Source organism: Pseudomonas rosaeacicularis (assembly GCF_057128745.1).
The window spans coordinates 1-56,634 of the sequence record NZ_JBSKHT010000025.1; the positions used below are offsets into that span (position 1 = coordinate 1).

52 protein-coding genes and 1 pseudogene (1 of these 53 only partly in view) are annotated in these 56,634 nt (G+C 59.0%); 22 read left to right on the plus strand and 31 right to left on the minus strand.

What is annotated here, in order from left to right:
• Positions 1 to 160, minus strand: a pseudogene (locus ACWKWM_RS26290) (energy transducer TonB); the annotation flags it as partial.
• Between the two features lie 613 nt (positions 161 to 773).
• Here ACWKWM_RS26290 and ACWKWM_RS26295 point away from each other — a divergent pair.
• The gene (locus tag ACWKWM_RS26295; protein ID WP_483848905.1) at positions 774 to 2,882 is read left to right on the plus strand and encodes a TonB-dependent receptor family protein; all 2,109 of its coding nucleotides are present in this window, start codon (positions 774 to 776) and stop codon (positions 2,880 to 2,882) included.
• Positions 2,883 to 2,954: 72 nt separating this feature from the next.
• A complete protein-coding gene (locus tag ACWKWM_RS26300) occupies positions 2,955 to 3,554 on the plus strand; it encodes a histidine phosphatase family protein (protein WP_483848906.1) in 600 nt (199 codons plus the stop codon).
• Positions 3,555 to 3,628: 74 nt separating this feature from the next.
• Here the strand turns inward: ACWKWM_RS26300 and ACWKWM_RS26305 are convergent, their stop codons facing one another.
• Positions 3,629 to 4,666: an ABC transporter substrate-binding protein gene (locus ACWKWM_RS26305; protein ID WP_483848907.1), complete on the minus strand. Its 1,038-nt coding sequence runs from the start codon at positions 4,664 to 4,666 to the stop codon at positions 3,629 to 3,631.
• Positions 4,667 to 5,157: 491 nt separating this feature from the next.
• On the opposite strand from ACWKWM_RS26305, the gene ACWKWM_RS26310 reads away from it, so the two are divergent.
• From ACWKWM_RS26310 to ACWKWM_RS26345, 8 genes are all read left to right on the plus strand, one after another.
• Positions 5,158 to 5,670: a sigma-70 family RNA polymerase sigma factor gene (locus ACWKWM_RS26310; RefSeq protein WP_483848908.1), complete on the plus strand. Its 513-nt coding sequence runs from the start codon at positions 5,158 to 5,160 to the stop codon at positions 5,668 to 5,670.
• On the plus strand, positions 5,667 to 6,620 hold the full coding sequence (locus ACWKWM_RS26315) for a FecR domain-containing protein (protein WP_483848909.1): 954 nt from the start codon (positions 5,667 to 5,669) through the stop codon (positions 6,618 to 6,620). Before ACWKWM_RS26310 ends, ACWKWM_RS26315 begins: the two co-directional genes overlap by 4 nt.
• Positions 6,621 to 6,822: 202 nt before the next feature.
• On the plus strand, positions 6,823 to 9,786 hold the full coding sequence (locus tag ACWKWM_RS26320) for a TonB-dependent receptor domain-containing protein (RefSeq protein WP_483848910.1): 2,964 nt from the start codon (positions 6,823 to 6,825) through the stop codon (positions 9,784 to 9,786).
• A 163-nt stretch (positions 9,787 to 9,949) separates the two neighbouring features.
• The gene (locus ACWKWM_RS26325) at positions 9,950 to 12,838 is read left to right on the plus strand and encodes a TonB-dependent receptor (protein WP_483848911.1); all 2,889 of its coding nucleotides are present in this window, start codon (positions 9,950 to 9,952) and stop codon (positions 12,836 to 12,838) included.
• 92 nt (positions 12,839 to 12,930) lie between these two features.
• Positions 12,931 to 14,769, plus strand: coding sequence for an extracellular solute-binding protein (locus ACWKWM_RS26330; RefSeq protein ID WP_483848970.1), 1,839 nt, complete (start codon positions 12,931 to 12,933; stop codon positions 14,767 to 14,769).
• Positions 14,756 to 15,820, plus strand: coding sequence for a microcin C ABC transporter permease YejB (locus tag ACWKWM_RS26335; protein WP_483848912.1), 1,065 nt, complete (start codon positions 14,756 to 14,758; stop codon positions 15,818 to 15,820). Before ACWKWM_RS26330 ends, ACWKWM_RS26335 begins: the two co-directional genes overlap by 14 nt.
• Positions 15,820 to 16,842: an ABC transporter permease gene (locus tag ACWKWM_RS26340; RefSeq protein ID WP_483848913.1), complete on the plus strand. Its 1,023-nt coding sequence runs from the start codon at positions 15,820 to 15,822 to the stop codon at positions 16,840 to 16,842. Before ACWKWM_RS26335 ends, ACWKWM_RS26340 begins: the two co-directional genes overlap by 1 nt.
• Before the next feature lie 26 nt (positions 16,843 to 16,868).
• A complete protein-coding gene (locus ACWKWM_RS26345) occupies positions 16,869 to 18,440 on the plus strand; it encodes an ABC transporter ATP-binding protein (RefSeq protein WP_483848914.1) in 1,572 nt (523 codons plus the stop codon).
• Positions 18,441 to 18,460: 20 nt separating this feature from the next.
• Here the strand turns inward: ACWKWM_RS26345 and ACWKWM_RS26350 are convergent, their stop codons facing one another.
• Positions 18,461 to 19,024, minus strand: a complete 564-nt coding sequence (locus ACWKWM_RS26350) for a nucleotidyltransferase family protein (protein WP_483848915.1) — start codon at positions 19,022 to 19,024, stop codon at positions 18,461 to 18,463.
• A 156-nt stretch (positions 19,025 to 19,180) separates the two neighbouring features.
• Between ACWKWM_RS26350 and ACWKWM_RS26355 the strand changes: the two genes are divergently transcribed.
• Together ACWKWM_RS26355 and ACWKWM_RS26360 are read left to right on the plus strand one after the other, a co-directional pair.
• The gene (locus ACWKWM_RS26355; RefSeq protein ID WP_483848916.1) at positions 19,181 to 19,627 is read left to right on the plus strand and encodes an NUDIX hydrolase; all 447 of its coding nucleotides are present in this window, start codon (positions 19,181 to 19,183) and stop codon (positions 19,625 to 19,627) included.
• 135 nt (positions 19,628 to 19,762) lie between these two features.
• The gene (locus ACWKWM_RS26360) at positions 19,763 to 20,371 is read left to right on the plus strand and encodes an HAD family hydrolase (protein WP_483848917.1); all 609 of its coding nucleotides are present in this window, start codon (positions 19,763 to 19,765) and stop codon (positions 20,369 to 20,371) included.
• Between the two features lie 84 nt (positions 20,372 to 20,455).
• On the opposite strand, the gene ACWKWM_RS26365 is transcribed toward ACWKWM_RS26360, so the two are convergent.
• Complete coding sequence (locus ACWKWM_RS26365) at positions 20,456 to 21,382, minus strand: TauD/TfdA dioxygenase family protein (protein WP_483848918.1); 927 nt, start codon at positions 21,380 to 21,382, stop codon at positions 20,456 to 20,458.
• Positions 21,383 to 21,763: 381 nt separating this feature from the next.
• On the opposite strand from ACWKWM_RS26365, the gene ACWKWM_RS26370 reads away from it, so the two are divergent.
• A complete protein-coding gene (locus ACWKWM_RS26370) occupies positions 21,764 to 22,270 on the plus strand; it encodes an N-acetyltransferase family protein (protein ID WP_483848919.1) in 507 nt (168 codons plus the stop codon).
• A gap of 69 nt (positions 22,271 to 22,339) precedes the next feature.
• Positions 22,340 to 23,158 carry a hypothetical protein gene (locus tag ACWKWM_RS26375; RefSeq protein WP_483848920.1) on the plus strand — a complete coding sequence of 273 codons (819 nt, stop codon included), beginning with the start codon at positions 22,340 to 22,342 and terminating at the stop codon, positions 23,156 to 23,158.
• Positions 23,159 to 23,168: 10 nt separating this feature from the next.
• On the opposite strand, the gene ACWKWM_RS26380 is transcribed toward ACWKWM_RS26375, so the two are convergent.
• The 4 genes from ACWKWM_RS26380 to ACWKWM_RS26395 form a co-directional block, all read right to left on the minus strand.
• A complete protein-coding gene (locus tag ACWKWM_RS26380) occupies positions 23,169 to 23,861 on the minus strand; it encodes an HAD family hydrolase (RefSeq protein ID WP_483848921.1) in 693 nt (230 codons plus the stop codon).
• A 31-nt stretch (positions 23,862 to 23,892) separates the two neighbouring features.
• Complete coding sequence (locus ACWKWM_RS26385) at positions 23,893 to 24,564, minus strand: HAD hydrolase-like protein (protein WP_483848922.1); 672 nt, start codon at positions 24,562 to 24,564, stop codon at positions 23,893 to 23,895.
• Positions 24,565 to 24,590: 26 nt separating this feature from the next.
• A complete protein-coding gene (locus tag ACWKWM_RS26390) occupies positions 24,591 to 25,880 on the minus strand; it encodes an MFS transporter (protein ID WP_483848923.1) in 1,290 nt (429 codons plus the stop codon).
• A gap of 114 nt (positions 25,881 to 25,994) precedes the next feature.
• Complete coding sequence (locus ACWKWM_RS26395; protein WP_483848924.1) at positions 25,995 to 26,528, minus strand: DEAD/DEAH box helicase family protein; 534 nt, start codon at positions 26,526 to 26,528, stop codon at positions 25,995 to 25,997.
• Positions 26,529 to 26,606: 78 nt separating this feature from the next.
• Here ACWKWM_RS26395 and ACWKWM_RS26400 point away from each other — a divergent pair, with 78 nt between their 5' ends.
• The 3 genes from ACWKWM_RS26400 (at position 26,607) to ACWKWM_RS26410 (ending at position 28,532) form a co-directional block, all read left to right on the plus strand.
• Complete coding sequence (locus ACWKWM_RS26400) at positions 26,607 to 27,110, plus strand: bifunctional diaminohydroxyphosphoribosylaminopyrimidine deaminase/5-amino-6-(5-phosphoribosylamino)uracil reductase RibD (RefSeq protein ID WP_483848925.1); 504 nt, start codon at positions 26,607 to 26,609, stop codon at positions 27,108 to 27,110.
• A gap of 251 nt (positions 27,111 to 27,361) precedes the next feature.
• Positions 27,362 to 27,931: an HAD family hydrolase gene (locus ACWKWM_RS26405; protein ID WP_483848926.1), complete on the plus strand. Its 570-nt coding sequence runs from the start codon at positions 27,362 to 27,364 to the stop codon at positions 27,929 to 27,931.
• Positions 27,932 to 28,013: 82 nt separating this feature from the next.
• Positions 28,014 to 28,532 carry a P-loop nucleotide/nucleoside kinase family protein gene (locus tag ACWKWM_RS26410; RefSeq protein ID WP_483848927.1) on the plus strand — a complete coding sequence of 173 codons (519 nt, stop codon included), beginning with the start codon at positions 28,014 to 28,016 and terminating at the stop codon, positions 28,530 to 28,532.
• A gap of 58 nt (positions 28,533 to 28,590) precedes the next feature.
• Here ACWKWM_RS26410 and ACWKWM_RS26415 read toward each other — a convergent pair whose 3' ends face one another.
• Both ACWKWM_RS26415 and ACWKWM_RS26420 read right to left on the minus strand, forming a co-directional pair.
• Entirely contained in the window at positions 28,591 to 29,217 is a 627-nt protein-coding gene (locus ACWKWM_RS26415) for a Type 1 glutamine amidotransferase-like domain-containing protein (RefSeq protein WP_483848928.1), read from the minus strand.
• Positions 29,214 to 29,564 carry a nuclear transport factor 2 family protein gene (locus ACWKWM_RS26420; RefSeq protein ID WP_483848929.1) on the minus strand — a complete coding sequence of 117 codons (351 nt, stop codon included), beginning with the start codon at positions 29,562 to 29,564 and terminating at the stop codon, positions 29,214 to 29,216. Before ACWKWM_RS26420 ends, ACWKWM_RS26415 begins: the two co-directional genes overlap by 4 nt.
• A 176-nt stretch (positions 29,565 to 29,740) precedes the next feature.
• Between ACWKWM_RS26420 and ACWKWM_RS26425 the strand changes: the two genes are divergently transcribed.
• The 3 genes from ACWKWM_RS26425 (at position 29,741) to ACWKWM_RS26435 (ending at position 31,770) form a co-directional block, all read left to right on the plus strand.
• Positions 29,741 to 30,253 carry an N-acetyltransferase family protein gene (locus ACWKWM_RS26425; protein WP_483848930.1) on the plus strand — a complete coding sequence of 171 codons (513 nt, stop codon included), beginning with the start codon at positions 29,741 to 29,743 and terminating at the stop codon, positions 30,251 to 30,253.
• 268 nt (positions 30,254 to 30,521) lie between these two features.
• Positions 30,522 to 31,046: an N-acetyltransferase family protein gene (locus ACWKWM_RS26430; protein ID WP_483848931.1), complete on the plus strand. Its 525-nt coding sequence runs from the start codon at positions 30,522 to 30,524 to the stop codon at positions 31,044 to 31,046.
• 211 nt (positions 31,047 to 31,257) lie between these two features.
• Positions 31,258 to 31,770, plus strand: a complete 513-nt coding sequence (locus ACWKWM_RS26435; RefSeq protein WP_483848932.1) for an HIT family protein — start codon at positions 31,258 to 31,260, stop codon at positions 31,768 to 31,770.
• A gap of 402 nt (positions 31,771 to 32,172) precedes the next feature.
• Here the strand turns inward: ACWKWM_RS26435 and ACWKWM_RS26440 are convergent, their stop codons facing one another.
• The 8 genes from ACWKWM_RS26440 to ACWKWM_RS26475 all read right to left on the minus strand — a co-directional run bounded on the left by ACWKWM_RS26440 (position 32,173) and on the right by ACWKWM_RS26475 (position 39,403).
• Positions 32,173 to 32,694: a hypothetical protein gene (locus ACWKWM_RS26440; RefSeq protein ID WP_483848933.1), complete on the minus strand. Its 522-nt coding sequence runs from the start codon at positions 32,692 to 32,694 to the stop codon at positions 32,173 to 32,175.
• A gap of 147 nt (positions 32,695 to 32,841) precedes the next feature.
• On the minus strand, positions 32,842 to 34,077 hold the full coding sequence (locus ACWKWM_RS26445) for an allantoate amidohydrolase (protein ID WP_483848934.1): 1,236 nt from the start codon (positions 34,075 to 34,077) through the stop codon (positions 32,842 to 32,844).
• Positions 34,074 to 34,565, minus strand: a complete 492-nt coding sequence (locus ACWKWM_RS26450) for an L-2-amino-thiazoline-4-carboxylic acid hydrolase (protein WP_483848935.1) — start codon at positions 34,563 to 34,565, stop codon at positions 34,074 to 34,076. Before ACWKWM_RS26450 ends, ACWKWM_RS26445 begins: the two co-directional genes overlap by 4 nt.
• Positions 34,566 to 34,644: 79 nt before the next feature.
• A complete protein-coding gene (locus ACWKWM_RS26455; protein WP_483848936.1) occupies positions 34,645 to 35,796 on the minus strand; it encodes a branched-chain amino acid ABC transporter substrate-binding protein in 1,152 nt (383 codons plus the stop codon).
• Between the two features lie 80 nt (positions 35,797 to 35,876).
• Entirely contained in the window at positions 35,877 to 36,593 is a 717-nt protein-coding gene (locus ACWKWM_RS26460) for an ABC transporter ATP-binding protein (protein ID WP_483848937.1), read from the minus strand.
• Positions 36,586 to 37,359, minus strand: coding sequence for an ABC transporter ATP-binding protein (locus ACWKWM_RS26465; RefSeq protein ID WP_483848938.1), 774 nt, complete (start codon positions 37,357 to 37,359; stop codon positions 36,586 to 36,588). The genes ACWKWM_RS26460 and ACWKWM_RS26465 overlap by 8 nt, the downstream gene beginning before the upstream one ends.
• Positions 37,356 to 38,456 (minus strand): ABC transporter permease subunit, encoded by a 1,101-nt coding sequence (locus ACWKWM_RS26470; protein ID WP_483848939.1) that lies wholly within the window; start codon positions 38,454 to 38,456, stop codon positions 37,356 to 37,358. Before ACWKWM_RS26470 ends, ACWKWM_RS26465 begins: the two co-directional genes overlap by 4 nt.
• Complete coding sequence (locus ACWKWM_RS26475) at positions 38,453 to 39,403, minus strand: branched-chain amino acid ABC transporter permease (protein WP_483848940.1); 951 nt, start codon at positions 39,401 to 39,403, stop codon at positions 38,453 to 38,455. Before ACWKWM_RS26475 ends, ACWKWM_RS26470 begins: the two co-directional genes overlap by 4 nt.
• 185 nt (positions 39,404 to 39,588) lie before the next feature.
• Between ACWKWM_RS26475 and ACWKWM_RS26480 the strand changes: the two genes are divergently transcribed.
• Complete coding sequence (locus ACWKWM_RS26480; protein WP_483848941.1) at positions 39,589 to 40,494, plus strand: LysR substrate-binding domain-containing protein; 906 nt, start codon at positions 39,589 to 39,591, stop codon at positions 40,492 to 40,494.
• 75 nt (positions 40,495 to 40,569) lie between these two features.
• Here ACWKWM_RS26480 and ACWKWM_RS26485 read toward each other — a convergent pair whose 3' ends face one another.
• The 10 genes from ACWKWM_RS26485 to ACWKWM_RS26530 form a co-directional block, all read right to left on the minus strand.
• The gene (locus ACWKWM_RS26485; protein WP_483848942.1) at positions 40,570 to 41,412 is read right to left on the minus strand and encodes an alpha/beta fold hydrolase; all 843 of its coding nucleotides are present in this window, start codon (positions 41,410 to 41,412) and stop codon (positions 40,570 to 40,572) included.
• Positions 41,413 to 41,563: 151 nt separating this feature from the next.
• Positions 41,564 to 42,934, minus strand: coding sequence for an LLM class flavin-dependent oxidoreductase (locus ACWKWM_RS26490; RefSeq protein ID WP_483848943.1), 1,371 nt, complete (start codon positions 42,932 to 42,934; stop codon positions 41,564 to 41,566).
• A gap of 48 nt (positions 42,935 to 42,982) precedes the next feature.
• The gene (locus tag ACWKWM_RS26495; protein WP_483848944.1) at positions 42,983 to 43,951 is read right to left on the minus strand and encodes an ABC transporter substrate-binding protein; all 969 of its coding nucleotides are present in this window, start codon (positions 43,949 to 43,951) and stop codon (positions 42,983 to 42,985) included.
• A gap of 8 nt (positions 43,952 to 43,959) precedes the next feature.
• Positions 43,960 to 44,793, minus strand: coding sequence for an ABC transporter permease (locus ACWKWM_RS26500; protein ID WP_483836626.1), 834 nt, complete (start codon positions 44,791 to 44,793; stop codon positions 43,960 to 43,962).
• A complete protein-coding gene (locus tag ACWKWM_RS26505) occupies positions 44,790 to 45,572 on the minus strand; it encodes an ABC transporter ATP-binding protein (RefSeq protein WP_483848945.1) in 783 nt (260 codons plus the stop codon). Before ACWKWM_RS26505 ends, ACWKWM_RS26500 begins: the two co-directional genes overlap by 4 nt.
• The gene (locus ACWKWM_RS26510; RefSeq protein WP_483848946.1) at positions 45,569 to 46,129 is read right to left on the minus strand and encodes a carboxymuconolactone decarboxylase family protein; all 561 of its coding nucleotides are present in this window, start codon (positions 46,127 to 46,129) and stop codon (positions 45,569 to 45,571) included. Before ACWKWM_RS26510 ends, ACWKWM_RS26505 begins: the two co-directional genes overlap by 4 nt.
• A 228-nt stretch (positions 46,130 to 46,357) precedes the next feature.
• On the minus strand, positions 46,358 to 47,287 hold the full coding sequence (locus ACWKWM_RS26515; protein WP_483848971.1) for an aliphatic sulfonate ABC transporter substrate-binding protein: 930 nt from the start codon (positions 47,285 to 47,287) through the stop codon (positions 46,358 to 46,360).
• A 41-nt stretch (positions 47,288 to 47,328) separates the two neighbouring features.
• On the minus strand, positions 47,329 to 48,669 hold the full coding sequence (locus ACWKWM_RS26520) for an alpha/beta hydrolase family protein (protein ID WP_483848947.1): 1,341 nt from the start codon (positions 48,667 to 48,669) through the stop codon (positions 47,329 to 47,331).
• Positions 48,670 to 50,007: an LLM class flavin-dependent oxidoreductase gene (locus tag ACWKWM_RS26525; RefSeq protein ID WP_483848948.1), complete on the minus strand. Its 1,338-nt coding sequence runs from the start codon at positions 50,005 to 50,007 to the stop codon at positions 48,670 to 48,672.
• A gap of 133 nt (positions 50,008 to 50,140) precedes the next feature.
• The gene (locus ACWKWM_RS26530; RefSeq protein ID WP_483848949.1) at positions 50,141 to 52,369 is read right to left on the minus strand and encodes a TonB-dependent receptor; all 2,229 of its coding nucleotides are present in this window, start codon (positions 52,367 to 52,369) and stop codon (positions 50,141 to 50,143) included.
• Between the two features lie 213 nt (positions 52,370 to 52,582).
• On the opposite strand from ACWKWM_RS26530, the gene ACWKWM_RS26535 reads away from it, so the two are divergent.
• Positions 52,583 to 53,629: a LacI family DNA-binding transcriptional regulator gene (locus ACWKWM_RS26535; RefSeq protein ID WP_483848950.1), complete on the plus strand. Its 1,047-nt coding sequence runs from the start codon at positions 52,583 to 52,585 to the stop codon at positions 53,627 to 53,629.
• Positions 53,630 to 53,665: 36 nt separating this feature from the next.
• On the opposite strand, the gene ACWKWM_RS26540 is transcribed toward ACWKWM_RS26535, so the two are convergent.
• The 3 genes in view from ACWKWM_RS26540 to ACWKWM_RS26550 are tightly spaced (at most 29 nt apart) and all read right to left on the minus strand, a layout consistent with a single transcriptional unit that may run on beyond the window.
• The gene (locus tag ACWKWM_RS26540; protein ID WP_483848951.1) at positions 53,666 to 55,273 is read right to left on the minus strand and encodes an ABC transporter substrate-binding protein; all 1,608 of its coding nucleotides are present in this window, start codon (positions 55,271 to 55,273) and stop codon (positions 53,666 to 53,668) included.
• 29 nt (positions 55,274 to 55,302) lie between these two features.
• Positions 55,303 to 56,154, minus strand: a complete 852-nt coding sequence (locus ACWKWM_RS26545) for an ABC transporter permease (protein ID WP_483848952.1) — start codon at positions 56,152 to 56,154, stop codon at positions 55,303 to 55,305.
• A protein-coding gene (locus tag ACWKWM_RS26550) for an ABC transporter permease (RefSeq protein ID WP_483848953.1) crosses the window boundary here: on the minus strand, positions 56,151 to 56,634 show its end. 506 nt of this gene lie beyond the right edge of the window; only the last 484 of its 990 coding nucleotides appear in the window; its start codon lies beyond the right edge, outside the window; it ends in the stop codon at positions 56,151 to 56,153. The genes ACWKWM_RS26545 and ACWKWM_RS26550 overlap by 4 nt, the downstream gene beginning before the upstream one ends.

The following is a 56,634-nucleotide window of genomic DNA, read 5'->3' on the forward strand; positions in this document are numbered from 1 at the left end:
GCAACACGGCTTCACGCCGGCTCAGCACGCCTTTGGGAGTGGTGTGCAAGCGCGACAGTGCCAAGGGCCCTCGATAGACCCGGCCCAGGTCGAGCAGGTCGCCGCTCGGCGCCTGACGCCAGAGCACATCCAGTGCATTGGCGGTTTGGGCTTTGGCCATTGATTTACTCCTGGCTATTAAACGAAACGGGAACCCGTGTTCCACGGTGGTTGCTCATGCGGCTAACTTCACAGGTGAGGATTCACACGAGACATATATTGCTGGAGCAAGAGCCATACCAACTATGAATCACCCGTAATACAGCTCTTCTCAGGCTGCAATGAGTGGGTCTAACTGTAGTGAGCAAACTTTTTGTTAATCAGCTGTTGCGACAGGAACACTGAGCGTTATGAACACTTGTCATTTGGATATATACGGAATGCGGGATAACGCGCGTGCACATTTAACGGCGCTTGAGACCGTTGTGGATTCGCGAAGGCTCTATCCTGATGACCTCCAAGGAAGGAGGGGAAGGTCTTTGGCAGGTCTGCCATCGCACAAATACCCTTGGATCAGCTACGCAAGTTATCGCGCATGCAACTGTTTGTAAGGCGACACCACGGCAGCAAAGTGTCGATTCACACAAATTGGAATCAATGTTTGCCTTATAAAATAAGCAAGAATTACATGGCACGAACCCTGCTAAGTTCATTGAGAGCGCGACTATACGAATAGATGCTCCCACTCACCTTTCATTTTATGGAGCAGGGAATTGATACGTCAGAAGTTTGATATGCGTGCTCGTCGCTTTGATCCATTGACCTCGGCTTCCAGCGTGGGCGTCTTGCTGATGCTGGTTCACGGTGCCACTTTTGCCGCGCAGGATGTCGCCGATCAGGGGGCTCAAGACAAGAGGCTCGCCACAGTGACGGTGACCGGCGCGCCCGCCAGTGAAGCGCAGAAGGCGCAAAAGCAACTGGCCAAAGTGCCCGGCAAGACTGCGGTCATTGATAACCACGAAATCGAAAAAGGCCGAGCTTCCAACGCCGAAGACGTGTTGGCGTTGCAACCAGGCGTCTTCGCTCAGGCCACCAGTGGATCGGGTGCCAACAAGATTTCCATTCGCGGCTCAGGTCTGAACACGTTCTATCAAGGCTATGTGCTGGGCATCAAATTCCTGTTCGACGGTCTGCCACTGACCGGGCCTGGCGGTACGCAGGAAGACATGCTCGACATCGCCGGTGTCGACCACACCGAAGTCTTGTACGGCGCGAATGCGTTCAATTACTCGGCTTTGTCCTTGGGCGGCGCGATCAACTTCGTCAGCAAGACCGGCCGTACCGATCCTGGCAACTACGCCCGATTCGAGGCCGGCAGTTACGGCTACCGTAAGCAGGTATTGAGCACCGGTGGTGTGGTTGATGACAGCGACTATTACGTCAGTATCCAGCACAACGAGCGCGATGGTTATCAGGACAATACGGCCAACGAAGGGCAGGGCATCGTTGCCAACTTTGGCCATGTGTTCAACCCCAAGCTTGAAACGCGTTTCTTCCTGCGCTATCGGGAGGAAACCCTGACCCAAGGCAACACCCTGACCAAAGAACAGCTCAAGCATGATCCTCGAAGCAATGATGTTCCGACCGGCCGCAAGAAAGATGGCTCGACACTTGTGGGCAGCAAGACCACCTACACCTTTGACGACAACGCCAAACTTGAAGTGGGCCTGGGTTATAACGATTACCCCTTGTACAACGGCTGGCGTTACTCCGCGACGCCCCAGGACTGGCGATCCAAGGACATCAACCTGACCCTGCGTTATCTGCGCACCGGCGATACGTTTCTCGGCCTGCCCAGCGACAGCACGATCACTTTCAGCAATACCCGCGCTTATCTGGCAGATGTGAAATCCCACAGCAAAGCGACCAAAATCAAACAGCAGGAAACCAATTACACAGGCTCACGGGACACCGTTTTTTCTCTGGGCAACGAGTTGCAACTGGCCGATCGGCTGTGGCTGTCGACCGGGGTTTCATTCATCGACATCAAGCGAAAGGCAGAAATCGAATACACCACCGGCGTCAACACCACCGCGTTCCCCAATGGCGTCGAATACGAAGAACGTGACATCGCTCCACGAATCGGCTTGCGCTATCAGCTCACGCCGGAATTCGAAGTGTTCGGCAACGTCAGCCGCTCAATCGATCCCCCTGTGACTTGGCAGCTAGGGAGTACCGGCACACCTTACCTGCGCGATGTGCGGCCGCAAAAGGGCAACACCGTGGAATTGGGCATTAGAGGCGGGCACGGCATCTTTGACGGCAGCCTCACGGTGTATCGTTCGTGGATCCAGAAAGAGTTGCTGTCTGTCGTTGTGCGTCAAGCAACCGCCACTCAGGACCAGCTTATCGCCACGTCCAACGGCAGTGGGACAATTCATCAGGGCATCGAAGCCGGTTTGAACGCGCAGCTGTGGGAGGGAGAGGGTGGTGACACGGTCACCCTGCGTCAGGCCTACACCTACAACGATTTCCACTACCGCAACGATGCCACCTTCGGCGACAACGAACTGCCAGGGTTGCCTCGTCAGGTCTATCAGGCCGAACTTCAGTATCGTCAGCCAAGCGGCTTCTATGCCCAGCTCAATGCCCGCGCCGCCTCCAGTTACTACGTCGATTTCGCCAACAGCCTGGGAGCACCGTCGTATGCGGTGTGGGGAGCGAAAGTCGGGTATGAAGAGCCGAGCAAGAAATGGGAAGTGTTCGTTGATGCGCGCAACCTGACCGACAAGCGCTACGCCACTGCCTCCAACACGGCCTACGACGCCAAGGGCCAGGATTCAGCCAACTTCTATCCGGGTGACGCGTTCAACGTGACCACCGGCGTTGCGTTCCGTTTTTGAGGGGTATTTGTCGCCTGCTCTCAAACTTTGCAGACGCAATACAACACTGATTTTCGCTCGAGAGGATTGTTAATGCGGTTGTATGTTGCCCGTCACGGGCAGACCCAAGCCAACGCCGAGCACCGTTATCTGGGCTCGCTCGATGCTGAATTGAACGAGACCGGCCGACTTCAGGCCCGCGCGCTTGCGTTGCAAGTGCCGCCATCCATCGACGCCATCGCGGTCTCTCCTTTGCTGAGGGCGCGGCAGACTGCCGAGATTCTCAACGAACAACGGCAACTGCCGGTGCACATCAACGAGTGTTTTCGGGAACGAAATGTCGGCGTGTTCGAGGGCCTGACTCAGGCCGAAGCCAAGCATCTGCACCCTGATCTGTGGGAGCAAAACATCACCCGTCACTGGGCAACAGCTCCCCCGAATGGCGAGACGATCGCTGCAGTGGTTGCGCGCGTGCATCAGGGTTTGGTGCGGCTGGTTGAGGCCCGCGGCGCGGACAACCTGCTGCTGGTCGCCCACGGTTTCGTCGGCAAAACCGTACGTGCGTTGATCCGTCAGGATTTCTCGGATTTCTTTGACTGGCAGCTGGAAAACGGCCAAGTGCTGGTTCTGAACAACGCCGAAGCGGTGCAGCATTACGTTGTGCCGTCGCTCGACCCGTTGCCAGTTGGTTAGGCTAAGAAGATGCTGATGGACACAAGTCCCATCAGCCTCAACTCAGTAAGAGCCCCTTTGAAGGGCAGCAGCCCTCAACTCCCTTCCAGCAGTTTCGTGTCCTGGAAGAAGTAGTCTTTCCACGACGCGGGTTTGTTCTTGATGGCCCCGACCCGGTGCAGGAACTCGGCCAGCGGGTAGGTGTTCTTCGGAGTGATGGTGAATTCGAACTGCGGGTTCTCGATGATGTTGATCAGCTGCGCGCGATCGATGCTGGATTTGGTCACACGGATGTAAGTGTCGGCAGCGCCCGGTTTATCTCGTTTGATGTAGTCCGCTGCTTCCACTAGCGCGTCAATGAATGCCTGGTAAGTTTTGGGGTTGTCTTCCCGGAATTTCTCTGTCGCAAACAGCAAGGTCGGTGAGTTGGGGCCGATGATGTCGTAAGAATTCAGCACCACATGAACGTTCTTGTTTTCCAGTTCCTGCTCCTGGAACGGCGGGTTGGAGAAGTGTGCATTCAGCTCCGTGCCACCGGTTTTAATCGCCGCGCTGGCATCCGGATGGGGCAGGTTGACGGTGTACTTGTCCAGACGCGCATAGTCGGCATCGCCCCACAGTTTCGCCGAGGCCAGTTGCAGATAGCGTGACTGCACCGAGACTCCTACGGCCGGTACGGCGATGCGGTCTTTCTCGGTGAAGTCAGCGATGGTTTTGACGTTCGGGTTGTTGCTCACCAGGTAGTACGGAAAGTTGCCGAGTGACGCGACTGCCTTGACGTTCTGCTTGCCATGGGTACGGTCCCAAATCGTAAGCAAAGGCCCGACACCCGCACCTGCAATGTCCACGGCGCCCGCCAGCAGCGCGTCGTTGACGGCAGAACCGCCAGATAATTGCGTCCAGTCGACCTTAATGTCGACGCCGACTTGCTTGCCGTGCTTTTCAATAAGGTGTTGGTCGCGGGCGACGTTAAGCAGCAGATAGACCACGCCAAACTGTTCGGCGATGCGAATCTGGCCTTCAGCCTGGGCGCTGGCGGGAGTAACGAAACCGGCAGTGGCAACGCTCGCGGCCAGTAGCGCCGCCGCACTCAACCGACCCAGTCCGGGTAATCCGAAACGACTTTTGCGCATGAAACGCTCCGTTGGTATAGAGGAGAAAGCGATAGGCGCTATCCCTGATCAGCGAACTTTATAGATATAAAGGATCGACTTTAAATACCAAAAAAGCATATCGATATGGGCGATTTTCAGAAGTGACGGTGGTGAGGCCATCTAAACCGGAGGGTTGCAGTTCCGTGGGGAATTGTCGTGTCCGAACTTAATGTGCCATTAGCCATTGTGCGTACTGGCAAAAAACTGCCAATCATCAATCTGCGTAAACACTGTTTGCTGGCGAACAGTTGATAAGAATCGTCCAGCACTTTTTCTATTTCACCTGAGTTGCACTGCGTTACACGACGAGCATTACAGGCAGATTTTTTTATATCCTTTAAATAGTCCGTACGAATTTTTTATTCCTTCCGTCTTTGAGTCGATATAGGCAAAGTCCCGTTCCTGAACAAGAGTCCCAACTTGTTTTACAACAAGAGGCTGGACAGCCCCCTATTATCACGGAGCACGTAATGAGTGTGAATCAGAACCTGCAGTTCGGTCTGATTGGTCAGATTTTCAGCAGTGATTACAGCTGGCTTTGCGCTCGGGTGACCAGGGCGATGGGGTGTCCGCATGGCGCTCAGGATATTGCCTCGGAAACATTTTTGCGGGTGCTTGCCTTGCCCGACCCTGCGGCGATACGCGAGCCGCGAGCGCTGCTGACCACCATCGCCAGGCGATTGATGTACGAAGGCTGGCGGCGGCAGGACCTGGAGCGCGCCTACCTCGAAACCCTGGCCCAGGCCCCGTTGATGGTGCATCCCTCGCCGGAGGAACGTTTGCTGTTGATCGAAACGTTGCTGGAGGTCGATCGGTTGCTGGACGGTCTGTCGGCCAAAGCCAAGGCCGCATTTCTGTATCACCAGCTGGACGGTCTTACCTACGCGCAGATTGCCGAGCTGCTGCAAGTATCCGTCAGTCGTGTTCAGCAATACATGGTTGATGCCTTCAAGCGTTGCTACCTGGCGATGGTGGAAGTATGAGCAGCGCTGTACCTGACGACGCCATGATCGATGAAGCAGCGCAGTGGATGGCGTTGCTGCAATCAGGTCATGCCAGCGCTGAGGAATTCAACGCGTTCAGCCGCTGGCGCAAGGCGGACCCTCGCCGCAATGAAATCATCAACGCCATGGGTGCAGGCATCGCCGCACTCGAAAACGACGGGCTGCGGCGTATCCCGCGTGAGACGCTGTTGCACACGCTCAATGCGCCGTCAGGTCGGCGGCGTTTCATGCGCAACGCCCTGGCTTTTGCAGGCCTGGTGTCGGGCGCGGGGTTGTTGGCACGTTTGCCCGCTGGATGGCTTGAATCCGGTGCCTTCAGTACCTCCACCGGCGAGCGCCTGAGTCTGCAACTTGATGATGGCAGCGCCTTGACCCTGGAAGCGCGCAGCAAAGTCATCCCGATATTCGATGCGCAGCAGCGGCTGTTGCAACTGCTCGACGGCAAGCTGCTGGTCGATGTGGCAAAAGACAGCAGCAGGCCATTCGTTGTCCAGACGCAGCAGGGCAGAATGCGGGCGCTGGGCACGCGTTTTGTGGTGCAGCAGGACGACGGCCAGACGCAGATTTGCATGCTGCATTCCCAAGTGCAGATCACCACGAGCAACGGCGCTGTGCAGGTCATCAACGCCGGACAGAAAGCCACGTTCAACGCCGACCGCATCCTCAGGCTCGAAGCTGCCACCGGCGAGGAGTCTTCATGGACTCAAGGATTGCTGGAAGTGCGCGATCAGACGCTCGGTGATGTGGTGGAGTCGTTGCGCAATTACCGGCGCGGCATCATTCGGGTCAGCCCGTCGGCGGCCAGCTTGCGGTTGAGCGGGATCTATCCCCTCGACGACACCGACCGCGCGTTGCAGCTGCTGTCCCGGTCCTTGCCGGTGCAGATCGATTATCACAGCCCGTACTGGGTGAGCATCGACGTGCGGTGAAAGACTAAAAATAATTTTACCGTGCCTCTATAAACCGTCTGCCGTCGTTGCACAAAGTGTTGATGCCCGGTAATCAAAGGCCCGGGCTGCAAGACATCAAGCGTTATAACCCAATGCCTATTGGGCCTAAGGCCGCTCTATAAAAACCCCCGGTTGGTTGCTCAATCCCATCAACTGACAACAATGATGGGGAACACCGACCATGCAGCCCAACCGCTCCCGTCGCCTGCCACTGGCGACGCTTTCTCTGGCCCTTGGTGTGGCCGCGTTCGCGCAGCACGCAACCGTATTGGCCCAGCCAACGGCGTCCACCGCAGCGCCAACCAGCAACAGTGCCAGCCTTGAATTCGATATTGCCCCTGGCCCGCTGGATCAGGCGCTGTTGACGATTTCCCGCAGGAGCGGCCTGATCATTTCCTTCCAGCAAAGCCTTGTGCAAGGTCTGGCCAGCGGCCCGGTGCGTGGAGTGTTCACCGCCGAACAAGCGCTGCAACAAGCGTTGCGCGGTTCCACCCTGGAAGCGGTACCCAGCGGTGACGGCGGATGGGTGGTACAGCGCGCGGCGGTCATTCCTTCAGCTGCGGTGAAGGCTGCGCCGGTGACCACGGTCTCGGCGGCCAGACTCCCCGGCGATGTCGCACTTGAAAAAGTCACGGTGACCGGCTCGAGGATTCCCCGCGCGCAGGTTGAAGGACCGTCGCCGGTGAACGTCATCACCAGCGAGGAAATCGCCGCGCGGGGTTATCGCAACGTCTATGACGCCATCGCTTCGCAAACCCAGAACACCGGCATGACCCAAGGCGAGGATTACGGCAACACCTTCCAGCCAGCGGCCAGCGCATTGAACCTTCGAGGGCTGGGGCCCAATCATACGTTGGTGCTGATCAACGGCCGGCGCGTCGCCGATTACCCCACCGCTTACGACGGCAGCGTCAACTTCACCAATCTGGCGAACATCCCGTCGATGATGATCGACCGGATCGAGATTCTCAGCAGCGGTGCCTCGGCGATCTACGGCTCCGATGCAATCGCCGGTGTGGTGAACATCATCCTCAAGGACAAGACCAGCGGCGTCGACGTCAACCTGCGCGGCGGCTACACCGAGCGAGGCGGCGGCGACAACCAGCGTTTGCAGATCACCGGGGGTGACAGCTGGGGCGATTTCGACGGGATCTTCGGCCTGGAGCTGACCAACCGCGAGCCAATCTGGGCCGATCAGCGCGGCTTCATGAACGACGGCACAGCCAAGGACGTCGGCTATCGACGCAACCTGACCACGGGCGATTATCTGGGCCCCGGCTGTGGTGCCTACGGCGGCATCTACAACGGCAAATTAGGAGGTAGCGGTAATCGTTGCACCACCAATCAGTACTACAACGATTACTGGACAGTGCAGGCGCAGAAGGAAAACTACGACGGTTACAGCCGCGGCACCTGGCATTTCAGCAATACCGGCAAGGCCTTCGCCGACCTGATGTTCGGCTTCGACCACACGCAGAACAACACTCGTGGCCCAAGCTTTACCTCGCCCGATTTCATCAACCAGAACAACGGCGACCTGGAGCGCTGGTCACGCAATTTCGCCAGCGAAGAAATCGGCGGCAAAACCAGTAATAACAGTAAATGGCGCGAGCTGTCCTGGACCGGAACCCTGGGCCTGGAGGACAAGATCGGCGACAGTGACTGGGGCTATCAACTGGCGGCCAACCGCTCTGAATACACCAGCACCCGCAATACGCGCTACACACCATTGAGCGGCATTCGCGATTATTTCCTGGGGCCACAACTCGGTACCCAGGATGGCTACCCTGTGTTCGCTCCGGACGAGTCGCGGCTTGACCGGCCGTTGACGGAAGAAGAATGGCGACAGTTTCGTGGCAACCTGACCCAGCGCAGCAAGTCGGTGTCGCAAACCTTCAGTGCCAACATCAACGGTGAGCTGTTTGATCTGCCCGCAGGCCCGGTGGGCTTTGCCGGCGTTGCCGAAGTCGGGCGCCAGTCCTACCACGTCAACACTGACGATCAACTCAATGATGGCACTTTCTACAACACCACACCCGCGTCCAATTCCGGTGGTTCGCGGGATCGTTATGCGACGGGGGGAGAGCTGAGTATCCCGGTGACTGATACGGTGCTCGCATCAGCGGCAGGACGCTGGGATCAGTACAAATTCAGCGGTCGAACCGAACAACAGAAAACCTACAACCTGGGGCTTGAATGGCGTCCAGTCACCAGCTTGTTGATTCGTGGCAGCTACGGCACCAGCTTTCGCGCCCCAGACCTCAATTATCTCTATCAGTCCGACACCAACGGCTATGACCCCGCGCAGATTGACTACTACGGTTGCGGCAAGGGAGTAGACGGCGCCTGTGATCGCGGGCGGGTCGATTACACGCAAAGCGGAACACCGGATCTCAAATCTGAACGCGGAAAATCCTGGACCTACGGGTTTGTCTGGTCGCCTTCGCACCAGTTCGATTTCTCTGCTGACTTCTGGCGCGTCGAAATCGACGATCTGCTGACCACGGTCGATCTCAATCGCCTGCTGCAACAGGAGAACCAATGCCGTAACGGCCAGCTCGATGGCGCGACCTGTGACGAGGTGCTGGCGCGCATTCAACGCAATGCCAGCACGGCGGCGGTCGATCCGGACAAACTGCAACGAGTGCAGATCAACGCCATCAATGCCGCCAGCGAGCGGGTCAGTGGACTGGATTTCAAAAGCAACATTCGATGGGGCGCGGGTCAGTACGGCGCGTTCAGCTCGCAGATCGGCTACAGCCTGGTGCTGTCGCATTACTACAAAGAGTCGGACGAAGCCGAAACCCAAAACCTGCGCAGTAGCAATAGCAATTACGACTGGCGAAGCAAGGTCAATGCGAGCCTGACCTGGGACTATCAGCGCCTGACGTCGACCCTGGCGGGCATTCGCTACGGCAGTGTCACCAACGCCGCCGGTGATGGACGCTTGACGCCCTGGACTACGTTCAACGCCAGCGCGCGCTACAAGGTTAATGACAAAGCCAGTGTCGGCCTGACCGTTAATAATGTGCTCAACCAGATCAAGAAAGACGATTCCGCTGGCTGGCCGTATTACCCCACCGGTAACTACGATCCATACGGCCGGCAAGTCTGGCTGGATGTGAGTTACCACTTCGGCGGCTGATCCTGCGGATGCAGAATGGCGTTGCGGGCTCCTGGTGTCCGCAGCCCACAAGCAAACCGCATAAGCTCATGCCCCAACGATCTAATACCTGCTCTATAAAAACTCTGACCTCAGCGCACATCCCTGCATACCCGGATAACAAGGACAGGGAGTTTTGCACTCAATGCGCATTCCAACATCAGCTTCAACCCGTTTTGCACTGACTTTCGCTGCCAGCGTTGCCGCTGGCGGCGCGGCGGCCAGCACGTTTGATATCCCTTCAGGACCACTGGATCAGACGCTGCTGAGCATTTCGCATCAGGGCGGCAAAGCCATCTCGTTCGAGCAGTCCCTGGTCAGAGGCCTGCAAGCGCCCGCTATCAAGGGTGACCTGACGTCGGCGCAAGCCTTGCAGATCGCACTGCAGGGCACTGGCGTGCAGGAAACCGAGGACAGCGGCGCGATCGTACTCAGTGCCGCGCCGCGCGATGCGGTTACCCAGGCGCAAGTCGTGCCGGTGACCACCCAGTTGCAGCGCATCGAAGTCACAGGCAGCGCGATTCGTCGGGTGGATGCCGAAACGGCTGTGCCGGTGACTATCCTGCGCGTCGAAGAACTGAAAAAGCAGGGCGTGACCTCAACCGAACAATTGGTCAGCCGGATCGCTGCCAACCAATCGTCAGTCGGTTCCGGTCGTTCCGTGGGGTCGTCGAGCGGTGGGGCGTCATTCGCCGATTTGCGCGGCATCGGTCAGAACAAAACCCTGGTGTTGCTCAACGGTCGGCGCTTGAGCAACAACGCCACCAGCTCCAGCAACGGTTCTGGCGTGGACCTCAACACCATTCCATTTGCTGCCATCGACAGGGTGGAAGTACTACGGGACGGCGCATCTGCGCTGTACGGCACCGACGCCATTGGCGGCGTGATCAACTTCATCACCAAGAAAAGCGTGACCGAAGGCCAATTGAGCGCAGGTGGCAGCACGCCGACTCATGCGGGCGGTGGCGACACCAGCAACTTCAGCGGCAGCTGGGGTTTTGGCGATCTGGACGACGACCGTTTCAACGTGTTTGGCGTGGTCAGTCACGACAAACAGCAAAGCCTCAAGGCCCGGGACCGGGATTACACCTACAACTATCAGCCGGGCAGGGGGCTTGATTACTCATCCGGCACCGCATCGCCTGCCAACTGGAGCCAGGGGTCCAACGCCACCAACCCGCTGGCCGCTTCTGGCTGTAACGGTCCGGGGCTGATCTCCCGTAGCGGCATCTGCCGTCAGTCGGTGTGGAATTATCTGGACCTGGTGCCCGAAACCGAGAAAACCTCATTTTTCGGCAAGGCCAGCGGCAAGCTCGCCGACGATCACAACGTCAGCCTCGAATACTTCTGGGCGCGCAATCAGAACCGTACGCAGATCGGACCGGGTCTGCTCACGGGGCTGCAAGTCAATCCTGGCACTGCGTTCTATCCTGGCAACGGCATTACGCCGGGTCCTACCAACTTTGCGATCGACCCGAGCCAGCCGGTGGATGTGAACTGGCGTGAAAGCGAAGTAGGCGCGCGTCGGCACGAGGACGACAACGTCGGTCAACGGCTGCTGCTGACCTTCGACGGCGTGGTGGCTGGCTGGGACTACAACATCGGTGCCGCGTACAACCAGAACAAAGTCACCAACTCGATCCTCAGCGGTTATGTGGATGATCGTGCGGTGTCCGACGGTATCGCGACCGGGGTCGTCAACCCGTTCGGTGCTCAGTCGCCGGCGGGCGCGGCGTTGCTGGGCGCTAACGCTGTGGATGGTGATTACGGTACAGCGGTGGGTCGGGTCAAAAGCATCGACGGCCGCATTGGCCGAGACATTGGCGACTGGTTCGGCGCAGGTCCTGCGGCATTGGCCTTGGGTGGCGAGTACCGCAAGGAAGAGTTCCACCAGGACTTCGAGGATTTCGCAGCCAACATTCAAAGCCTGGGGATCGATCCGGCAGCCAGTGTTTCCGGGGATCGCTCGGTGCAGGCGCAATACGCCGAAATCAACGTGCCGGTGCTCGACAGCCTCGAGTTGTCGGCAGCGGTGCGTCACGACAAGTACAGCGACTTCGGCAGCACCACCAATCCCAAGTACTCGTTCCGCTTTCAGCCGTTCAAGCAACTGGTGGTCCGTGGCGCTTACAGCGAAGGGTTCCGTGCGCCGTCTTTGTATGAGTTGTACAACCCGGTGTCGACCGGTTTCACCGTGGCCAACTACAACGATCCGCGACTGTGTGCCGGTGGCGCGCCGAGCAACGGCGGCATCGCCAACCGCGACTGCGCCCAGCAGTTTTTCAGTCGCAATGGCGGCAACACCGATCTCAAGCCTGAAACCGCCCGCAACGTCACGTTTGGCTTCGTCTATCAGCCGGTGAATAACCTGTCGATGGGACTGGATTTCTGGTGGATCAAGATCGCCAACCAGATCGCCGAATTTCCGGAGTCGGCGGTGTTCGACCAGCCAGACCTGTACCCGGACCGCATCGTGCGCAAGCCCGATGGCACCATTGATCACATCGTGACCGGGCTTGCCAACCTGGGCAAGGTCAAGACCAGTGGTGTGGACGTCAGCTTCGACTATCGCTTCCCGGAGACGTCGCTTGGGCAATTCGGCACCAACCTGCAAGGCACGTACGTGACACGGTACGACTATCAGCAGGATCTGGATGGCGCCTACATCGACAAGCTGGGGGATTATCGCGGCGGTAATTTCTCGTCGGCAGGCGCGGTGACTCGCTGGCGTCACAGCCTCAACGGCACCTGGAATAAGGGACCGCTGGGCGCCACGCTGACCAATCGTTTTGTCAGCGGCTACAACGATGACGACCGCGAAACCCACGGCAAAGTCGGCTCCTGGAATGTCTGGGATCTGGCCGGCACTTACACCTGGCGTTACACCGCGCAGATCACCTTGGGCGTGCAGAACCTGTTTGATCGCGAACCGCCGTTCAGCAACCAGACTTCTACCTTTCAGAGCGGTTACGACCCACGCAACTCCGATCCTTTCGGGCGCACCTTGTACTCACGGGTTTCCTACAACTTCTGATAACGCGCACCCCTGGCGCTCCCTTGAGCGCCAGTGAGCGCAGTGCGCAGGATTCACTCAAGAGGAGCCGATTTGTGAGGGTGTTTCGCTTCATGTTACTGGCCGCGTTGACCGGCTGCTGGACGTCATCGCTGTTGGCTCAACCGGTTCACGCCTTGACGGTTTATGGCGAGGCGCCAAAGTATCCGGCAGGTTTCACGCACCTGGATTACGTCAACCCCGAGGCCCCAAAGGGCGGCAGCTTTCGTCGCTCGTCGATGGAGGACGGACAGTTCGATCACTTGATTCCGTATGTCGACAAGGGCACCGGTGTCACCCAGATTCAGGGCTGGCTATACAGCCCGTTGGCTTATCGTTCGCAGGACGAGCCCTATACGGTGTACGGCCTAGTGGCACAGTCGATGGAGCTGGCGGACGACCGCTCCTGGATTCGTTTCTCTCTCAACCCCAGGGCGCGCTTTGCCGATGGCACGCCGATCACTGCGCAGGACGTCAGCTACACCTTCGACCTGCTCAGGACCCAAGGCAGCCTGGCGTACCGCCAGCGCTTTGCGGATGTCGATCAGGTGGTGGTGGAGTCACCGACGCAGGTGCGCTTCCTGTTCAAGAGCGCAGACAATCGCACCTTGCCGCTGGACATCGCCTCTTTGCCGGTGTTGCCGGAACACTGGTGGCGGGAAAGAAAGTTCGCCAATGGCGGTGGCTTTGAAGCGCCGCTGGGCAGCGGCCCCTATCGCATCAGCGCGGTGGACAACGGTCGAAGCGTGACCTTCGAACGGGTCAAAGACTGGTGGGGCAAGGACCTTGCGATCACCCGGGGCCTTTACAATTTCGACACCCTGCGCCTGGAGTTTTTTGGTGACACCGATGTGTCGCGGCAGATCCTGCGCGCGCAGGGGTATGACTTCAACCGCGAGTTCTCGGCAACCAACTACGCCGTGGGCTATGACGGCGATGCCCTGCGCGACGGGCGTTTGCAGCGCGAACAACTGGCGCCTGCGGCCGTGCAGGGGACGCAGGGTTTTGTGTTCAATCTGCAAAAACCGCTTTTTCAGGATCGTAGGGTGCGCCAGGCACTGAGCCTGCTCTGGGATTTTGACTGGAGTAACCGGCAGATGATGCACAGCATGTACATCCGCCAGCGCAGTTTCTTTTCCCGCAGCGAACTGGCCGCCAGCCAGTTGCCTGACGCCCAGGAGCTGGCGATTCTCGAGCCTTTGCGCGGTCAGGTGCCCGATGAAGTGTTCGATCAGGTCTACCAGCCGCCTGTTACCGACGGCAGCGGTCATATTCGTGCGCAGCAATTACAGGCGCTCAAACTGCTGGAAGCGGCGGGCTGGAAGCCACAGGGCGACCGGCTGATCAACGCTCAAGGCACGCCGTTGCAGTTCACCTTCCTCAGTAACCAGAAGGGCTTCGAGCGCCTGTTGCTGCCGTTCAAGCGCAACCTGGCGCAAATCGGCATTGGCCTGAATATTCGCATGATCGATTCGGCGCAATACGCCAACCGGGTGCGCGCCCGGGACTACGACATGATCGTCAACGGCTATCCGGTGAGCCCGTCTCCAGGTCGCGAGCTGATGAATTTTTTCGGCGCTGACAGTGCCGATGATCCCGGTTCCAACAATTACATGTCGCTGCGCAATCCGGCGGTCGATGGCTTGATCGATGGGCTGGTGCGCGCCAATGACCGGCCGACCATGGTGCGGTATGCCCATGCTTTGGATCGCGTGCTGCAATGGGGCTACTACTGGATTCCCAATTACTACCCGCCGGGCTCCTCGTCGGTGTGGTGGAATCGCTTCGGCCGTCCGCAGACCGCTCCGCTCAATGATGTAGGGATCGACACCTGGTGGGAGCTGAGCCCAACGCCCCTGACCACCGCACAAATGAATCAACACAATGAGGTGCGCCAACATGCTGGCCTATAGCGTGCGTCGTTTGCTGCTGATCGCGCCGACCTTGCTGTGCATTCTGCTGGTCAACTTTTTCATCGTGCAGGCCGCGCCCGGTGGCCCGGTGGAGCAGGCTATCGCCCGGCTGCAAGGCATTGGCGCCCAAGCGTCTTTGGCCGGTGCCAGTGTGGAAACGGTGGGCAGCGAATCACGCACGGTACGGGGGCTGGACCCGGCATTGATTGCCGACATTCAGCGTCAGTACGGATTCGACAAACCTCTGGGCGAGCGGCTGTGGCTGATGCTTAACAGCTATGCCCGAATGGACTTCGGCGACAGCTTCTTTCGCGGCGCCAAGGTCACTGACCTGATTCTGGAGAAGCTGCCCGTCACTTTGTCCCTGGGCTTCTGGGCCACGCTGTTGAGCTATCTGGTGTCGGTCCCGCTGGGCATACGCAAAGCCGTGCGCCATGGCAGCCGGTTCGATGTCTGGAGCAGCGCGGCGATCATCATTGGCCACGCGATGCCGGCATTTCTGTTTGCCTTGTTGCTGATCGTCGTGTTTGGTGGCGGCAGTCTGCTGGACTGGTTTCCGGTGCGCGGGCTGGTGTCGGAAAACTTCGCCACGCTGTCGTGGACCGGCAAAGTCATCGATTACTTCTGGCATCTGGTGCTGCCGGTTCTGGCACTGGTGATCGGCGGGTTCGCCACCTTGACCATCCTCACCAAGAACAGCTTTCTCGATGAAATCACCCGCCAATATGTGGTGACTGCCAGGGCCAAGGGCTTCAGTGAAAAACAGGTGCTCTACAAGCATGTGTTTCGCAACGCCATGCTGCTGATCGTTGCGGGTCTGCCTCAGGCGCTGGTCACGATGCTGTTCGGCGGGTCGCTGTTGATCGAGGTGATCTTCTCCCTCGACGGCCTCGGGCGGCTGAGTTACGAGGCGGCCGTGTCCCGGGATTACCCGGTGGTGTTCGGCACGCTGTTTATCTTCACGCTGATGGGACTGCTGATAAAGCTGGCGGGCGACTTGTGCTATCGCCTGCTCGATCCCCGGCTCGATTTTTCGGCGAGGACTCATTGATGTTCGTTCTGTCTGCGCCAACCCGACGTCGCTGGCTGCATTTTCGGCGCAATCGGCGGGGCTGGTGGTCGCTGTGTCTGTTCCTCGCGCTGTTCATCATCTGCCTGGGCGGCGATCTGATCGCCAACGACAGGCCGTGGTTGATCAGCTACAAGGGCTCGCTGTTTTTCCCGGTCCTGGAGCGTTACACCGAGGAAGATTTCGGCGGTTCGCTGCCGTTCCAACCCGACTATCGCAACAGCTACGTTCGTGAGCTGATCGAAGGGCAGGGCGGCTGGATGCTGTTCGCGCCGATCCCGTTCAGCTACGACACGGTCAATTACGACCTCAGCTCGCCCTCACCCACGCCGCCTTCAGCGGAGAACTGGCTGGGCACTGATGATCAGGCGCGCGATGTGCTGGCCAGGGTGATTTTCGGCACCCGTGTCTCCCTGTTGTTTGCCTTGGCGCTGACGGCTGTGAGCACGGTCATCGGTATTGTCGCCGGCGCCGTGCAAGGTTATTACGCCGGATGGGTGGATCTGCTCGGGCAGCGTCTGCTGGAGGTGTGGTCCGGGCTGCCGATCCTTTACCTGTTGATCATCCTTTCCGGCTTCGTCGAGCCCGGTTTTTGGTGGTTGCTGGGGACCATGGCGCTGTTTTCCTGGCTCAGCCTTGTGGATCTGATCCGCGCGGAGTTTCTGCGCGGGCGCAATCTTGAGTACGTCAAGGCGGCACGGGCGCTAGGCGTCGGCGACTTTCACGTGATGCTGCGACACATTTTGCCCAACGCCATGACGGCCACATTGAGCTACTTACCCTTCATTCTGACTGGCGCCATTTCAACTCTGACTGCTCTGGATTTTCTGGGTTTCGGCATGCCCATGGGCAGTGCTTCGCTGGGTGAGTTGATCGGCCAGGGCAAAAACAATCTGCAAGCGCCGTGGCTCGCCTTGACGGCATTTTTTGCCCTGGCATTGATTCTTTCCCTGTTGGTGTTCATCGGCGAAGCCTGCCGTGACGCGTTTGATCCACGATCTTGATCCCGATCTTGATCAGAGAGGCCTTGATGACCGATGCATTGATTGAAATTCGTAACTTGCAGGTGGCGTTCGACGGACACAAGGCTGTGCGCGGCCTCGATCTGGACATCCACGCGGGGGAGTGCCTGGCGTTGGTGGGGGAGTCGGGCTCGGGGAAATCCGTGACGGCGCATTCGATTCTGCAGCTGCTGCCCGCTCATATCACGCGCACGCGCGGCAGCATCCGCTACCAGGGCGAAGAGCTGATCGGCGCCCGGCCCGAACGTTTGCAGCAGATTCGGGGTGATCGGATTGCGATGATCTTTCAGGAGCCCATGACCTCCCTCAATCCGCTATACACGGTGGAGCGTCAGCTGAGTGAAACCTTGTTGCTGCACAAAGGCCTGGGCGGCGCGGCGGCGCGAGCCCGGGTGCTGCAACTGCTGGAACTGGTGGGCATCCAACACCCTGAGCAGCGGCTCAGTGCTTATCCCCATCAGTTGTCCGGCGGGCAGCGCCAGCGTGTGATGATCGCCATGGCACTGGCCTGCGAACCGACGCTGTTGATTGCCGATGAGCCCACCACCGCGCTGGACGTCACGGTGCAGCGACGCATTCTCGCGCTGCTCAAGGACCTGCAACAACAACTGGGCATGGCGCTGTTGCTGATCAGCCATGATCTTAATGTTGTGCGCAGCGTCGCGCAGCGGGTGGCCGTGATGCGTGGCGGCGAGATTGTCGAGCAGGCCGATCGCGCGACCCTGTTCGCCACGCCCGAGCATCCTTACACTCGTCTGTTGCTCGCGGCCGAACCGGACGGTCGTGCACTGCCCCATGCCCAGTCCGAGACCCTGCTGGAAGTGGACGATCTAAAAGTGTGGTTCGCTCAGGGTGGGATCTTCCGGCGCAGGGCCCCGATCAAGGCCATTGACGGCGTGACGTTGCGCCTGCAACGGGGCAAGACCCTTGGGATTGTCGGGGAGTCCGGTTCGGGCAAGTCTACCCTCGGTCAGGCGGTACTGCGGTTGATTGATGCCGAGGGCAGCATCCGTTATCAGGGCCAGGCCCTGGATCAGCTCAAAGGCCGCGCGCTGCGCCCATGGCGGCGCAAGCTGCAAGTGGTGTTTCAGGACCCGTTTGGCAGCCTCAGCCCACGCATGAGCGTACAGCAGATAATCGAGGAAGGTCTGCGCGTACACACCGCACTGGATGCGCGAGAGCGAGAAGCGCAGGTGATTGATGCGTTGAACGATGTCGGCCTCGACCCGCAGACCCGACACCGTTATCCCCACGAGTTCTCGGGTGGGCAGCGACAACGAATCGCCATCGCCCGAGCGCTGGTGCTCAAGCCGGAACTGATCCTGCTGGATGAGCCCACGTCTGCGCTGGACCGTACCGTGCAAAAACAGGTCGTCAATCTGCTGCGCACACTTCAGGAGGAGCACGGGTTGACGTACCTGTTCATCAGCCATGATTTGGCAGTGGTTCGCGCGCTGGCCCATGACCTGATCGTGATCAAGGACGGCGTGGTGGTGGAGGCGGGCAGCACCGAGCAGCTTTTCCTATCACCGGAGCACCCTTACACCCGTGATTTGTTAGCGGCTTCATTCGTAGAGTAATAGGTTGCAGGCAGCGCCGCTCAACCAACCTCTATCGTTTTGAGCCAATCCCATCGCGCCTGATAGCTTTCGGCCTTTTTCAGGAACAACTCAGGCTGCGGGAAATGGGGGTTCATGCGCAAAATGCCCTGCTCAAGTTCAGCCAGACCATAGGGTGCGTAGAGTTCGCCGGTATCCAGGTGCAGACCGATACAGGTGGAGCAAATCAGAAAGCGATCAATGCTTTCATGTGCCGACTGCAGTGCCGGATAGTCGGCGCCGAAGCGCTCTTGGAACCAATGATGCACTCGTGCCTGATTCCTCAGTTCGACCTTGACACCCAGATCCAGGAAGAGCGCCGCTGCAGCGGCGATGACTTCGTTTTCCGCCTCCCATGACAGGTCTTCATCAAAGTAGAACACGTCGTAATCATTGACCCCCCACGAAGCTGGCCGGTCGGATTTCTGATTCCACACAGCCTGAAAAATACAGCCTGCGGTCAGCATGGTCTGATTGAGTTTCAGCGAAGGCAACCGCGCGGCGATCTGTGCGTTGATCGGATTAGCCATTGCGGTGTCGATGAGGCTACGGACAGTCAATGTCATGCGTTCTTCCTGTTTGGAGCAACTTTTGCAGAGTGCTGGTGGACTTGCCGCACGGTTACAGCAATTCACGGCGTGACCTCCTGCAAGAACGATACCTTTGCTCGCAAGATGCTCAGTGTCGACTCACGCTTCACTCATTCAAAATGGAATTAACGTATGCCAGCGCCCCGTATCCGCCTTGTGGCCATCTGCATTTTTCATCATCAGGGAAAGATTCTGGTCAACCCATTCCACGATCCCGTGAAGCAGCAGTCTTTGTTTCGTCCGTTGGGCGGCGGCGTCGAATTCGGCGAGAGGGGCACTGATGCGGTCGTCAGGGAAATTCGCGAGGAGCTGGACCTGCCGATTCGCGACGTGCGGCTGCTCGGCACGCTGGAGAGCATTTTTACCTACCTGGGCAAGCCGGGCCACGAAGTCGTGCAGGTCTACGACGCCCGATTTGAAGACCCTGCGCTTTACGAAAAAACCTGGCTGGAAGGGCAGGAGAGTGACGGCGAACGATTCAAGGCGGTGTGGCGCGACAGTGCCAGTTTGAGCAGTGAAGGAGCACTGGTGCCGGAGGGGCTATACGAGCTGTTGAATTCATTCTCTTTGCTCAGTTGATCACGGAAAGCCTTTCAACTCTTCGACGTCTGTTCGCTGCCACGCAAAATGCTCCGCCAGTGTTGTGTTACGAACAGCCAGGCGGGACGTGATACCCGTTTTGAAACGACTCTGTTTGATAGGGAAAGACACACCATGATTCGCGCGCTGATGGTCGATGTAGATGGTGTTCTCGTTCGTGGTCGGGCCGATGGCCGGCATTGGTCCGCGTCCATCGAAGCTGACCTTGGGGTGACTGAGGCAGATCTGAAGCAGGCTTTTTTTACTCCGCATTGGAACGACATCGTCACAGGCAAGCGGGGTCTCGTGGAGGCCTTGACGCCTGTGCTGAAAAAGATCGCCAGGCATCTGTCTCATCAAGACCTTATTGACTACTGGTTTGCCCACGATGCGAGGCTGGATCAAACATTGATTGCACATCTTGATCGACAGCGTGAGATGGGGACGAAGATCTTCCTCGCCACCAATCAGGAGCATCTGCGGGCTGCGTACCTGATTGATCAGCTTGGGCTGGGGCACCACTGCGACGGCATTTACTATTCGGCAGCGCTGGGGTGCCGAAAGCCGGATCTACAGTTCTTTGAAAAGGCGGTAGCCTTGTCCGGTGTCCCGGCCAGCGAACTGCTTCTGCTGGATGACATCACTGAAAATGTCGTCGCGGCGCGAGCGGCAGGTTGGCGGGCGGTTCAATGGATGCCTGACAGTTCGCTGCCTGAAGACCTCCAAAGGTATTGCGAGCCATGAAACATTTGCCCGGACTGCAAGGGACGGCGCAGCGTGAGGTGCTACGCCAGTACTAACTCCACAGTCCACGAGTCGAACTGTCTCTCAAGCAGCGTCATCCGCGCGATAGGCCAGCACCGGTTCGCCTGCCAGCGCCTCGGAGGTCAGACCATTCACGCCGACCGGGACATCGCCCACCAGAGTGGTGCGATAGAGCTGGCGATCGTAGGGCAGGTCGGCAAGGTCTTTTGGCGCCAGGTGCGCCGTCGAGCGGTTGTCCCAAAAGGCGATGGCGCCCTCTGTCCATTTGAATCGAACCGTGAATTCGGGTCGGATGACATGCTCGAAAAGCAACGCCAGCAATTGCTCGCTTTCGCGGGGAGCGAGGCCATCGATGCGCTTTAGAAAACCGGGGCTGACGTACAGGCTTTTGCGTCCGCTCTCCGGATGCACCCGCACCAGCGGATGCAGGCTCACCAGTTCTCTGGCTTTCACCTGATCGTTAAATTCGCGTTTGCCAGCTTGACCTTCCGGCGGGGTGAAGCGGTGTTCGCCGCGCAGGGTTTCAAGAAAGCCGCGCAATGTGGGAGACAACGCGTCGTAAGCCGCTTCCAGGCTGGTCCACTGCGTGTCACCGCCGTAGGGCGGAATGGTCACGCCACGCAAAATGGAGGCCGCGGGCGGATTGATGGCCGCCGTCACATCGGTATGCCACCCGGTCCACGGCTTGAACAGCCGCGTGCCTTCGAACCTAGTGCCGAAGCGGGATTTGGCGACGGAATAAATCTGCGGATAATTGGGCACTGAGCCGAACACCGGATGCCCGACAGTCAGTTCTCCGAACTGACGGGCCAAGGCAATGTGTTGATCATGGCTCAACGGCTGATCGCGGAAAAAAATCACCTTCCACTCCACCAGTGCTCCACGAATGGCCGTGATCTGTGCCGGGGACAACGACTCCCTCAAATCGACGCCGGTTATCAGCGCCCCGATGTAACGCGCCAAGGGTTCAACACCGATGCTTTCTGACATTGCCGCCTGCTTCCAGTTGAGTTACGGGGGAACAATATGCGGTCTGCGAGAGTGTTGATCTAATATCGATGGGGCATACATCCCTGCTTTTTTTGTCTATGGACGATGACCCGTCATGCGTTATTGAGGGCTTGGAAAAGCACAATTATTGGGCCAGGGAAGTTTTTACCAGGTGCGTTGACACCGGGAATAAATCCTCACACTATCGACCGATGATGACTCAATCGCTCATGCCCATTATTCGCTCCTCCATGTTCGCCTTAGGTGGAGCATAAGGAGATGCGCGTTTAACTGAATGAGCATCGACCAAAGCCCCGCCAGAAATGGACGGGGCTTTTTTATTGTCCTCGTCCTGAATGGCCATTTTCAGGAGAACAAAAAATGGCAGTCAGACCTGTGAGCCTTAGTGATGTGTCGGCACTTTTCAAACTGTACTGTGACGTCGATGGCGAAGGTAAATACCCCGCCCGCACAACGGCGCTCTGCATCGAGACCTTCGAGCGGTCATTGGGACAGTCGGTGGTCAATGGTTGGCCAATGTATGTCGTTGAGCACGCTGCGCACGTAGTCGGGAGTGCCTCTGTCTATCCGGAGAGTTTCTGCCGAACGGGCGGTGACCCGCGCATTGGCTGTCTGGGCATGCACGTAACGCAGGGTTTGCGCCGTCGAGGCTATGGAGCTGCTCTGCTCGCCGCGCTTGTGGGCAGTTGTCGTGATTCGGGTTTTCACGCTATAGAGTTGGTGGTCTTTGAGTCGAACATTGCCGCCCGCGCGCTATACGAACGCTTTGGCTTCGCCTGGGTCGAGGCTTTGCCGCCCTGCACGCTGGGGTCAGGTCTCATCGATCATCCAGTCAAGATGCGGCTTGCCCTTCGATGCGGGGGGTAGCCTGGATATTCAGTCTTGTTGTACAGCGAACGGCCAAACCGTTCGGCCCTCTTGAAGGAGCTCTGAATTTTGAAACTGATCGATCTGTGTGACCTGACCTCGCAAGAGGTCTTTGCCATCTGGGCACTCGCTCGACAGCCCGCCCCTGCACTGGAGGGGAATATCGGCTGGTCATTCGAAGGCAATGGGATTCGTACGCGAACGACGTTTATCCGAGCGTTCAGGCAGCTTGGCCTGGAGTACGTCGAGCTGCCCAACCTGTTGAAGACCCGAGAACGTGTCTCGGATCTGGCGGGTTATCTCGATCCGTTTTATTCGGCGTACGTGATCCGTGAAGCCAATCAGCAACGGTTGCGAGACTTCGCCCAAGCCAGTGTTCGGCCGGTGATAAACGCCATGAGTTCCGGCGGCCACCCTTGCGAGGTGTTGTCGGACGGGTTCTACATACACTCACGGTTTGGTGACATCCGCGACGTCAGCATCGGACTGTGGGGGCCGGTGACCAATGTCATGGCGTCCTGGCATGAGCTGGCAGGATCATTGGGAATGGTCGTGACGCATTTTTGCGACGGGCAATTTCACCCGGGGAATATCAATGTAGTGTTTTCCGACGCCGTGAACACCAGGGTCGATATCCTGATCACCGACTCATGGCCGGCCGGATACGCGGATCAACGATGGTCGCTCACTGAAGCGCACCTGGCATCAATGGGAAATCCAGTGCTGCTGCCGACGCCGCCGTTCAATATCGGTGAAGAGCTGGCACTCGAACCTGTTGGCTATCCGAACTTTGCCGGCTATGAACAGAAGGCGGTGCTGCTGGATGTTCAGCGCGCGATCATGGCTTATGCGCTGGGTGTTGATGCCGGCGGGCTTACCGGCCGCTGATACTGTCCGATCAGCTCAGCAGCGACAATATCTGTGAAAGCCTTCCTATCTGTTTGAGCGGCGGCGGCTCGTCTTCCGGCCATACATGAAATCCGCTCAGCCACACAGCGGACATTCCAGCCGCAGTCGCCCCTCTGACATCGTTGATTGGGTGATCGCCCACGTAAAGACACTGTCCCGGGGCCGTTCTCAGCGTCCGGGCCGCGTGTAGAAAAATACCCGGATCAGGTTTGTGACAGCCGGCAGACTCCGAGCTAATCAGCAGAGACACATGTTGCTTGAAGGGGAGGTGCACGAGTGTCGCCTCTCGTGATTGGCGGGCGCCGTTGGAAATGATCGCGACTTTTATTCCCCGCGCCACCAGGCTTTCGATCAGGAGGCTGGCGCCGGGCATCTCGACTGATTGAGTCGGAAAATGCTCGAACCAATGGTCCGCCAGCTCAGCGACCGGGACAGGCTTGCGCCACTGCAATCGGTCGTGCAGGGACACTGTCACCGCCGTTCTGATGTTCGGGTGAGTACTGTCCGGCGGCAGATAACCGCCGTTGTCTTGATCCGCAATGACCTGCGCAATAAGGGTCTGCGCGTTAAGACCCAAGTGGGTTGCGAACTGGCGTGCGAACAGGCGCGCGTAGGCTTCGATGCTGCGCAGACGATGGGTAAGGGTGTTGTCGAGATCGAAGAACACAACGTGGGGTTGCATGCGGTCATTCCTGTGCGCAGCTGTGAGAGGGTTACGATCGCGTTCCGGGGTCATATTGAGCCAGAAGCCGCAGCACAAGCCCCGGCAAGTGTCTGGGGCTGTCCGAAAGCGCAACCGCGCCACTCTCAGTCAGCTCCTGCGCCGTGCCATATCCCCAGGTGACGCCGACCGCAGGTATGGCGTTTTTGCTGGCCGCCACCATGTCGTCGCGTTTGTCGCCGATCATGAGAAAGCATGAGTGGCGATGGGGGAGTGATGCGCTCATCAGCCTGAGCTGGTCCGCCTTGTCGTCGAGGGATCCGTCGGCAGCCGTACCGCGGATGTCTTCGAACATCCCGTGCAGTCCGGTGTGTCGTAGCATTTTGTCCGCGAACGCCTGGCGCTTGGAGGTGGCGACCGCCAGCGAGACACCATCGGCGATCAGCGATTGGAGGGCCTCGGCAATGCCGGGGTAGGGGCTGCAGTCGTACAGGCCGTAGTCGCGATAGTGCTCGCGATACGTCTGAACGCACTGTTCGACGCGATCATCGCCAAACGGACGCAGAAGTTCAGCCACCACTTGGTTCATGGGTGGCCCGAACAACTGCTGAACACCTGCAGGGGGGTGAAAGTCATGGCCGAGATGGTGGATGGCGTGGGTAAGGCTTTTAGTGATTCCCGGGGCAGAGTCAAGCAAGGTCCCATCCATGTCGAAGATGATCATCGGCCGACCCTTCATGGAAGGCGTCATCACTGACTCTCCCCAACAGTTTCACCTGCGGACACCGGCGTCCTCAAGCTGCGTAACATCAGTGCTGCGCCCACTAATACGATGACCGCAGACACCGTCAACGCCAGAACATTGGGGTCAATCGCGCCAGGCAAAGCAGGCTCGGCCTGTACCTGTGAAAGCGCTGCGGTGACGGCGCCGGTCGCCAGTATCGAGGCGATCGACAGCACGGGGCTGGACAGCGAAGAGATGCGGCCCATGTAACCCGCAGGCACATGCATTTGCAGCACCGGGCCCTGCGCCACGGCGTAGGTGGCAAAGCACATGCCCGAAAGGTACATCGTCAGCAGCGGCAGGTAATAACCGCTAGAGAGGGCGTACGCAAGGTTCGCCAGCCCCAGCAGGAACAACGCGGCACAGGTCAGCGTCTCCGCTCTCAGCCTCCTCGACAGCCAAGGGCTGAGCAGCGTCGCGGACAGCCCTCCGAGTGGAAACGCCGCCATCAGCACACCATAAGCGGACGGCTCAAGGGCTAACGTCTGCATGCCGAACAAGGGTAGGACCGGATTGTTGATGCCCAGCGAAACCCCATACAGCGCGGTGCCGATCATCATCAGGCGCAGAGTGCGGTGGGTCCAGGCCAGACGAACGCCAGACGCCAGTGCCTGCCAGTACGTTTCGGCCGCAAGGCTGGATTCGATGCGGGTAGCCAAGCCCGTGGTGCGGATCACGCAGTAAGCCGATCCTCCCAGCCCGACTATCGCCAGCGCGAAAGCCGGCATGGCACCGATCGCTGCGAACAGCAAAGGCCCCAGCGCCGAGCTGAAGACACCGACGCCGGTCAGCGAGAACATGGCTTTGGCAGACGCGTCAATCCGTCGCTCAGGCGGGATGGCGATCTGCATGATGCACGCGCGGGCCGGATTGAAAAACTGCGCAGCGGTGGCGTTGATCGCCAGCAACAGGCTCACGCCACAAACAGTCTGCCACGGCGTCATGCCGGCCCATGCGTAGGCGCCCATGAACAGCACTGACGCGAGGATGCGCACCAGGTCCGCGATGACCATCACTCGGACGGGAGGGGCATCGTCGATCCAGGCACCCGCCAGCGGCGCGATGAAAATGCGGGGCAGTGTGGCGGCAGCAACGGTCAGGCCGAGGGCTGCGGGCAAGTCTGGATCCCCCGCCAGCAAATCGCTGACCAGCCATACCGTCACCACCGCGCCCACCAGAAACTCGCCGAACGAAGACAGTGCCTGCCCGAGCCAGAGCAGCGCGAAGTTGCGGTTGATGAAGAATGTTCGGTGCATTAAGTGATGGGCCTGAAGAGTATTGCTCAAAGGCCTGCGAAAATCGGAGCAGACTGTTTATTAGCCAGGTTTTCCCAGCGTGCAGAGCATAAGCAATGGTTTCGCAACGCGTGATCAATTGATGTCCGGCAGCCCTGGATTCGCAGTCAAGAGCAGCCCGGCACGAATGTTTGGCTCCAGCTCATTCAGCGTCGTCACGAAGTCCTGCCGGTCGGTGTCGAACACCAGATCGCTGAAACGGCGCTCGCCGTAACCCTCATCGATCATCACTCTTATCCGCCGATGCTCCTGCTCGCTGAACGTGCGATGCCGCTCTGCCGCCACGATGGAAAGGTACGAAGCACGCAGACTCACGAAGTAAGGACGCACACCGGCATTGGCGAAATATCGGTGGTAATAAATCCAGTTCACGCAGCCCAGAGGGTACGCGATCACCAGCCTAGGCGTGTGCGTGAGGGATGCCAGCCCCTCACGAACAATTGCTTTGCTGGTGGAGTGAATGGAACAGTACCAAGGGCGACCAGGCGCCGAAAAATCATCGCCGTCGATGAAGCCTGCGGCCAGTCGGTCTGCCAGGCCACGTCCAAGCGTGGTCTTGCCAACGCCAACAGGGCCGCTCAGAAATGTCGCGTATCGCTTGTCATTCATTGCAGTGAGCTTCGAGGCTTAGACGTGTAAGCGTGGGCGTTATCCTGCTTACTCGCAACTTCACAATTGAGAGATAACGTGAACCCTCCCCGTACGACAATCGAGCAATTCATGCGCCTGGCCCTCGCCCAAGGCAGGCAGGCGTTGCCAGAATGTTTGCCGAATCCGCCGGTGGGATGCGTGCTGGTGCAGGGTGATCGGGTGGTCAGTCAGGGCTTTACCCGGCGACCCGGGCATCATCATGCGGAGGCGATGGCGTTGAGTCGGTTGCCGGCCGGCAGTCAAGGAGTCACGGCATTCGTAACGCTCGAGCCCTGTGCGTTTCATGGGCGTACGCCTTCTTGCGCTCAGGCGCTGGTGACCGCTGGCGTTGAAAAAGTCTACGTCGGCATGCTCGATCCCGACCCCAGGAACTCGGGTGCGGGTATTCGAATTCTGCAGGAAGCGGGGATTGATGTCGTCGTCGGCTTGCTCGGGCCAGAAGCCCGCAGGGACCTCGGGCGTTTCCTGATGCCCCCTGATCAGCCTCCTTCGGGTGAAGCGCCATTGCAGCGTTCAGTGGTGAGTACCTTGTGGTCATAGACAAGGAAGCTCTATCTGATAGCCCAATCACCTGCAGGAGCAAGTGGGCGGCCTTGCGACTTGTTCGCGAGGTAAGCGGCTCGGTTTGTCCGACACTTCGCGTCCTCAGTTTTGCGGGCAAGCCTCGCTCTAATAATCCTGCGTTTTGTCATCTGGCCGGAGGTTGCGATGTCGTGGAAACTCGCCTGCTTTGATCTGGACGGGACTTTGGCCCTGACCAGCACGGGTGGAAAATAGGCCATGAGGAGGTGATGCGCGATCTTGAGGAACGCTACCTTGAAGGCCGCATCAGCAATATCGAAGTGGCCGCTCGCGATGCGCTTTATTACAGCAATCTGGACCGGGACGATCTCGTTCGAATGCTGGAAGACATCCCGGTGATTGACGATATAAAAAAGACCGTCGACTGGCTTCAACGACGGGGTATCCCCTCAGTGATATGCACCTTGGCCTGGCGCAACGTCGGCGAGATTTTTGCAGAACGATACGGCTTCATTGGCTCCAGCGGGCCGACGCTGAAAGTCAATGAATCGGGCGTTTTCACCGGCGAAGTCGAATCCGATTTCACCGAGCACGACAAGCCCCTTTTCGTCAGTGAGTTGTGCGCAGCCCGGGGCATCGACCTGCCCGAAGTTTTTCATGTTGGGGATTCAGTGTCGGACATTCCTTTGTTTGCAGCCGTCGGGTTCTCCATCGCCTTTAACGGCAATCGACACGCCAGGGACAATGCGTGCGTTAGTCTCAATAGCGATTCGCTGTTCGAGGTCATTGGTATGGTTCCATACCTAAATTCACCCGCCAACAATTTGCTTGCCCGATAGCTCGGCGGGCTATTGTCACTAAGCCAAGGTCAATAGCTGGACGGCTTACCGGCAAAATGTGGTTCCATTGACAGGAGATAAAATGCTCATCGTCTTCAGCGGCCTCCCAGGCACCGGAAAAACGACCATCGCCCATGCGCTGGCCACCAGTTTAGGCGCCGTATATTTGCGGATCGACACCATTGAACAGGCCATCAGAAATTCGGGTGCGGTCGCCGGGGAAGTGGGGCGCAGTGGATACCTCGTCGCCAATCAACTGGCTTTGAGTAATCTTCAACTGGGCAGCACGGTCATCGTTGACTGTGTGAACCCGGTCATCGAAAGCCGCAAAGCGTGGAGCGAAATATCCTCGTGCGCCGGGGTCGCTCTTGTGAACATTCAAGTGGTCTGCTCCGACAAAGCTGAACACCAGCGTCGAGTCGAAACCAGACAAGGTGATATTCCCGGGCTAACACCACCCACTTGGCAATCTGTGTTGGATCACGACTATGACGCCTGGGAGAACGCTCCTTTCACGATAGATACAGCCCGTACCTCTGCGGCCAGTGCGGTGGCGATAGTTAGCGAACGTCTGTTATCCACGGAGGTCGGCCAGGTGTAAGCCCGTAATGGTTCACCACCCGACCCTTTTTCAGTTGCCTGATTCCAATGAGGTTTTGTTAATTCACTGCATGCAGTTTAACAACGCCAAACCTCTCAATGAGGTGGCCCTCGACGATGACGCCGCTTCCGTTGCCGCAGCAATACAACGGCTCCAATTCGACTGCCAGCCTTGCTGTTTCCCTATCCCGCGGCGCATCCGTAAAGTGTGGCCAGAAATGAAAGTTCACCAGTGCGAGCGCGTGATCATCATCGGCATATTCAGAGCGCTGATCACCGCACAGGGCGGCCGCCCGGGTATCGGGCGTCATCAATATCGCGCCTGCGCTCACGCCTATGAGTACGCCTCCCTGATCAGCAAATGCTCTTAAATCCGCAAATAGGCCGCCTTCCAGTAGCCATTTGTGAAAGTGAAAAGTATTCCCGCCAGACAAGTGAATAGCGTCACACGTCAGCAATCGCTTCCATTCGTCATCGGTTGGAGCGTTCAGCTCATCTACATACACGGCCAACCTCGCATCCAACCCGGCGTAGAAACGGCGCCGATCTTCAAAGTAAATCCGCTGTGGGTCCGGCGCCGAGGCAATGTAGCCAATTCGCGGTGCCGCGCAGCCAATCATTTGGAGCAACCGCGCGTCCATGTCGGAAAGGCCACTCTGATCGCTATACAGCGCAAGCTTTCTCACTGCGCGGCCTGCATCGGCGTGCCTTGATGAAAGAACAGTTGCCACCCTTCAGTGGTTCGCCGCCAGACAGAACTGCGCAGTGATTTGTATCGCGCGCTAGTGCAGGTGTAGGTCACCAACGCTGCATCTTCACTGATCAGGGTGAGTGCAAAGTCGCTGATGCTCCGCGCTACGAAGACTTCCACGTTCAACGCGTCAATGATCTCCGGTTTGCGCCAAACAGTTCCGCTTGCAGAAAACTCCAGAAAGTCGTCAGCCAGTAGTCGCTCCAGCACAAGCGGATTGCGTCGAGCATCTTCTCCTAGCAGCTCGGTTTCTAATTGGTGGAGATGAGCGTGCAATTTCATACGGTCGTCCTGAGCTAAGTATGTGAGTACTACGCAAAATTCGTTCCCTGGGAAACAGGTGGTTATGCCAAGCCTTATTCCTCATTGCCGTTCGCGGCCGCGTAACCCCAAGCTCAGGTGGCTGGCACGATTCCTGATGAAAAAAGGAAGATATTCACTATAAGGAAGCTCCTTCAATGATTCGCTCAGCCGAGCCACATGATGCCGGCGCGATTGCCGCAGTACATATACGCAGTTGGCAGCAGGCCTACCGCGATTTGATACCAGGCGATTACTTGGCGTCACTGGACGCCACGCTGGACCGTCGCACTGAGCAATGGACCACTTCGATCCAGAACGGCGAGCCACATGTGTACGTGGCCATGGAGGACGAACGCCTTGTCGGCTGGATTGCCTTAAGTGCGAGCCGCGATGAGGACGCGGAGACTGGCGTCGGTGGAGAGGTTCAGGCGCTCTATGTCCTGGAAGAATATTGGGGCCGCGGACTTGGCCGGCTGCTGTGGCTCAGGGCCCGCAAGCATCTGGTTAGTCGAGGTTTTCGGGCAGTGACACTGTGGGTCTTAGTGGGGAATGAACGGGCAATTCGCTTCTACCAAAACTCAGGCTTTACGCCGGAGTACTCGTCAACACGGACCATTAGCCGCAGCGGTTGGACACTGGAGGAAGTCCGCTACCGCTTGGATTTCTGAAACAGAGCGATCCGAAGCATCGTCTCGCCCGTTTCCCGCAGCGGGACGAGCCCGTGAAGTAAGCATTTAGAAGACCGCAGGTTGGCAAATATTCGGTAGATACGAAGGAGGTTATTACTCAGACGATGGCTGCCTGCGAGCCAACAGTTATTCCACAATACTGCTTGTTCGGCATCATCCAAGGCTTATCAATACCGAGAATTGGTATCGCAAGATTCCATATAAGCTGGCACTCAAATTGCTGAGAGTTGAGTCTCATAGCTGTCAAATGAGTGAAAATATGGCATTTAGAATCGAGAGGGCGACCCTGGAAGATCTGCCTGTTATCGCGGCAGTGACGGTGAAAAGCTGGCAGACAACGTTCCAGGGCATTCTGCCAACAGCATTTTTATCCAGCCTGACAGTCGAGAGCCAGTTGCACAGGCATCAGAAAATCTTTACCAGTACGGGTGTATTTTATTACGTCGCCAAGCATTTAGATGAGGTTGTGGGATTCTCCTCAGGCGGACCAAACCGCAATAGTTCGTTCGGTGTGCCCAACGAACTTTATGGTCTGTACTTGTTAGAAGATTGGCAAGACAAGGGTTGGGGTCGTTTACTGTTCATGATGCTAGCAACGCAGCTACAAGTTCCAAGCCGGCTAGGATTAACTGCTTTGGTGTTATCAAATAACCCCCATCGGGATTTTTATGAGCGACTTGGCGGCCTGAGGCAGGTTGCTCAGCCCATAGAACTGGGTGGACGTCCCTGGGGAGTCGAAAGCTTTACTTGGCACGAGAGTCTCAAGTGTTGATTTGGCAGCAGCGGACGAACAGTCTTGTCGGCTAGGACTTATGGTTTAGAGGGGCGGACGTTCAGAGCGCCCATGAACCGTATCGGCATGTAAGGTGCATCGGCCAAGCCACATTGCGAGCCGCAGCCGAATTAAAAAAAGCACTCCAAACGAGTCTTTTCCGCCACCTATGCTCCGCACCCATCAGTTCGATGCACTCACGGAACGCTTTATGCCCGTTATCGAAAGTCGTCTTCAGATCCCCAGTGAAATGATCATTCACGAGACCGAACATTGGGTCATCAATCACAATTTTGCATCAGCATTGCCGGGTTACCTGATTCTCGGCTCGAAGGCTCCAGTGGATTCCCTCGCTGACCTCCCGCCAGCCGCGCTCCACGAATTCGGCGAGCTATTAGCGCGCTCCCAAGCGATCCTGCAACGTGAATTGGCGCCTAAGCACCTCTATGTGAGCCGTTACGGCCATTCCTTGGGTTACCCCATTCACTTTCATTTGATCCCGGTGTATCCCTGGGTCGAGAAGCTGTTCTGGGAAGATCGTCGCTATCGACTGCTGGACGCTTTCGCCAATCCGCAAAAAGCCGAGACCCGTACCGATGGTGCCGAATTGACGCTTTTCATCTGGCGCGAGTTCGGCGAACGCGCCCAGCCGCCGGCGATTGAAGGCCCATCGATTGCGCAAGTGGTCGAGCGACTGCGGCAAGCGTGTGCCGGCGAGATTTAACAGGGTGACATTCGATCGGCATTCATGCCATGGCCGAGGATGGTGTGCACAAACGCGCTTGGAGTTCGGACAATGACTGACGCGCCTGGTACCGCATCAACGTCGATACGCATATTCAAAACTCACGACATAGCTGCCACGTAACTATTTCTCGCTCTGGTTAGATCGTTTATTTCCAAATCAATGGTTCATAGTTTTGGAAAGTATATCGATCGTGTCGATTATGGTGTTAAGGCGACTGATTGATACGTTAAAGCAGCCGTATGCTTGTTATAGCGTGTCAAATAGCTGTTTCATGCCTCAAACACCGCATGCAGCGAGCGCAGGGTCTGCTGGACCGGCTCCTTGCGTGACAGACCTGCAAGCTTAGAATCGGCCCATTAGTTTCAACATTACTGTCGATTACGGAGTTTCGAAGATGATGAACGCAATGCAGATGCCAATGAACACCACCATGCCGATGATGCCAATGATGGGCATGCCGATGATGATGGCGACCATGAAGTGCGACATGATGGCAGACGCCATGATGTTCACGATGAAGCCCGCCGCTGGTATGGACATGGCCATGTTCAAGAACAACGCCGACATGATGGCGATGATGATGAACTGCGGCATGCCGATGATGATGCATTGCGCCAACATGTCGATGATGTGCATGTCCGAAGACGGCATGGCGATGATGAACATGATGTCGACCATGAACATGTCGATGATGATGCCCATGGGCATGCCGATGCCGATGATGAAGTGCATGATGGAATGCACCGTTGGCGCTGACAGCATGACCTGCAAGATGATGCCGATGCCGGGCATGAGCATGGAAATGATGAACAACTGCTGCGCATTGATGATGAAGATGATGAACGATTGCGCCATGCCGATGATGATGAGCTGCAACGGCATGCCGATGATGTGCTGCACTTGCTGATCTGTGGATTGTGTCCTGCGAATGAATGAGTTCGCTTGACCGATCAAAAGAAAGCCCCGACGTTGCGCGTCGGGGCTTTTTTGGTTTCAGTGTCCGGTCAACCCAGGCGTCTTCGCCACGAGAAGTAAGGCGCTCAAACCTCAGCTTTTCGCGCTGGCGAGCATGGCCAGCAGCAATACGTTGGCGCCTGCTTCTGCCCAATGAGGGTGGATGTGCTCGGCTTCGTTGTGGCTGAGCCCTTCGACACACGGCACGAAGATCATCGACGTGGGCGCTACAGTGCTTAGGTAACAGGCATCATGTCCGGCCCCGGAGATCATACGGCGCTGGCTGTAGCCGAGCGCCGTGGCGGCCTGCTCAACCTGATTGATACACGCGGCATCGAAGGCAATCGGCGCGTACTGGAAGATCTGTTTGAGCGTGTGCTGCAAGCCGATCGTCTCGGAGATGGACCGAACCTGCTGGCGCAGTAGCCTGTCCAGTTTTTCCAGCGTCGCCTCGTCCGGGTGACGAAACTCGACGCTGAATACCACGCGCCCCGGCACCACATTGCGCGAGTTGGGAAAGACATTGGCCCAGCCCACCGTCGCACGTCCTTCATCCCCCTCGGCAATGCCCAACGCATGAACGGCTTCGACCACACGCGACATGCCGAGCAGGGCGTCGAGCCGATGGTTTATGGGCGTGGTGCCAGCGTGGGCGCTGCGGCCGACCAGTTCGATTTCATACCAGCGCTGCCCTTGCGCGCCGGTGACCACACCGATGGTGATGCCTTCGACTTCCAGTATCGGCCCTTGTTCGATGTGCAGTTCGAACGCGGCATGAATGTCGCGGCCGCCCATGGGTTCGTCGCCTGCATAACCGATAGTGTGCAAGGCCTCACCCAGCGAGATGCCTTGGGCGTCTGTGCGCGACAAACCGTACTCAAGGTCGAACACGCCGGTGTAAACCCCCGAAGCGATCATCGCCGGAGCGAAGCGCGAACCCTCTTCGTTGGTCCAGTTGACCACCTCGATGGCGCGGTCGGTCTGGATGTCATGGTCATTGAGCGTGCGTATTACCTCAATACCTGCCAGCACGCCGTAGATACCGTCGAACTTGCCGCCGAAGGGTTGCGAGTCTGCGTGGGAGCCGGTCAGCACGGGTGCCAGGCTGTCGTCGCGTCCGGGGCGGCGGGCAAACATGTTACCCATGGCGTCGATGCGCAGTGTGCAACCGGCGTCCGACGCCCACTGCGCGAACAGATCACGGCCGCGTCGATCCTCGTCGGTCAGCGCCAGCCGCGAAACGCCGCCCTTGGCCGTGGCGCCAATTTGCGCCATTTCCATCAGCGAATCCCACAACCGGGCAGCATCGATGCGTGGCGAAATACTCATTGCCCTGGCTCCCGGTCTTTGACCTTGTAGCGAAAATTGCAGTGTGAGGCGCCCTGCATCAGGGTTTGCGTGCGGGTCAGCTGCACGTTGGGGTCGTAACCGACGATGAACACTTCATCGCGGTTGCAGGAGAGCAGGTGCCCAATCTCGCCCAGCCCCATTTCGTGGTACATCTCGGCATATCGGCAGCGATGCACGTCGTAATCGTAGCGGGAGGCGTCGCTGGCAATGATCTCGACTTTCAGTGCGTCGTCTTTCTCCCAGAGTTCCTGCAGCGCAACGAAACCTTCGAGCGTTGGCCCATGGGGCTCGCGCGCCGCGAAGTATTCGCCGGCTTTCACTGCCGCCTGAGACACGGCCTCGCCGATGACGGCCTGGGCGCTCTGTTTACCGTAGTCGCGCACCAGTATTTCGTAGATGGGTTTGATGATTTCAGCTTCGATCCGCCGCCGGGCCAGGATGCCCAGTTCACCTTCGACAGCGCTCATGTCAGTACTCCTCGGTTCACGGTAAAAAGGGACAGCACGAACGATGCGGGCTGTCCCTGGATGACATCAGGCGCTTACATCACGGCTTGCCGCCCGCGACGCTGACCGGTTGCCATTTGTTGGCTTTAACCTGGTATACGGTGAAAGTCGGGTTTTTCAGGTTGCCTTCGGTGTCAAAAGCAATCGGGCCGGTGACGCCTTGATAATCAATGGCGCGCAATACCGGCAGATACTTTTGCGGGTCGGTGGAGCCTGTTTTTTCCAGCGCCGCGATCAAGACGCCGACGCCGTCGTAAGCGAAGGGCGCATGCAGTTCGATGTGCGTCTTGTAGCGGTCGACATACGCTTGCTCGAACGCTTTACCGCCAGGCATCTGCTCGATAGCGAGTCCGGGCTCAAGCGCGGTCACGCCTTCGCCATCCTTCTGCGCGAGAGTAAGGAAGGTCTGGCTGACAAACCCGCCAGCCCCCATCAGCGTAGCCTTGATCCCCAGCTGCTTGATGCGACGAGCCAACGGGGCGGCCTGAGCGTCCACGCCGCCAAAGAAAATCAAGTCAGGATTCTTGCCACGCACGTTGGTCAGGACCGCACTGAAATCCACGGTTTTGTCGTCCACGTACTCGCGGGAGACGACGCTGCCGCCGCCTGCTTCGATGGATTTGACGAACTGATCCGCCAGGCCCTGACCGAACGCGGTACGGTCATCGATAACCGCAATGCGTTTGGCCTTAAGCGACTCCAGGGCGTACTTGCCCGCCACCTGGCCGCCGTCGTCGTCATGGCCCATGATCCGGAAACTGGTGTCGAAACCCTGTTGGGTGTAGGCATGCCCGGTGGCGACGGGTGCTACCTGTGCAATGCCTGCGTCGTGATAGACACGGGCTGCCGGGATACTGGTCCCGGTGTTCCAGTGCCCGACCACGCCGACTACGCCTGCGTCGACCAGACGCTGGGCAACCGTTACCGCCGTGCGAGGATCGGACTGATCATCTTCTGACACCAGCTTGTAAGTCACGCCCTCGCCGCCGATTTTGGGGTGGCGCGCGTTGGCTGCATCAATGGCCAGTTGCGCGCCATTTTCCAGGTCCTTGCCGATACGCGCCGATGGTCCGGTCAACGGGCCCGCGAGTCCAATCAACACTTGTTGATCAGCTTGCGCCACGGCGGCGGCCAGGCTGGATATGACGAGGCCGGTCAGCGCGGCGTGTTTGATAAGCGCAGTGAAATGCATGGGTGTTTCCTGAGTATGATCGCTGCTTCTTGTGGCCGCGATGTCGGTGGTTACACGCCGGAAGCCCGGTAGCGTTGGGTTCATTCCCCCAGGTACGCAGTGCGAACCTGAGGATCGTTGATCAAAGTGGACGAGGCGCCTGTCAGACTGATGCGTCCGCTGTCCATGACGTAAGCCCGCTCGGTCACCTTCAAGGCGAGCCGGGCGTTCTGCTCGACCAACAGCAAGGTCATGCCTGCCCGGCAGACCTCGCTGATGACCTCGAAAATCTTCTCCACCATCACCGGTGCCAGCCCCATCGAAGGTTCATCGAGAATGAGCAGGCGAGGGCGTGACAGCAGTGCGCGACCCAAGGCCAACATCTGTTGCTCGCCACCGGACATCAAACCGGCCGGCTGCTGCAAACGGCGTTTCAAGTGTGGAAACCAGTCCAGAATCTGTTCGATCTCGTTGTTGATCGCCGCCATGTCGCGGCGCAGGTAGGCGCCGGCCTGCAGGTTTTCCAGCACGCTCATCCGGGCAAAAACTCCTCGGCCTTCGGGCACCATGACCAGCCCCAGTGCCGTGCGCTCGTGGGCGGCCAGCCCCAGCAGCGAATGGCCGTCGAACCGGATGTCTCCGGCGGTAGCAGGGATGAGGCCAGTCAAGGCCTTGAGCGCCGAGGTCTTGCCTGCGCCATTGGAGCCGATCAGCGTCACGTGCTCACCGGCGTCTACCCGCAGATCCACTGACTTGACGGCCTGGATGGCGCCGTAATGCACGTCCAGCGCAGCAATGTGCAACAGGGGTTCAGTCATGGGTGCCAGCTCCCAGATAGGCTTGGATAACGGCCGGGTGGCTGCGCACTGTCTGGGGCGCGCCCTCGGCAATCACCTCGCCGTGATCGAGCACGGTGATGCGGTCGCACAGGCCCATGACCAGTTTGACGTCGTGCTCGATGAGCAGCAGCGTGCGGCCGTCATTGCGGATCTTGTCCAGCAAACCGCGCAGCTGGATTTTTTCGGCGGCGTTCATCCCGGCCGCAGGTTCGTCCAGTGCCAGTAGTTTTGGCTCGGTTGCCAGCGCCCTGGCGATTTCCAGGCGGCGCTGGTGGCCGTAAGACAGGGTGTCCGCGCGACGTTCGGCCAGATCGCCGATCCCGACATAATCCAGCCAGTGACGGGCAATGCGCCGTGTCTCGGCTTCCTCGGCGCGGGCCTGCCGGTGGCGGCTCAGTGCTGCCCACACGCCGTTCCGCGTGCGCACATGGCGACCAATCATCACGTTTTCCAGCACACTCATGGCATTGAACAAACGGATGTTCTGGAACGTCCGGGCGATGCCTGCTTGAGCCACCTTGTGTACCGACGTCGGTTCGTAGGGCGTACCGTCCAACACAAAACGTCCCGCATCTGCCCGGTACAAGCCGGTCATCACGTTGAAAAACGTCGTCTTGCCGGCGCCATTGGGGCCGATCAGCCCGTGTACAGTGCCGGGCGCGATGCTCAGGTTCACATTCGTCAGGGCACTGATGCCGCCAAACTGCTTGCTGACGCCTTCGATCTGCAGCAAAGAAATCCTCATCGCAGGCGCTCCCGGCTTGCAGGCCACAGACCGGCGGGGCGATACAGCATCACCAGAATCAGGGCCAGGCCGTAGAACAGCTGTCGGATGATCTCCGGGTCCACCAGCACCTGGCCGAACAGCGACTGTTGCAGGCCGCCCATGGTGGCGCGCAAGACTTCCGGCAGTGCTGCCAGCAATAGGCAGCCCAGAATGACTCCCGGGATATGGCCCATTCCGCCCAGCACCACCATGGCCAATACCGCTACTGACTCATTGAGACTGAAGGACTCCGGTGACACAAACCCTTGAAAGGAGGCGAACAGTGCGCCGCCGACACCGCCAAAGCTGGCGCCTATGGCGAAGGCCAAGAGCTTCAGGCGACGGGTATTCAGGCCCATTGCTTCGGCAGCATCTTCATCTTCACGAATGGCCATCCAGGCCCGTCCGATCCGGGAATCCTGAAGCCGCAGACATGCCCATACGATCAGCACGGCCAGCAACGCAAACAGGTAGTAATAGAAATAGACCGAAGGCACTCGCATGCCGAATATCTCTTGTGTGCGGGCCAGGCTGAAGCCAAACAGCTGAATCGGATCGACGGAGGAGATACCTTTCGGCCCATTGGTAATATTGACGGGCCGGTCGAGGTTACGCAGGAAAATACGGATGATTTCACCGAAACCCAGGGTCACGATAGCCAGGTAATCGCCGCGTAGCTTCAAGGTCGGGGCACCCAGCAGAATGCCGAAGCCCGCTGCGATCGCTCCTGCCACCGGCACGATCAGCCAGATGGACGTGTGCAAGCCGTGGGGCAGGGCAGCGGCCAGCGCCGGGAATTGCGTCAGCAAATGCGGCGACGACAACAGCGCCGCGACATAGGCGCCTACTGCATAAAAGGCTATGAAACCCAAGTCCAGCAGCCCGGCATAACCGACGACAATGTTCAGCCCCAGCGCGAGCATGATGTACAGCAGGGCAAAGTCCAGTGTGCGCACCCAGGCGTTGCCGCCCGCATGACCGACAATCCACGGCGCGAGCATGAGCGCAGCGGCAAACAGCAGGGCGCCCAAACGGGCACGATGAGCGGGGCGTGTAATCGCGATCATGAGGTTCATGCGCGTGTCGCCAGTCGTTCGCCCAACAGCCCGGACGGCCGCAGCACCAGCACGGCAATCAGCACCAGGAAGGCGAACACATCCTGATAGTTGCTACCAAAAACCCCGTTGGTCAATTCGCCCATATAACCGGTGCCCAATGACTCGATCAGGCCCAGCAACACCCCGCCGAGCATCGCGCCCTTGAGGTTGCCGATACCGCCCAGGACGGCGGCCGTGAAGGCTTTGATCCCCGGTAAGAAGCCCATGTAGAAATGTGCGCTGCCGTAGTTGCTCGCCATCATGATGCCCGCCAGCGCAGCCAGGGCCCCGCCGATGGCGAAGGTGAGGACGATGACCGCGTTCGGGTTGATGCCCATAAGGCTGGCCACTTGCGGGTTTTCGGCAACGGCGCGCATCGCACGGCCCAGTCGTGTGCGATTGACCAGCAACAACAAACCGCCCATGACCAGCATCGCGATAGCTATCGTCGCAATGGCCGTCAGATTGGTGATAGCGGGGGCGTGGGTAGCGTCGCCCTGGGTGACTTCAATCGGGTCAAGTGGCAGCAGTTGCGGAAACGACAAGGGGTTGCGGCTCCAGATCAACATCGCCGCAGTCTGCAACAGCAGCGATACGCCGAGCCCGCTGATCAGGGGAGCCAGGCGCGGCGCGTTGCGCAGACGTCGATAGGCCACACGCTCTATCAATCCTGCGAGCAACGCGCAGGCGATCATTGCCACTACCGTCGCGGCGATCAGCACTGCCAGGCTGGGCATGCCGGGAAAGGTACTTTGCAGCACATGGATAACCGACAGCCCGATGAGCGCGCCAATCATCAGCACGTCACCGTGGGCAAAATTGATGATCCGCAGAATGCCGTAAACCATGGTGTAGCCCAGCGCGATCAGCGAATACAAACTGCCAAGTACCAGCCCATTGAGTAGCTGTTGAATCAGGGTATCCATGAACGAAAAAACGCCTTGAGTCTTGATGTCGCGGTCGGCGACTGGAACAGGGCTCGCACACTAGGCAATCATTCTATATTTATCAAATATCATTAATTCATAACGCTATAACCGCAATGTAATCGGCAAAAATCTCCCGTTATCAGGGGCTTTTCATGCTGTTAAATAGAATATAAGCTCAACACATGACGAAAAGAGAACAGTTGGATAACGATCCTCCTCTGCGAGCCGTGCGCACTTTCGAGGCATTCGCTCGTCATGGTGGGGTTAATACGGCGGCGCGCGAGCTGGATGTCTCTGCCTCGGCCATCAGTCATCAGTTGCGTGTGCTGGAAGAGTTTTTGGGCCAATCGCTGACCTCCCGGCAGGGCCGTAACCTGGTGCTGACAGACGAGGGGCGCGAGTACTACCGAGCGATTCGCTCTGCCTTCGCGGTGTTGCGCAGCGCCACGGAGCATGTGCGGGAAAAATCGGCGACCCGGCAAATCACCATCAGCCTGATTCCGATGTTTGGCATCAACCTGTTCATCCCTCGGTTGGGGGAGTTTCTGGGCGAGAACCCCGGGGTGGACGTCAACGTGACGTACGCCAATCACCGCAGCTACCCAAGCGACGCGGCGGATATCTCCATTCGGTTTGGCACCGGGCACTGGCCGGGTTATCACAGCGAGCCATTGATGTCAGGCGAAGTCACAGCCTGGTGCAGCCCGGCGTTCGTGGCGCATCACGGCGTGATCGAAGCCCCCGACGCTTTGATCGATCTGCCCTTGCTGCATGACGAAGAGCGTGGCACCTGGGCGCAATGGCTGCAAAGTGTTGGCGTGAAACACCCGGCAGCACTTCAGGGCTTGTTGTTCGAAGACGGCCAGCTGGCGCTGACTGCCGCGCTCAATGGCCTGGGGTGCGCTTTGCTGCGCGAGCCACTGATCGCGCCGCTGCGAGACCGGGGCGAGTTGGTCAAGTTGTTCGACCATGCACTGGACGACGGTCGCGCGTACTACCTGTGTCGTCGTGCCGACGGCGAGCTGTCACGGGAAGGCTTGAACCTGTACACCTGGCTCAAGCGGGGGCTGGTGCGGTCGGTCGTTTGATGTGCGGGTCAGCCTGCCGGCACAGCAGCTGAATGCCGCATCAGCCAGTGTTATGCAGCCTAGAGTTATTTCTCATCACTGATTTCCAAGAAAAAGCAGCACAGCAGCATTGAAAAAATCTGGGTCCTGAATGAAGGCGAAGTGGCTGACATTGGGCAAAATCAGTAGGCCTGCGTGGGGGATGGTGGAAGCGACATATTCCAGGTGATCACGCTTGATGGCTTCATCATGATCGCCATCAACGATCAGGATCGGTGAGCTGATTTTCTTCAGGTCAGCATCGGTCAAGTTTGGCTGGCTGGCCCACATGTGGCTGATCTGCTCGACGAAGGCGTCGTAATCCTTGGGCGTCGGTGACAGGTGCGCGTATTCCTTGCCGGCACGCTCGATGAAGGCGGCGAAATTCGGATTTTTATCGACGTTGTCCTTCACCCCGGAAGTCAACGTGTTGGGGGCGAAAGCAAACACCTTTCCGGTGCGTTGCGGGTATCGGATCGCCAGGTCCAGACCGATGATTGCGCCGTCGCTCCAGCCCACAATGTCTGCGCGCGGGATCTTCAACGTGTCGAGCACGGCAACCACATCATCGCTCATCAAGTCATAGCCGAAGGGCTGTGCATTCCTGGAGCTGCGGCCATGTCCCCGGCTGTCGAGGGTGATCACCGTGTGTTTTGCAGCCAGCGCCTGGATCTGCTTGCCCCAGTAATCGGAGTTCGACAAACCGCCGTGCAGCAACACCACCGGCGAGCCATGTCCGCTGATGGCGTAATAGATTTTTACGCCGTTGACCGCGGCGTATCCTGTTTTTGCTCCGGTTACCGGGGCGGGAGTTGGGGGTAGGGTTTCCCAGCGTTCGACTGCGTTTGCGGTCGCAGAAAGCAGGAGGCAAAACAGGGCGAAGATCAAATGGCGCGGCATGGCATTTCCTTGCAGGAAGCGATGATAGGGCCTCAAAGCATCGCCGATGACTCATGCCCGTTGCTACCAGAATGAAAGCATAAGGCTATGCCCAACGGTTATTTTCGCCGCGAGTGTTAAACCGATCCGCAAAGCCCGTTCCGACTACCGCTCACGGCCTGCCGACGCGGTACTGGTAGCCCGAATGGGTTGTTGCCAATCCCGGCCCTTTTCCCAATAGCTTTTCACGCAGGGTGCCCGGCGTATAGGCAGCCTTGTAAGCGCCACGTTTCTGCAGTTCGGGTACGAGCAGTTCAACGATGTTTTTGAAAGTCCGGGTGGACTCGACATAGGCCAGATTGAAGCCATCGATGCCGGTGTCGTCCATCCAGCTCTGCAACGCATCGGCGACTTCCTGCGGATTGCCCGCGACGACAGGGCCTCGCCCGCCTAGCGCGACAAACTCCACAGCATCTTTGACGGTCCAGACGTGTGTCGGGTCGAGCTTGCTGAAGGAGGCGAGGGCTGATTGTCCGGCTTCGGTGTCGACATAGGTCAGCGTGTCCCCCGGCGCATAGCGAGACAGATCGATGCCTGTCCAGCCGGACAGCAACGCCCGGGCACCTTCGTAACTGATCCGGCCTTGCAGCTGGGCCAGACGTTGCGCCGCAAGAAGGCTGGTGGGTTCAACGATGACCGTAAACATGGCGAAGAAGCGCACGCTGTCGGCAGGTCGACCCTGCGCTGCAAGCGCCAGACGCAATTGGTCGACACTGCGCTTGAGGCCATTGCGCGTTGGCGCGCCGACGAAGATGCATTCGGCGTGCGTCGCCGCGAAGGCTTGCCCTCTGCGTGACCCTCCCGCCTGAAACAACAGCGGTGTGCGCTGCGGCGACGGTTCGCACTGGTAGATGCCTTCGCTTCGGTAGTAAGGGCCGTTGTGCTGGATGCGATGGACTTTTCCAGGGTCTGCATACTGTCTCGCGTCGCGGTCGATCTGCACGGCGCTGTCTTCCCAGCTGCCTTCCCACAGTTTGTAGCACAGCGTGAGGTAGTCATCGGCGCGCTCGTAACGATCGTCGTGGCCGACCTGCGCATCAAGCCCCAGGCTGCGTGCGCCACTCTCCAGATAAGACGTCACGATGTTCCACGCCACGCGGCCACGTGTCAGGTGATCGAGGGTGGTCAATCGCCGCGCGAGCAAGTAGGGCGGCTCATAGGTCGCTGACGCGGTGATGCCAAACCCTAGATGAGTAGTGACCTGCGACATCAGCGGGATCAAAGGAAACGGATCATTCATCGGCACCTGCGCGGCATTGCGCAGCGCAGGATCGGCCGATTGCGAATCTACGTCATAAACCCCCAGCACATCCCCCAGGAACAGCGCGTCAAACAGACCGCGCTCCAGCAAACGAGCCAGCTCAGCCCAGTAATCGGGGTCCAGATAACGAACCGAGTCGTCGCCGTCGGCGGTCCATTGACCGGGAGCCAGGTGTCCGACGCAGTTCATCATGAACGCATTGAAGCGGATATCTTTGCTCATGGATTTTCCCTGGCGCCTGACACCGGCAATCGTGGCAGGCGCGTTCACTCAGTAGTGCTTGGCGGCCTGCTGGTCCGCCCACTGCAGATCGATCCAGCTTTGGTCTTTCGGCACCTCAGGCAGATTGCCCAGGTCGACCTGGGTTTGCAGCGCGTCTTGCAACGCCTTGGGGTCGACCGCAACCGATTCTGCGAACACGCCGTCGCTGATCAGGCGCAGCACCGAGGCGCGCACCACGGCAGCGTCCAGATTGGGGAACAGTTTCAGGCCGCTGGCGACTGCCGCCTCAGGATCGTTATGAATGGCTTTGAGCGCGCGATCAATGCCGCTGACCAATTTGTGCGATACGGCCGGATCGATGTCCTTGCGGGTGGAAATCGTCGAGAAGGTGTAGGGACCCATCTGTTTGGAAAAGGCGGCCACGACCTTGTAACCCTGGGCCTCGGCCTGGGACGCGCCAGGTTCATAGAGCACGGCGCAGTCGGCCTGACCGGAACTGAGCGGGCCGATCTCGTTACCCATCGGGACTTCCAGCAGTTTGATGTCTTTCTTCGGGTTCAACCCGGCCTGCTGCACCAGCCGCAGGAATGCCGAGGTGCTGGTGGTGGGCATGGTGCCGGTGGAGATGGTCTTGCCCGCGAGGCTGGCAAAGCCGTTGAACGGCACTTCGGCCTTGCAGGTCAGCCAAACGCCCAGACGATTGAGGGTGCCGCCGACGATTTTCACTGGAGCGCCCCGGCTAAAGGAAATGGCTGTCCACTCAGGGCCGTGCAGGGAAAAGTCGGCGCTGCGCGAGATCACCGAGGCCAGTGCATTGGTCGAAGACGATGCGACATCAATGCGCACATTCAAGCCTTCGTCCTTGAAGTAACCGTGCTCCTCGGCGAAATACACCGGCAGGTAAAACACGGATTTGAATGCTGCGGAGACCACGGTCTGGTCTTGGGCGAGTGCGCTCAAGGACAGTGAAGAGGCCATGGCCAGAGTTGCCAGTTGAGCAGGCAGGGACAATTTCATGCTGATTCCTAGAGTTTGAAATGAGTGGCGTAGGTCTGGTCTTTCCAGCGCAGCAACTTGCGCTCGGCGAGTTCAACACCGGCGTAGAGCACAAACCCCAGCGCCATCAGGCTGAAAATCCCGACCCAGACGGTGTTCAGGTCGTACAGCGAAGACGCGACGAAAATCACATGGCCGATGCCGTAGCTGGACGAAATGAACTCGCCGACCACGGTGCCGACCAGCGCGAAACCAATGTTGATGCGGAAGGTACTGATCACGTAGGGCAGCGACGAAGGCACGACCACTTTGGTGAATATCTGCCACTTGCTGGCACCCAGCGAGATCAGCATTTTCTGCAGGTCCGGGTCTGTGTCTTTGGCCGCCTGAAACGCCGCCAGCAAAGCCACGATCGAGGTCAATGAAATCGACAGCGCGATCTTGGAGATCAGGCCGGTGCCGAACCAGAGAATCACCAACGGCGCGAAGGCTATTTTTGGCACACTGTTGATGGCTACCAGGAAGGGCTCGATCACCCTGGCTACGTACGGGGAATACCACAGCAGCAAACCTGGCGCGGTGCCCAGCACAGTGCCCGCGACGAAGCCGACAATCGAAGCCCACAGCGTGTAGTAGGCGTGTTCCCACAGTTCGCCCGATTGAATCAGCTTCCAGCCCGCCAACACGGTGCCGCTGGGGGAGCCGAACAGGAATGCAGAAATGAATCCCGCCCGTACGCCGTACTCCCATGTACCCACGACGATCAGCAGAATCGCCAGTTGCACCAGTCCCACGGGGATACGTCGAGGCGGCGATGGTGGGGCCTTGATCGGCAGGGTCGCGGTTGAAGATGACTGGCTCATGAGGCGTGGGTCCTGGCAGCGGTCTGGATGTCCAGCTCTCGACACAGCAGGTCGAAGTAACCGGCAAAGCGGGGATCGTGGCGCGCTTCCAGCGGGGAACGGGTTTGCAGATCGATACGTTGCTCGCTTTTGACCCGGCCGGGGCGCGCGCTGAGCACGTAGATGCGCTGGGAAAGGGCGATGGCCTCATCGATATCGTGAGTGACCAGCACCACCGTTTTGCCTTGCTGGCTGGCGGTCTCCACCAACATGGCTTCCAGATAGAGACGGGTCTGGTAATCCAGCGCCGAGAATGGTTCGTCCAGCAGCAGTATGTCGGGATCGGGCAACAAGGTTCTCGCCAGCGCCACACGCTGACGCATGCCGCCGGACAGCTCTTTGGGGTAGCTGTTCTGAAAGGGCAGCAGACCGAAATTCTGCAGATACTCACGGGCCCGGTCGACGGACTCCGCTCGTGGCGTGCCTTTGACTTCCAGACCTACGATTACGTTTTCCAGCACCGTGCGCCACGGCATCAACAGGTCGCGCTGCAGCATATAGCCGACGCGTCCGCGCAGATGCGGCACCTCTTGACCGTCCAGTGCGATACGTCCGCTGTCGTGTTCAAGCAGGCCAGCGAGGATATTGAACAGGGTCGACTTGCCGCATCCGGAAGGACCGATGATGCTCACGAACTCGCCGGCCTGGACCTGCAGGTTGATGTCGTCGAGCACCGGTACGGCCTGAGCGTGCGCGTTGAAGGTTTTGCACAACTGACTAATCGCCAGTTTGGCGGTCATGCCGAGTGATCCTCATGCAGTTCGGCGGCGACGATGTCCTCGTTCGGCACTTCCAGGGCTTCGTTGAAACGCTTGAAAAAACTGCACAGCGCGATGCGGATGGTCAATTCCACAAGCTGTTCTTCGCTGTAGTACTCGCGCAGTCGGCGATGCACATCATCGCTGATACGGTCGGGCGTCAGCGTGACAAGTCGTGAATAGTCGCGCACCAGCAGGTCCTGTTCATCCAGGCCGGGTACATGCTCATCGAGCAAGTGTTCGATCGCCTCAAGGCTGATGCCTTCAGCCGCAAGCTTGGGTTCATGCAGAGTGATGCAGTAATGGCAGGCGTGGGCCTTGGACGCGGTGAGCAGGGCGATTTCCAGGTGCCGGGGTGAAATCAGCCCATCGTGCTTGGACTGAACCAAATAGCCGAACAGATGCTCCAGCGCCGGAGGGCGATGGGCGAATGCGCCGAGCAGACTGGCATATGGGCCATAGTCTTGCAGCAGGCGATCAAGGGTGTTGGCAGTGGTGGGTTCAAGGTTCTGGCGATCCAGGACGGTAAGGCGAGACATCGACGTCGATCCGCAGGCAAGGGGACGCGATTTTAGGCAGGTAATAAAAAAGCGCTAAATACCGAGTTGGAATGAGCTTATGTGTTTGTTCCGAAGGCACTCATGTGTTCTCTCGAGCGCCGCGCCGCGTGAATCTCTCGCGGGGCGGCTGCCGATGTGCGCTGCCTGAGGAAAACCGCTGAAGTGACCCTTGCAAGGACGAATCCCGGGTCACCCGGAGCACCCAAATCAGTGCCACACGACATCTTCGATGCGGATCTTTTTCGGCAACAAGTGATTCTCGAAGAACAGGTCGGCGGTAGCCTGCTGGGCGGCGATGATTCTGGCGTCTATCGGCAGGATTGGAGAGGGCGGCCGGTTATCCAGATAACGAGCGATCACGGTTTCGGGCAGGCCCATTGAACGAGTCAGAATGTCGATGCTTTGCTGACGCTGGCTACGCGTGGTCGCCTCGGCGGCAGTTAGCTGTTCAAGCACCTCGTTTACAAATGCCTCATGGCTTTTTGCAAAGTCGCGCCGTGCGGTGTAGATCGGGCCGGATAAGCCAAGGCCTTCACCATTGGCCAGCAGGCGGGTATGGCCTTCGAGCAATGCCAGCGAAGCATAAGGGTCCCAGATCGCCCAGGCATCGACGCTGCCTTGTTCAAAGGCGGCGCGGGCATCGGCGGGGCTGAGGTAGATAGGCTGGATGTCCTTGTAGCTCAAACCGGCCTTGTTCAGGGCCCGCAGCAGCAGGTTGTGGGAGCTTGAGCCTTTCTGGAAAGCGACTTTTTTCCCCTTGAGATCAGCCACGTTTTGCAACGGACTGTCTTTGCGCACAAGGATTGTTTCGGCGGCGGGCTTGGCGGGCTCGGCCCCCACATAAACCAGATCAGCCCCGGCAGCCTGCGCGAATAACGGCGGGATATCGCCGGTGGAACCCACATCCAGCGCGCCGATGTTCAACGCTTCAAGCATCTGCGGCCCGGCAGGGAATTCGATCCACTGCACCTTGGTCTCGGCAAAGCGCTTTTCCAGAAGGCCTTGTTCCTTGGCAATGACTAGCGCGATGGAGCCTTTCTGATAGCCAATTCGCAAGGTTTGCGGGTCATCTGCCAGGACGGCATGGGCCGAGAAAAGGCTGATCAGGCCCGCGAACAGGAGCGTGAAGGTTTTCATTTTTGCGGTGTGCTCGTAGCGTTTTTCGGTAGCGACAGAAATCATTGTGAGTCTCGACGGGAAGCGGAAGACGGGGCGACCTGCGCGGGCCAGTGATAAAACTCCAGGCCCAGTGCGCTGCGATTCTTGAAGCCCTTCCAATAGCTGTGATCAGGTTTTTCATGTCCGCTTTCATCTTTCGACCATTTGCCCGCGGAGGCCAGCGGCACCAGGCTAAGCCAGGCCTCGCGGTCCAGTCCCTTGAGCTGTTGGTCGAGAAAGGCGAGGACGAAATGCTGATTGATATTGTTGATTCGGCTGGAATCCCAGACCGGTTCGGCATAGGCGGAGAAGTCCTCGGGATGGCTGCTGGCAGCCTGTGGCGGCGGATTGGGCGCAATGTTGTGCCGTGCGTTTTGATAGACCAACAGGTAGCGATTGGCATTGATCGCGCCTTCTGCCAGCCGTCTGACGCCCTTGGCGTAACCCGCTACATCGTCCTGATCTCCGGCGATGAACAGGCTTGGGACACGCAGGCTTGCCAGCCCCTTTTCATCGAACAGACCTTGCTCGCCACCCCAAGGCGCAAAGGCAACCAACGCTCTGATGCGGCTATCTTGCCGGGCTTCAAAATCGGGATTTCCCGCTTGTCTGGGCTGCAATCGGTTGCCCGGTACAAAGCGCGCCGCCGCCGCGCTCGTGCCTACGCCCGCTGCGTTCAATACACCGTAACCCCCCATTGAATAGCCAACCAGGGCGGTGTGGCTGACATCAATTTCGCCCGCAAGGGGATTGCCACTTGCCGGTGCCGCCCACTGCGCGACTTGATCCAGCACGAACAGAATGTCCAGCGGGCGGTTGAGCAAGGTACTGGCAAACCCGGCCTTATCGGCGCGGGTTGATTCGGTGTGATCAATGGCCACCACCACATAGCCGTGGGAGGCGAGGAACTCGGTCAGGTAACTCATCTGCAGGCGTGACCCCGGGTAACCATGAGACACGATGACCAATGGAAAGGCCCTGCCTGCCAAGGGCTGCGCGTCCCGTGCTGCGCGGCCTTCAAAGGTGAACGGGGTATTGGGCCGGGCCGGGTCGTTGGCACCGGCGCCCAGCACATCGGTGTAAGTGGTCAGCTCGGGCTGGCTTTTGCCTAATTGCGCCGGGTACCACACCTCCAGACGCAACGGTCGGTCGTAACGCGGTTCGCTGGCCGTGGCGCTGACCGCCAACACGTTGAGCTGGTCAGGATGCACGACTTTTGCAGTGCGCACGCCAACCTTGTAAGGCCCCCGTGCGGCCAGCTCGGGAGCGTCCGGGCGCGCATCGCCATTGAGCGCAAAAACGCTGGCCGACAGGCTCCAGGCCAGCATCAGGCAAGCGGTCTTCGAGGTTATGAAATTCACCTAAACACTCCCGGCGAAGCGATGACGCGGTCGTTGCAGACCCAGGTTTTCCCGCAGCGTCTGGCCGCTGTATTCGGTGCGGAACAAGCCACGGCGCTGCAACTGCGGCACCACCTGAAAGGCAACGTCCTCAAGCCCGCCCGGCAGATGCGGCACCAGCACATTGAAGCCATCTGCGGCGCGCTCCTCGAACCAGGCCTGTAGTTCATCGGCGATCTGCGTCGGCGTGCTAATCAGGTTGTAGTGACCACGGCCCCCGGCGATCCTGCGCCCGAGCTGCGCCAGGGTCAGGTTTTCATCTTCTGAGAGTTGGGTCAGCAGTTTCTGCCGGCTTTGCTGCCCGCTCTCGGTCAATGGCAAGGCGGGCAGCGGTTCATCGAGGGGGTAGCCGGACAGGTCAAAGTTGCCCAGCATGCGCCCCAATAACGCGACACCGACCTTGGGCTCTACCAGCGCCTGAAACTCCTCGAATTTCTCCCGGGCCAGTGCTTCGCTGTCGCCGACCACGATAAAAACACCCGGCATGATTTTCAGCGCGTCCGGGTCACGGTCAAAGCGTGCCATCCGGCCCTTGAGGTCGGCATAGAATTGCTGCGCATCGGCCAGAGAGGTTTGGGCAGTGAACACCACTTCTGCGGTTTCGGCTGACAGCTCGCGGCCGACTTCCGAGGAGCCCGCCTGGACAATGACGGGTTGCCCCTGTGGGGAACGGGCGACGTTCAACGGGCCTTTGACCCGGAAGTGCTCGCCCTCATGATCCAGCACGTGCAACTTGGCCGGATCGTAATATTCGCCACTGGCTTTGTTGCGAATGAAGGCATCGTCCTCCCAGCTGTCCCATAAACCGGTCACCACTTGATGGAACTCCCGCGCCCGGCTGTAGCGCTCGGCATGGCCGATGTGTTCGTCGCGTCCGAAATTCTGCGCTTCTGCTGCAGCATCGGAGGTCACCAGATTCCAGCCAGCGCGACCGCCGGACAGGTGATCCAGCGAGGCGAATTTACGCGCAACATGGTACGGCTCGTTGTAGCTGGTGGTGGCGGTGCAGATCAGGCCGATATGCTCGGTGACTGCACTGAGCGCCGACATCAGGGTCAGCGGCTCGAAGTGATCGGAGCGGGCCATTTGGCTGGCGCTGGCACCGGTGGCAGCAGCGACGCTGTCGGCGACGAACAGCGCATCGAACTTCGCTGCTTCGGCCACTCTGGCCAGGTGTTTGTAGTGCTTGAAATCCAGCCCGGCGTCGGCCGGGACATCCTTGTGGCGCCAAGCGGCGACGTGGTGCCCGGTGGCCATGAGAAAGGCGCCGAGTTTGAGCTGGCGGGGCGGAGTAAGCATAGTTTGGTCCTTGTTGAATCAGTGGCAGATCCACAGGGTTTGTGACTGACGCAGATCCTGTTAGAGCGGCTGCCCGCGATGAGGCTCGACGCGGGCAAGCCTTGCTCCCACAGGAATGGCGGTGTGGTTACGGTCAGAAATCCTTGCGCACCTGCACGCCGAAATAACGCTCATCATTTCGGGGCACAGAGCGATAGATGTAACCACTGCCGCTTGCCAGGCCGGGCGAATAGGATTTGTCGGCGAGGTTTTTCGCAAGCAGCGCTACACGCCAGCCTTCGTTGTAGTCGGCCAGGGCGACGCTGGCGTTCCAGATGCCATAGGCGCCTTGTTTGGTGTCCGGGTTCTGGCTGATGTCGTACTGCACTTCGCTCTGCCAGTTGTAATCGGTGCCCAGTTCGACATCCAGGCCGTTTTCAAGCGGGATGGTGTAGTCGGCGCGCACATAGCTTTTCCAGTCCGGCGAGAAGGGCAGGGTTTTGCCGTCCACATTGCAGGATGCCGCTGCACCTGCCGGGCATGAGAAGGTGTCGATACGCGCCCGGGTGTAAGCCAGCGCACCGGACAGCTTCAGGTTTTGCGTGGCCTGCAGCGCAAGGTCCGCTTCAACACCTTCAGTGCTGACGCTGCCTGCGTTGATCAGTCGAGTGACTACCTGACCGGCCACGGTATCGAAGAAGTTCGCCTGATAGTTGTCGTAATCGCTATGGAAGACCGCCACGTTGGTGACCAATCGATCATTCCAACTGGTGGCTTTCACGCCCAGCTCCCAGGTGTTGGAGGTTTCCGGCTTCAGCGGATCGGTGTCCCGGGGCTGCATGTTGAAGAACACGTTGTAGGCCGGGCCTTTGTAGCCACGGGAGTAGGCGAGGTATGTCATCACGTTGTCGGTCAGGTCGTATTGCAGGCCCAGTCGCCCGGACCAGCCGTCTTCGTCCACTGAGCCGGAACTGCTGGTCGCCGGTTGAATGCCGCTAACGGTCGTGGCTGACGTCGACAACCTGCGGTGGTCATATTCCAGTTCGTCGTGGGTCCAGCGCAGGCCGGCGATCCCGCGAAATGCTGAGGTGAAGTTCAGCGTGGATTCGCCAAATACCGAATAGCTGTCGCTGGTGGTGCTGTAGTCCGCAACGCCGACGTCGGTGCGGGTGGTCGTCACCAGGGCGCGGCGATAGGTTTCATCATCCTTGCCATGCATGTAATACAGCCCGCCGACGTACTCCAGAAACTGGCCTTTTGGAGAGGCCAGGCGCAACTCCTGAGAGTACTGATTGAAATCCAGATCGCCCTTGTCTTCGGTGCCAGGGAACGCCGCACTGATGGTCGCCAGGCGATCGCCGTCCTGCCATTGCGTGTTGTTCCAGCCTCGCCATGCGGTGATCGACGTCAGGGTGTAATCCCCCAGGCTCCAGTCCAATTGCGCCGACAGGCCTTTGTTGATGTCTTCGACGTGGCTGCGGTAATCGCTGACGATATCGCGGTTGTCGCTGCTGGCACGCACCGGTGCAAGGGCACCGGCAAAGGCGGGCGTCAGCGCAGAACTGATCACGCCATTAGGTGTGTCGTCATGGGACTGCATGTAATCGGCGATGACGGTCAGTGTGACGTCGTCGTTAGGGGTGAATTCCAGCTTGCCCCGCGCGCCTTTGCGGTTGTAGCCATTGACTTCCTGACCATTGGCCTTGTTGTCGACGTTGCCGTCGTAGCTGCCAAACAGAGTGGTCAGCGAGGCTTTGAGGGTGTCGGGAATCAGGCTGCCACCGATGCCAAACCGTGTGCGGCTTTCGTTGCCGCTGTAGTACGACTGATCGATATAACCATGTGTTTCAGCGCTCGGCGCCTTGCTGATGACGTTAAGCACACCTGCCGAGGCGTTCTTGCCAAACAAAGTGCCCTGTGGGCCGCGCAACACTTCGATACGCTCCAGGTCCAGCAGGTCCAGAGTGGCTTGGCCGGGGCGCGCGTAAACCACACCGTCCACTACTGTCGCGACGGTCGGCTCTACGCCCGGTGAGGTGGATATCGTCCCCACGCCGCGGATGAAGAGCGAAGTGTCCTTGTTTGACGCACCGGTGCGGAAGTTCACGCTGGGAATCTGCTGGACGATGCTCGACACGCTGTTGCGATTGTCTCGCTCCAGTTGCTCGCCATCGACGACCGACACGGCCACCGGCACTTTTTGCAGGGATTCTTCCCGGCGGGTGGCGGTAACGGTCACGGCCTGCAAGGTTGCGGTTTGCGCATCGCTACTGTCCGCAGTGCTTTGTGCAGCCTGGCCGTACAGTGACGTCAAGGCCAGTGCCGCAGCGACGGCTTGCGCGAGACGCGTTGGTTTGATGATTTCCCCAAAGGTGTGTTGCATGTCGATGCTCACTTGAAAGATGCCCTGGTTGCCGTGACTCTTCGGTCACTGCGCCTGATGTGTGCCTTGGCTGTCCGGCGGCATTCGCTCAAGCGAGTAGCTGACAAGATCGCTACGTTAGCGCTAACATCGTTAGTATCGGCAACGACGAGATAGATCGTCAAATACTCAAAAATTACTTTTATATTCCTTTTTGTTAGATAGGCCGGAATCTTGAGCGATCAGAAGAGCCCGCCGCGCAAACGGCGTGGAGCAGGGCGCATCACCTTGCAGACTGTTGCCACGCACGTCGGGGTTTCGACGATGACGGTTTCGCGTTATTTCAATCAGCCGGATCAAGTCTCTGAAGAACACCGGGAGCGCATTGCCGCTGCCGTTGCAGAGCTGGGTTATGTGCCCAATATGGTGGCGGGCGGCCTGGCTTCGGCGCGCGGCAGGATCATCGGCATGGTGGTGCCGAACATTTCGGGGCCGATTTTCGCCAATACCATCCAGGGGTTCAGCGACACTCTCAGCCGCCATGGCTATCAGCTGTTGCTGGCATCCAGTTACTTTTCGGTCGAGCAGGAAGAAAGTGCGGTGCGCGCGTTTCTGGGCTGGTCCCCGGCGGCGTTGGTGGTGACCAGCCACTTTCACAGCGCAGCTACCGAAAAGATGCTCGCCGATGCGGATATCCCGCTGGTAGAAACCTGGGACTACCAACCGGACCGGGCGCCGATTCAGATTGGCTTTTCGCACTTTGAGGTCGGGGTCACCGCTGCGCGATATCTGCACGGCAAGGGGTATCGGCGCATTGCGTTCGTGCAGAACAGCGCGGCGGGTGACTTTAGCGCGCTGGAACGGCGCGATGGCTGTTCGGCGGCGCTGATCGAGTTGGGCCTCGATCCCATAGAGTTTGCGCCGGACCCTGATTGCGCACCCTTCGAAGCTGGCAAGCAGGCCATGCAGGCCTTGATGAGTCGGCCGGACAAGCCCGATGCCATCGTGTTCGCCAACGACAATCTGGCCGCTGGCGCACTGCTCGCTGGCCAGCGCGCCGGACTGCGAATCCCGCAGGATTGCGCTGTGCTAGGTTTCGGTGACTACGCCTTCGCCGAGATGCTCATGCCGAGCCTGAGCACGATAAAACCTCCAGCGCTGGAAATCGGCGTCCTGGCCGCCACCCGCCTGCTGCAAAGTCTCGGGGTGGTCGAGCAGGAGGGTGAGTTGCAGCGCTTGAATCTGCTGGCTTGTGATGTGATTGAACGCGAGAGCGCCTGAGAGGGCGAGCATCGCATCCGTTTTTGCAGCGCTACCTCATGCAGGAGCGGTGCCCTTGAGGTATATCTGCGCGGCATTACCGCCCAGCCCCTCGGCCCCGACGAAGAAGTCGCTCACGCGTTTGTCGTAGACGATAGGGTTGACCACGGTCGAAATGCCCAGATCGGGCAGGTCCTCGACGATGGTTTTCTGGAACTCGGCAAACAGCTCAAAACGCTTGGGCACATCGGTCTCCACCGCAGCCGCTTCCAGCAACTGGTCGACCTTTGGATTGCTGTAGTGAGCGCCGTTGGAGAACGGCACGCCGGGCTGGAAGTTCTTCGACCAATACAGCCGCTGCACGCCCACGGTCGGGTCAAACAGGTTGCTCATGCCGTTGAGGGTGAAGTCGAAATCGCGGTCGGTGTAGACGCGTTTCACGTAGGTCGCAAAATCCTGTGAGCGCAGGGTCACCTGAATCCCGATCTTCGCCAGCGCCTGCTTGATGTAGTCGGCGGTGCGTCGATAGGTTTCAGGGCCAGGCAATGGGTCCAGCGTAAGCTTGAAGCGTACGCCGCTGCCATCGCGGGCAAATCCTGCGTCGTCGAGCAGCTGATTAGCCTTGGCCACGTCGAACGCGTAACGCGGCAAGTCCGGTGCATAGAACGCTTTCATGTCCGGGCTGATCGGCCCGTAAAGCGGCTGTCCGTAGCCGAGGAAAATGGTCTTGCGGATGAACTCAAGGTTGATCGCGTGGGCAATGGCGGTGCGCACCTCATGTTTTTGCAGGTACTGATTGTCGAAGTTGAATTCCACGCGGGTGATGCCGTTGATGTACGGCTCGCCGCGGTCCTCGATGCTCAGGCGCGTATTGCTTTTGATCCGGTCGATATCACTGAGCGGCACGCCGCCGGTCGAGATATCGATTTCACCGGCCTCCAGCGCAGCGACGGTGGCCGCCGAGTCGGCAATGAAACGCACGATAATGCGATCCAGATACGGTTTGGGCGCGTCCCAATAGTTGGGGTTGCGCTCCAGAATCACGTGGCTGCCGCGCACCCATTCCTTGAACACGAAAGGCCCGGTGCCGATAGGTGCGGTGGCGTTGGCGTGGGTTTCCGGGCGCGCGTCGCCGTACACATGTTTGGCCACAATCGGCGATTCGCATGCAGCGAGTGCCGTGAGCAGATACGGCGCGGGCTTGCTCAGCTTGAGCTGCACCAGATGCGGGTTGATTGCCGTGACGCTCGCGACGTTGGCGAAGGTCGCGCGGCCTCGCGGGTTGGAGGCCTTGAGGGTTTGCAGCGAATACACGACGTCGTCGGCGGTAAAATCCTGACCGTCGTGCCACTTCACCCCTTCGCGCAATTTGAAGCTGTATTCCAGGCCGTCATCGCTCACGGTCCAGGCGGTGGCGAGTTGCGGCAGCGGCTTGAGGTCCAGATCGTAGGTCAACAAGCCTTCGGTGACCTTACCGGTGATGTACACCGCAGCACCCGCCGTGTGAGTCAGGTTCACCAGAATCGGCGGTTCGATGGCGATGTGCATTTTCAGGGTGCCGCCGCGCACGGGGGTGCCGTCGGCGAACGAGAAGCGCGGCGTCAGTTGCAGGAGGGTGCCGCTGGCGCCGGCGTAGACCAGCAGTTGGCGTCGAGTCAGGGTCATCATGGGTTTCCGTCAGGGCTGGGCCGAAGTCATTTACGGCCTTGAGCGTGAGTGGGATTGAACGCGTCGGTGAGGCCGTCGCCGATCAGATTGAAAGCCAGCACCGTGAGAAAGATCGCAAGGCCGGGGATCGCCGTGAGGTACCAGGCGGTACGAATCTGTTCGCGACCGCTGCCGATCATGCTGCCCCAGCTCACCTGATTCGGATCGCCCAGGCCCATGAACGACAGTGCCGATTCCATGAGTACTGCCGAGGCGACCATGATCGAAGCGGTGACGATCAGCGTCGGCAAGATGTTCGGCAGGACCTCCAGCACGATGATTCGCAGATGCGTGTAACCAACGCTGCGAGCGGCGAGGATGTACTCGCGTTCGCGGATCGAGCGCACTTCGGCGCGCACGAGACGAGCGACCGTCGGCCAGGAAATGATGCCGATGGCGAAGATCAGGGTCGGCACCGAAGGCTGCGCAATGGCGACCAGCGCCACCAGCAATACGAAGCTGGGCATGGTCTGGAAGATCTCGATCAGGCGTTGCAGGCTGTAGTCGATCCGGCCACCGAAATAGCCGGCGAGGGCGCCAATGCTCAGCCCCAGCGAAACGCCGAACAGGCTCGCCAGAATCCCCACTTGCAGCGACACGCGCCCGCCGTGAACCACGCCGGCCATCACGTCGCGGCCCAGAGCGTCGGTCCCCAGCGGGTAATGCCAATCCTGTCCCGGCCAGAGCAAGGCGTCGGCTTCCATACCCAGCGGATCACCGGGATAGAGCAGGGGCGCAAACACGGCGAGGGCGGTGATGGCGATCAAGAAAATCAGTCCGGCCAGCGCGGTGGGGTTACGCATAAAGCGCTTGAAGGCAGGGCTGCGGCGCGTACTCATCGACGGCTCCGGATGCGCGGGTCGAGCCAGGTTTGCAGCAGATCCACCAGCACGTTGGTGATGATCACCAGCAGTGAGGAGATCAACAGAATGCCCAGCAGCACGTTGTAGTCACGCGCCATCACCGCATCGTAGGCCAGGCGTCCGAGACCGGGGAGGCTGAACACGGTTTCGATCACTACCGCGCCCCCCAGCATGCCGCCAAAATGCAGCCCGGCCATGGTGGTGATCGGCAACAGCGCGTTGCGCAGTACATGCTTGAACGTGATGACCCAGGGCGACAGGCCCTTGGCGGCAGCAGTGCGCACGTAGTCTTGAGCGCCTGCTTCGAGCATTGAAGCGCGTGTTAGCCGCGCGTAGATCGCGATGTAAATCAGCGCCAGGGAGCTGGCCGGGAGCGCCATGTAGCGCAAGGTGTCGAGGATGCCCGCCCAGCCGTGCAGCTCTGCGCCGATCGTGCCGGCTCCACCTGTGGGCAAC

Excerpts from the sequence above, each read along its gene's own strand:
- ACWKWM_RS26295 (WP_483848905.1), top strand. The coding sequence starts at position 774 with ATGCGTGCTCGTCGCTTTGATCCATTGACCTCGGCTTCCAGCGTGGGC.
- ACWKWM_RS26385 (WP_483848922.1), bottom strand. The coding sequence starts at position 24,564 with ATGATCATCTTCGACATGGATGGGACCTTGCTTGACTCTGCCCCGGGA.
- ACWKWM_RS26335 (WP_483848912.1), top strand. The coding sequence starts at position 14,756 with ATGCTGGCCTATAGCGTGCGTCGTTTGCTGCTGATCGCGCCGACCTTG.
- ACWKWM_RS26410 (WP_483848927.1), top strand. The coding sequence starts at position 28,014 with ATGCTCATCGTCTTCAGCGGCCTCCCAGGCACCGGAAAAACGACCATC.
- ACWKWM_RS26450 (WP_483848935.1), bottom strand. The coding sequence starts at position 34,565 with ATGAGCGCTGTCGAAGGTGAACTGGGCATCCTGGCCCGGCGGCGGATC.
- ACWKWM_RS26455 (WP_483848936.1), bottom strand. The coding sequence starts at position 35,796 with ATGCATTTCACTGCGCTTATCAAACACGCCGCGCTGACCGGCCTCGTC.
- ACWKWM_RS26350 (WP_483848915.1), bottom strand. The coding sequence starts at position 19,024 with ATGACATTGACTGTCCGTAGCCTCATCGACACCGCAATGGCTAATCCG.
- ACWKWM_RS26355 (WP_483848916.1), top strand. The coding sequence starts at position 19,181 with ATGCCAGCGCCCCGTATCCGCCTTGTGGCCATCTGCATTTTTCATCAT.
- ACWKWM_RS26510 (WP_483848946.1), bottom strand. The coding sequence starts at position 46,129 with ATGTCTCGCCTTACCGTCCTGGATCGCCAGAACCTTGAACCCACCACT.
- ACWKWM_RS26315 (WP_483848909.1), top strand. The coding sequence starts at position 5,667 with ATGAGCAGCGCTGTACCTGACGACGCCATGATCGATGAAGCAGCGCAG.
- ACWKWM_RS26305 (WP_483848907.1), bottom strand. The coding sequence starts at position 4,666 with ATGCGCAAAAGTCGTTTCGGATTACCCGGACTGGGTCGGTTGAGTGCG.
- ACWKWM_RS26345 (WP_483848914.1), top strand. The coding sequence starts at position 16,869 with ATGACCGATGCATTGATTGAAATTCGTAACTTGCAGGTGGCGTTCGAC.
- ACWKWM_RS26490 (WP_483848943.1), bottom strand. The coding sequence starts at position 42,934 with ATGAGCAAAGATATCCGCTTCAATGCGTTCATGATGAACTGCGTCGGA.
- ACWKWM_RS26465 (WP_483848938.1), bottom strand. The coding sequence starts at position 37,359 with ATGAGGATTTCTTTGCTGCAGATCGAAGGCGTCAGCAAGCAGTTTGGC.
- ACWKWM_RS26330 (WP_483848970.1), top strand. The coding sequence starts at position 12,931 with ATGTTACTGGCCGCGTTGACCGGCTGCTGGACGTCATCGCTGTTGGCT.
- ACWKWM_RS26320 (WP_483848910.1), top strand. The coding sequence starts at position 6,823 with ATGCAGCCCAACCGCTCCCGTCGCCTGCCACTGGCGACGCTTTCTCTG.
- ACWKWM_RS26540 (WP_483848951.1), bottom strand. The coding sequence starts at position 55,273 with ATGACCCTGACTCGACGCCAACTGCTGGTCTACGCCGGCGCCAGCGGC.
- ACWKWM_RS26365 (WP_483848918.1), bottom strand. The coding sequence starts at position 21,382 with ATGTCAGAAAGCATCGGTGTTGAACCCTTGGCGCGTTACATCGGGGCG.
- ACWKWM_RS26380 (WP_483848921.1), bottom strand. The coding sequence starts at position 23,861 with ATGCAACCCCACGTTGTGTTCTTCGATCTCGACAACACCCTTACCCAT.
- ACWKWM_RS26470 (WP_483848939.1), bottom strand. The coding sequence starts at position 38,456 with ATGAACCTCATGATCGCGATTACACGCCCCGCTCATCGTGCCCGTTTG.
- ACWKWM_RS26390 (WP_483848923.1), bottom strand. The coding sequence starts at position 25,880 with ATGCACCGAACATTCTTCATCAACCGCAACTTCGCGCTGCTCTGGCTC.
- ACWKWM_RS26435 (WP_483848932.1), top strand. The coding sequence starts at position 31,258 with ATGCCCGTTATCGAAAGTCGTCTTCAGATCCCCAGTGAAATGATCATT.
- ACWKWM_RS26485 (WP_483848942.1), bottom strand. The coding sequence starts at position 41,412 with ATGCCGCGCCATTTGATCTTCGCCCTGTTTTGCCTCCTGCTTTCTGCG.
- ACWKWM_RS26515 (WP_483848971.1), bottom strand. The coding sequence starts at position 47,287 with ATGAAAACCTTCACGCTCCTGTTCGCGGGCCTGATCAGCCTTTTCTCG.
- ACWKWM_RS26525 (WP_483848948.1), bottom strand. The coding sequence starts at position 50,007 with ATGCTTACTCCGCCCCGCCAGCTCAAACTCGGCGCCTTTCTCATGGCC.
- ACWKWM_RS26460 (WP_483848937.1), bottom strand. The coding sequence starts at position 36,593 with ATGACTGAACCCCTGTTGCACATTGCTGCGCTGGACGTGCATTACGGC.
- ACWKWM_RS26445 (WP_483848934.1), bottom strand. The coding sequence starts at position 34,077 with ATGAGTATTTCGCCACGCATCGATGCTGCCCGGTTGTGGGATTCGCTG.
- ACWKWM_RS26495 (WP_483848944.1), bottom strand. The coding sequence starts at position 43,951 with ATGAAATTGTCCCTGCCTGCTCAACTGGCAACTCTGGCCATGGCCTCT.
- ACWKWM_RS26430 (WP_483848931.1), top strand. The coding sequence starts at position 30,522 with ATGAGTGAAAATATGGCATTTAGAATCGAGAGGGCGACCCTGGAAGAT.
- ACWKWM_RS26405 (WP_483848926.1), top strand. The coding sequence starts at position 27,362 with ATGCGCGATCTTGAGGAACGCTACCTTGAAGGCCGCATCAGCAATATC.
- ACWKWM_RS26505 (WP_483848945.1), bottom strand. The coding sequence starts at position 45,572 with ATGACCGCCAAACTGGCGATTAGTCAGTTGTGCAAAACCTTCAACGCG.
- ACWKWM_RS26480 (WP_483848941.1), top strand. The coding sequence starts at position 39,589 with ATGACGAAAAGAGAACAGTTGGATAACGATCCTCCTCTGCGAGCCGTG.
- ACWKWM_RS26530 (WP_483848949.1), bottom strand. The coding sequence starts at position 52,369 with ATGCAACACACCTTTGGGGAAATCATCAAACCAACGCGTCTCGCGCAA.
- ACWKWM_RS26310 (WP_483848908.1), top strand. The coding sequence starts at position 5,158 with ATGAGTGTGAATCAGAACCTGCAGTTCGGTCTGATTGGTCAGATTTTC.
- ACWKWM_RS26420 (WP_483848929.1), bottom strand. The coding sequence starts at position 29,564 with ATGAAATTGCACGCTCATCTCCACCAATTAGAAACCGAGCTGCTAGGA.
- ACWKWM_RS26395 (WP_483848924.1), bottom strand. The coding sequence starts at position 26,528 with ATGAATGACAAGCGATACGCGACATTTCTGAGCGGCCCTGTTGGCGTT.
- ACWKWM_RS26325 (WP_483848911.1), top strand. The coding sequence starts at position 9,950 with ATGCGCATTCCAACATCAGCTTCAACCCGTTTTGCACTGACTTTCGCT.
- ACWKWM_RS26360 (WP_483848917.1), top strand. The coding sequence starts at position 19,763 with ATGATTCGCGCGCTGATGGTCGATGTAGATGGTGTTCTCGTTCGTGGT.
- ACWKWM_RS26500 (WP_483836626.1), bottom strand. The coding sequence starts at position 44,793 with ATGAGCCAGTCATCTTCAACCGCGACCCTGCCGATCAAGGCCCCACCA.
- ACWKWM_RS26300 (WP_483848906.1), top strand. The coding sequence starts at position 2,955 with ATGCGGTTGTATGTTGCCCGTCACGGGCAGACCCAAGCCAACGCCGAG.
- ACWKWM_RS26340 (WP_483848913.1), top strand. The coding sequence starts at position 15,820 with ATGTTCGTTCTGTCTGCGCCAACCCGACGTCGCTGGCTGCATTTTCGG.
- ACWKWM_RS26425 (WP_483848930.1), top strand. The coding sequence starts at position 29,741 with ATGATTCGCTCAGCCGAGCCACATGATGCCGGCGCGATTGCCGCAGTA.
- ACWKWM_RS26475 (WP_483848940.1), bottom strand. The coding sequence starts at position 39,403 with ATGGATACCCTGATTCAACAGCTACTCAATGGGCTGGTACTTGGCAGT.
- ACWKWM_RS26370 (WP_483848919.1), top strand. The coding sequence starts at position 21,764 with ATGGCAGTCAGACCTGTGAGCCTTAGTGATGTGTCGGCACTTTTCAAA.
- ACWKWM_RS26545 (WP_483848952.1), bottom strand. The coding sequence starts at position 56,154 with ATGAGTACGCGCCGCAGCCCTGCCTTCAAGCGCTTTATGCGTAACCCC.